50 protein-coding genes and 2 rRNA genes (1 of these 52 running past the window's edge) are annotated in these 57,671 nt (G+C 40.0%); 24 read left to right on the top strand and 28 right to left on the bottom strand.

What is annotated here, in order from left to right:
• Positions 1 to 412 carry the 5' end (the start) of a M56/M15 family metallopeptidase gene (locus ABXG83_RS13470; protein WP_353549385.1) on the bottom strand. The gene continues 1,856 nt to the left of window position 1, outside the view, so the window shows 412 of its 2,268 coding nt (coding positions 1-412); its start codon is at positions 410 to 412; its stop codon lies beyond the left edge, outside the window.
• Between the two features lie 3 nt (positions 413 to 415).
• Positions 416 to 778: a BlaI/MecI/CopY family transcriptional regulator gene (locus ABXG83_RS13465; RefSeq protein WP_353549384.1), complete on the bottom strand. Its 363-nt coding sequence runs from the start codon at positions 776 to 778 to the stop codon at positions 416 to 418.
• A gap of 202 nt (positions 779 to 980) precedes the next feature.
• Between ABXG83_RS13465 and lpxB the strand changes: the two genes are divergently transcribed.
• Positions 981 to 2,114 (top strand): lipid-A-disaccharide synthase, encoded by a 1,134-nt coding sequence (gene lpxB, locus ABXG83_RS13460; RefSeq protein WP_353549383.1) that lies wholly within the window; start codon positions 981 to 983, stop codon positions 2,112 to 2,114.
• Here lpxB and ABXG83_RS13455 read toward each other — a convergent pair.
• Entirely contained in the window at positions 2,107 to 2,661 is a 555-nt protein-coding gene (locus tag ABXG83_RS13455) for a hypothetical protein (RefSeq protein ID WP_353549382.1), read from the bottom strand. The two genes, lpxB and ABXG83_RS13455, sit on opposite strands and share 8 nt — an antisense overlap.
• Positions 2,662 to 2,684: 23 nt before the next feature.
• Complete coding sequence (locus ABXG83_RS13450; RefSeq protein ID WP_353549380.1) at positions 2,685 to 2,864, bottom strand: DUF6728 family protein; 180 nt, start codon at positions 2,862 to 2,864, stop codon at positions 2,685 to 2,687.
• Positions 2,865 to 2,956: 92 nt separating this feature from the next.
• Here ABXG83_RS13450 and ABXG83_RS13445 point away from each other — a divergent pair, with 92 nt between their 5' ends.
• Positions 2,957 to 5,005: a penicillin acylase family protein gene (locus tag ABXG83_RS13445; protein ID WP_353549379.1), complete on the top strand. Its 2,049-nt coding sequence runs from the start codon at positions 2,957 to 2,959 to the stop codon at positions 5,003 to 5,005.
• Between the two features lie 7 nt (positions 5,006 to 5,012).
• Here ABXG83_RS13445 and metX read toward each other — a convergent pair whose 3' ends face one another.
• Positions 5,013 to 6,050: a homoserine O-acetyltransferase gene (gene metX / locus ABXG83_RS13440; protein ID WP_353549378.1), complete on the bottom strand. Its 1,038-nt coding sequence runs from the start codon at positions 6,048 to 6,050 to the stop codon at positions 5,013 to 5,015.
• Between the two features lie 94 nt (positions 6,051 to 6,144).
• On the opposite strand from metX, the gene ABXG83_RS13435 reads away from it, so the two are divergent.
• From ABXG83_RS13435 to ABXG83_RS13420, 4 genes are all read left to right on the top strand, one after another.
• Complete coding sequence (locus tag ABXG83_RS13435; protein WP_353549377.1) at positions 6,145 to 7,308, top strand: aminotransferase class I/II-fold pyridoxal phosphate-dependent enzyme; 1,164 nt, start codon at positions 6,145 to 6,147, stop codon at positions 7,306 to 7,308.
• Between the two features lie 75 nt (positions 7,309 to 7,383).
• On the top strand, positions 7,384 to 8,040 hold the full coding sequence (locus ABXG83_RS13430; RefSeq protein ID WP_353549376.1) for a hypothetical protein: 657 nt from the start codon (positions 7,384 to 7,386) through the stop codon (positions 8,038 to 8,040).
• Between the two features lie 257 nt (positions 8,041 to 8,297).
• Positions 8,298 to 9,479 carry a nucleoside permease gene (locus ABXG83_RS13425; protein ID WP_353549375.1) on the top strand — a complete coding sequence of 394 codons (1,182 nt, stop codon included), beginning with the start codon at positions 8,298 to 8,300 and terminating at the stop codon, positions 9,477 to 9,479.
• A gap of 125 nt (positions 9,480 to 9,604) precedes the next feature.
• A complete protein-coding gene (locus ABXG83_RS13420; protein ID WP_353549374.1) occupies positions 9,605 to 10,795 on the top strand; it encodes a Gfo/Idh/MocA family oxidoreductase in 1,191 nt (396 codons plus the stop codon).
• 62 nt (positions 10,796 to 10,857) lie between these two features.
• On the opposite strand, the gene pepT is transcribed toward ABXG83_RS13420, so the two are convergent.
• Positions 10,858 to 12,096, bottom strand: a complete 1,239-nt coding sequence (gene pepT, locus ABXG83_RS13415) for a peptidase T (protein WP_353549373.1) — start codon at positions 12,094 to 12,096, stop codon at positions 10,858 to 10,860.
• 109 nt (positions 12,097 to 12,205) lie between these two features.
• Between pepT and ABXG83_RS13410 the strand changes: the two genes are divergently transcribed.
• Complete coding sequence (locus tag ABXG83_RS13410; protein WP_353549372.1) at positions 12,206 to 12,751, top strand: hypothetical protein; 546 nt, start codon at positions 12,206 to 12,208, stop codon at positions 12,749 to 12,751.
• Between the two features lie 69 nt (positions 12,752 to 12,820).
• Here the strand turns inward: ABXG83_RS13410 and ABXG83_RS13405 are convergent, their stop codons facing one another.
• Positions 12,821 to 13,276, bottom strand: coding sequence for a peptidylprolyl isomerase (locus ABXG83_RS13405; protein WP_353549371.1), 456 nt, complete (start codon positions 13,274 to 13,276; stop codon positions 12,821 to 12,823).
• 171 nt (positions 13,277 to 13,447) lie between these two features.
• Here ABXG83_RS13405 and ABXG83_RS13400 point away from each other — a divergent pair, with 171 nt between their 5' ends.
• Together ABXG83_RS13400 and fmt are read left to right on the top strand one after the other, a co-directional pair.
• On the top strand, positions 13,448 to 14,737 hold the full coding sequence (locus ABXG83_RS13400; protein WP_353549370.1) for a DUF1343 domain-containing protein: 1,290 nt from the start codon (positions 13,448 to 13,450) through the stop codon (positions 14,735 to 14,737).
• A gap of 70 nt (positions 14,738 to 14,807) precedes the next feature.
• Positions 14,808 to 15,728, top strand: a complete 921-nt coding sequence (gene fmt / locus ABXG83_RS13395; protein ID WP_353549369.1) for a methionyl-tRNA formyltransferase — start codon at positions 14,808 to 14,810, stop codon at positions 15,726 to 15,728.
• 4 nt (positions 15,729 to 15,732) lie between these two features.
• On the opposite strand, the gene ABXG83_RS13390 is transcribed toward fmt, so the two are convergent.
• From ABXG83_RS13390 to ABXG83_RS13335, 12 genes are all read right to left on the bottom strand, one after another.
• On the bottom strand, positions 15,733 to 16,437 hold the full coding sequence (locus ABXG83_RS13390) for a rhodanese-like domain-containing protein (protein WP_353549368.1): 705 nt from the start codon (positions 16,435 to 16,437) through the stop codon (positions 15,733 to 15,735).
• A gap of 11 nt (positions 16,438 to 16,448) precedes the next feature.
• Entirely contained in the window at positions 16,449 to 17,408 is a 960-nt protein-coding gene (locus tag ABXG83_RS13385) for a LysM peptidoglycan-binding domain-containing protein (protein ID WP_353549367.1), read from the bottom strand.
• Between the two features lie 91 nt (positions 17,409 to 17,499).
• Complete coding sequence (locus ABXG83_RS13380) at positions 17,500 to 18,855, bottom strand: RNA methyltransferase (RefSeq protein WP_353549366.1); 1,356 nt, start codon at positions 18,853 to 18,855, stop codon at positions 17,500 to 17,502.
• A 31-nt stretch (positions 18,856 to 18,886) separates the two neighbouring features.
• A complete protein-coding gene (locus ABXG83_RS13375; RefSeq protein WP_353549365.1) occupies positions 18,887 to 20,344 on the bottom strand; it encodes an NAD(P)(+) transhydrogenase (Re/Si-specific) subunit beta in 1,458 nt (485 codons plus the stop codon).
• A 33-nt stretch (positions 20,345 to 20,377) separates the two neighbouring features.
• The gene (locus tag ABXG83_RS13370; RefSeq protein WP_353549364.1) at positions 20,378 to 20,686 is read right to left on the bottom strand and encodes an NAD(P) transhydrogenase subunit alpha; all 309 of its coding nucleotides are present in this window, start codon (positions 20,684 to 20,686) and stop codon (positions 20,378 to 20,380) included.
• 70 nt (positions 20,687 to 20,756) lie between these two features.
• Complete coding sequence (locus ABXG83_RS13365; protein ID WP_353549363.1) at positions 20,757 to 21,875, bottom strand: Re/Si-specific NAD(P)(+) transhydrogenase subunit alpha; 1,119 nt, start codon at positions 21,873 to 21,875, stop codon at positions 20,757 to 20,759.
• Between the two features lie 91 nt (positions 21,876 to 21,966).
• Positions 21,967 to 22,764, bottom strand: coding sequence for a class I SAM-dependent methyltransferase (locus ABXG83_RS13360; protein ID WP_353549362.1), 798 nt, complete (start codon positions 22,762 to 22,764; stop codon positions 21,967 to 21,969).
• A 3-nt stretch (positions 22,765 to 22,767) separates the two neighbouring features.
• On the bottom strand, positions 22,768 to 23,265 hold the full coding sequence (locus ABXG83_RS13355) for a hypothetical protein (RefSeq protein WP_353549361.1): 498 nt from the start codon (positions 23,263 to 23,265) through the stop codon (positions 22,768 to 22,770).
• Between the two features lie 11 nt (positions 23,266 to 23,276).
• The gene (locus ABXG83_RS13350; RefSeq protein ID WP_353549360.1) at positions 23,277 to 23,768 is read right to left on the bottom strand and encodes a dihydrofolate reductase; all 492 of its coding nucleotides are present in this window, start codon (positions 23,766 to 23,768) and stop codon (positions 23,277 to 23,279) included.
• Positions 23,769 to 23,883: 115 nt separating this feature from the next.
• The gene (locus ABXG83_RS13345) at positions 23,884 to 24,678 is read right to left on the bottom strand and encodes a thymidylate synthase (protein WP_353549359.1); all 795 of its coding nucleotides are present in this window, start codon (positions 24,676 to 24,678) and stop codon (positions 23,884 to 23,886) included.
• 70 nt (positions 24,679 to 24,748) lie between these two features.
• Positions 24,749 to 25,936, bottom strand: coding sequence for a proline dehydrogenase family protein (locus tag ABXG83_RS13340; RefSeq protein ID WP_353549358.1), 1,188 nt, complete (start codon positions 25,934 to 25,936; stop codon positions 24,749 to 24,751).
• An 82-nt stretch (positions 25,937 to 26,018) separates the two neighbouring features.
• Entirely contained in the window at positions 26,019 to 26,732 is a 714-nt protein-coding gene (locus ABXG83_RS13335) for an SDR family oxidoreductase (RefSeq protein ID WP_353549357.1), read from the bottom strand.
• A 58-nt stretch (positions 26,733 to 26,790) separates the two neighbouring features.
• Between ABXG83_RS13335 and ABXG83_RS13330 the strand changes: the two genes are divergently transcribed.
• The 5 genes from ABXG83_RS13330 (at position 26,791) to ABXG83_RS13310 (ending at position 31,592) form a co-directional block, all read left to right on the top strand.
• Positions 26,791 to 28,293: a cryptochrome/photolyase family protein gene (locus ABXG83_RS13330; RefSeq protein ID WP_353549356.1), complete on the top strand. Its 1,503-nt coding sequence runs from the start codon at positions 26,791 to 26,793 to the stop codon at positions 28,291 to 28,293.
• 14 nt (positions 28,294 to 28,307) lie between these two features.
• The gene (locus tag ABXG83_RS13325) at positions 28,308 to 28,790 is read left to right on the top strand and encodes a flavin reductase (protein ID WP_353549355.1); all 483 of its coding nucleotides are present in this window, start codon (positions 28,308 to 28,310) and stop codon (positions 28,788 to 28,790) included.
• Positions 28,787 to 29,884: an FAD-binding domain-containing protein gene (locus ABXG83_RS13320; RefSeq protein WP_353549354.1), complete on the top strand. Its 1,098-nt coding sequence runs from the start codon at positions 28,787 to 28,789 to the stop codon at positions 29,882 to 29,884. Before ABXG83_RS13325 ends, ABXG83_RS13320 begins: the two co-directional genes overlap by 4 nt.
• Positions 29,885 to 29,900: 16 nt before the next feature.
• Positions 29,901 to 30,998 carry a dipeptide epimerase gene (locus ABXG83_RS13315; RefSeq protein WP_353549353.1) on the top strand — a complete coding sequence of 366 codons (1,098 nt, stop codon included), beginning with the start codon at positions 29,901 to 29,903 and terminating at the stop codon, positions 30,996 to 30,998.
• A gap of 78 nt (positions 30,999 to 31,076) precedes the next feature.
• The gene (locus tag ABXG83_RS13310) at positions 31,077 to 31,592 is read left to right on the top strand and encodes an acyl-CoA thioesterase (RefSeq protein WP_353549352.1); all 516 of its coding nucleotides are present in this window, start codon (positions 31,077 to 31,079) and stop codon (positions 31,590 to 31,592) included.
• Between the two features lie 5 nt (positions 31,593 to 31,597).
• Here ABXG83_RS13310 and ABXG83_RS13305 read toward each other — a convergent pair whose 3' ends face one another.
• Positions 31,598 to 32,365, bottom strand: coding sequence for a lysophospholipid acyltransferase family protein (locus tag ABXG83_RS13305; protein WP_353549351.1), 768 nt, complete (start codon positions 32,363 to 32,365; stop codon positions 31,598 to 31,600).
• A 130-nt stretch (positions 32,366 to 32,495) separates the two neighbouring features.
• Here ABXG83_RS13305 and hxpB point away from each other — a divergent pair, with 130 nt between their 5' ends.
• Positions 32,496 to 33,158: a hexitol phosphatase HxpB gene (gene hxpB, locus ABXG83_RS13300; RefSeq protein ID WP_353549350.1), complete on the top strand. Its 663-nt coding sequence runs from the start codon at positions 32,496 to 32,498 to the stop codon at positions 33,156 to 33,158.
• A 107-nt stretch (positions 33,159 to 33,265) separates the two neighbouring features.
• On the opposite strand, the gene ABXG83_RS13295 is transcribed toward hxpB, so the two are convergent.
• On the bottom strand, positions 33,266 to 34,801 hold the full coding sequence (locus tag ABXG83_RS13295; protein WP_353549349.1) for an OmpA family protein: 1,536 nt from the start codon (positions 34,799 to 34,801) through the stop codon (positions 33,266 to 33,268).
• Positions 34,802 to 35,016: 215 nt separating this feature from the next.
• Here ABXG83_RS13295 and ABXG83_RS13290 point away from each other — a divergent pair, with 215 nt between their 5' ends.
• Both ABXG83_RS13290 and recJ read left to right on the top strand, forming a co-directional pair.
• Positions 35,017 to 35,979, top strand: a complete 963-nt coding sequence (locus ABXG83_RS13290; protein ID WP_353549348.1) for a polyprenyl synthetase family protein — start codon at positions 35,017 to 35,019, stop codon at positions 35,977 to 35,979.
• Positions 35,979 to 37,676, top strand: coding sequence for a single-stranded-DNA-specific exonuclease RecJ (recJ, locus tag ABXG83_RS13285; protein ID WP_353549347.1), 1,698 nt, complete (start codon positions 35,979 to 35,981; stop codon positions 37,674 to 37,676). Before ABXG83_RS13290 ends, recJ begins: the two co-directional genes overlap by 1 nt.
• Here the strand turns inward: recJ and ABXG83_RS13280 are convergent.
• Both ABXG83_RS13280 and htpG read right to left on the bottom strand, forming a co-directional pair.
• A complete protein-coding gene (locus ABXG83_RS13280) occupies positions 37,665 to 38,702 on the bottom strand; it encodes a ferredoxin--NADP reductase (protein ID WP_353549346.1) in 1,038 nt (345 codons plus the stop codon). The genes recJ and ABXG83_RS13280 overlap by 12 nt on opposite strands.
• Before the next feature lie 101 nt (positions 38,703 to 38,803).
• Complete coding sequence (gene htpG, locus ABXG83_RS13275) at positions 38,804 to 40,651, bottom strand: molecular chaperone HtpG (protein WP_353549345.1); 1,848 nt, start codon at positions 40,649 to 40,651, stop codon at positions 38,804 to 38,806.
• Between the two features lie 169 nt (positions 40,652 to 40,820).
• On the opposite strand from htpG, the gene ABXG83_RS13270 reads away from it, so the two are divergent.
• Complete coding sequence (locus tag ABXG83_RS13270; protein ID WP_353549344.1) at positions 40,821 to 44,990, top strand: Ig-like domain-containing protein; 4,170 nt, start codon at positions 40,821 to 40,823, stop codon at positions 44,988 to 44,990.
• Positions 44,991 to 45,040: 50 nt separating this feature from the next.
• Here the strand turns inward: ABXG83_RS13270 and ABXG83_RS13265 are convergent, their stop codons facing one another.
• Entirely contained in the window at positions 45,041 to 46,354 is a 1,314-nt protein-coding gene (locus tag ABXG83_RS13265; RefSeq protein WP_353549343.1) for a DUF5689 domain-containing protein, read from the bottom strand.
• Positions 46,355 to 46,390: 36 nt separating this feature from the next.
• Positions 46,391 to 48,949, bottom strand: coding sequence for a TonB-dependent receptor (locus ABXG83_RS13260; protein ID WP_353549342.1), 2,559 nt, complete (start codon positions 48,947 to 48,949; stop codon positions 46,391 to 46,393).
• A gap of 117 nt (positions 48,950 to 49,066) precedes the next feature.
• On the opposite strand from ABXG83_RS13260, the gene ABXG83_RS13255 reads away from it, so the two are divergent.
• From ABXG83_RS13255 to ABXG83_RS13230, 6 genes are all read left to right on the top strand, one after another.
• Entirely contained in the window at positions 49,067 to 50,116 is a 1,050-nt protein-coding gene (locus ABXG83_RS13255; RefSeq protein WP_353549341.1) for an endonuclease/exonuclease/phosphatase, read from the top strand.
• A 225-nt stretch (positions 50,117 to 50,341) separates the two neighbouring features.
• The gene (gene rpsF / locus ABXG83_RS13250; protein WP_353549340.1) at positions 50,342 to 50,695 is read left to right on the top strand and encodes a 30S ribosomal protein S6; all 354 of its coding nucleotides are present in this window, start codon (positions 50,342 to 50,344) and stop codon (positions 50,693 to 50,695) included.
• Between the two features lie 2 nt (positions 50,696 to 50,697).
• On the top strand, positions 50,698 to 50,961 hold the full coding sequence (rpsR, locus tag ABXG83_RS13245; RefSeq protein WP_133473151.1) for a 30S ribosomal protein S18: 264 nt from the start codon (positions 50,698 to 50,700) through the stop codon (positions 50,959 to 50,961).
• 129 nt (positions 50,962 to 51,090) lie between these two features.
• Positions 51,091 to 51,537, top strand: a complete 447-nt coding sequence (rplI, locus tag ABXG83_RS13240; RefSeq protein WP_353549339.1) for a 50S ribosomal protein L9 — start codon at positions 51,091 to 51,093, stop codon at positions 51,535 to 51,537.
• 252 nt (positions 51,538 to 51,789) lie between these two features.
• Positions 51,790 to 52,179 (top strand): RNA-binding protein, encoded by a 390-nt coding sequence (locus ABXG83_RS13235; RefSeq protein WP_353549338.1) that lies wholly within the window; start codon positions 51,790 to 51,792, stop codon positions 52,177 to 52,179.
• Positions 52,180 to 52,292: 113 nt separating this feature from the next.
• Complete coding sequence (locus ABXG83_RS13230; protein WP_353549337.1) at positions 52,293 to 53,177, top strand: aldo/keto reductase; 885 nt, start codon at positions 52,293 to 52,295, stop codon at positions 53,175 to 53,177.
• A gap of 12 nt (positions 53,178 to 53,189) precedes the next feature.
• Here ABXG83_RS13230 and ABXG83_RS13225 read toward each other — a convergent pair whose 3' ends face one another.
• The 3 genes from ABXG83_RS13225 to ABXG83_RS13215 form a co-directional block, all read right to left on the bottom strand.
• Positions 53,190 to 54,467, bottom strand: a complete 1,278-nt coding sequence (locus tag ABXG83_RS13225) for a HAMP domain-containing sensor histidine kinase (RefSeq protein ID WP_353549336.1) — start codon at positions 54,465 to 54,467, stop codon at positions 53,190 to 53,192.
• Between the two features lie 121 nt (positions 54,468 to 54,588).
• Positions 54,589 to 54,699, bottom strand: a 5S ribosomal RNA gene (gene rrf / locus ABXG83_RS13220).
• A gap of 70 nt (positions 54,700 to 54,769) precedes the next feature.
• Positions 54,770 to 57,570 (bottom strand): 23S ribosomal RNA (locus ABXG83_RS13215).
• Positions 57,571 to 57,671 lie beyond the last annotated feature (101 nt).

Below are 57,671 nucleotides of genomic sequence, written 5' to 3'. Positions count from 1 at the left end.
TGATCAAGAATACATTTTCAATTTGTCTGTACGGATTCTTTTTTAATAACAGATAGATCCGATACAATGCATGCACCATTGTCAATAATAACAACCCGGCAATCGTAAAATAAAATGAGGATACCAAGCCTTCGGTGCTCCAATGAAATCCCTTTGACCTTACGACTGATTCCAATTCAGAATTATTATCTGCCACTACCGTTAAAAACCGTATCACTTGCTCATTGTCACCAAAACTATTGCTCCACTGGATCTTGATCAAAGGAACGATCCATGAGAGTATCGCTACACTCAATAAGTAGAATCGATTGTATTGATGAAATTTTTTATTCCGCAGTACCATCCAGTAATAACCCAGCATGATGCCACTGCACAATAAAACTTGCAGAAAATAATACGCAGTACTTAGCATACTTTATTTTTTAGCATTTTTAATTTCTTGCAACAACATCTCCAACTCACGGATACTGATATCTTTCTGCTTCACCATAAATGATACCGCTTCACTAAACGAACCTTCGAAATATCCATCTACCAGCGTACGAATGGTACTAGATGAATATTCTTCCTTAGATACCAATGGATAATAACGATGCATACGTCCAACTGGGGTAATGCCAACAAAACCCTTCTCTACGAGTATTTTCAATATCGTAGCCACTGTATTAGAATGTGGCTTGGGCTCAGGCTGTAGTTCCAATATATCTTTAAGAAATGCCTCTTCTAATTTCCAGATGCTATGCATGATCTGCTCTTCCGCTTTTGTCAATGGTTTCATGGGGTAAATTTTAATGACAAAACAAACCTAAAACTAATTTTTTAGTTTTACAACTATTTTTTTAGTTGAATGAAAAAAATTAACAGAATCCATTCTTGTGAATGTATTTTGCGGGTATGAGTGACTAGTGAATGGTCAATGGTCAATAATATTTTATATGATTATCCGATTCACCATTCACAATTGACAATTGACAAATCACATGAAATACTACCTCATAGCCGGTGAAGCCAGTGGTGATCTACATGGCAGTAACCTTATCAAGGAAATAAAAAAAGAGGACCCGGACGCAGACATCCGTTGCTGGGGTGGTGATCTGATGTCTGAAGCCGGCGCAACACTTGTAAAGCATTATAGAGACCTTGCTTTCATGGGTTTTGTTGAAGTGATCAAAAATCTTCCTACCATTCTTCGCAATATTCGTTTCTGTAAACAAGATATTGAAGCATGGCAACCTGATGTATTGGTTTTGATCGATTACCCGGGATTTAACTTAAGAATTGCGGAATGGGCACACGCAAAAAGATTCAAAGTGGTGTATTATATCTCACCGCAAGTATGGGCATGGAAAGAGAATCGAGTAAAAAAAATGAAACAATGCATCGACAAAATGCTTTGTATTCTTCCCTTTGAGAAAGATTATTATAAAAATAAATGGAATTGGGACGTTGAGTATGTTGGCCATCCTTTAGTGGAAGTTGTGGGCAAGAAGTTGACAGATGGCAGTAAACAGTTAACAGAAGATAAAACTGCTTCTCAGACAAGTAAAATCATCGCTCTCCTCCCTGGTAGTCGAAAACAAGAAATTGCCAAAAAACTCCCGATCATGTTGAGTGTTGCTGCTCATTTTCCTGCGTATACATTTGTGGTGGCAAAAGCTCCGGGATTAGAAGACGATTTTTATACTCCGTTTTTAAACACCAGCAATAATATCACGAGTGTTCGTAATCAGACTTATGATCTGCTACTGAAATCCACAGCTGCACTGGTAACCAGTGGTACTGCTACACTTGAAACGGCCTTATTTGGTGTACCCGAAGTGGTTTGTTATAAAGGAAATAATCTCAGCTATCAAATAGCCAAACGATTGATCAACATCAAATACATTTCACTCGTTAACCTGATCATGGATAAAGAGGTGGTGAAAGAATTGATTCAGGATGAACTAACAAAAGACAACCTGGTAAAAGAACTTAGATTGATCTTAGATAACGATGATCACCGTAAAAAAATAATCGATGATTATCGCTCTTTGAAAAATATTTTATCCGAAGGAGGCAATGCTTCTGTACAAAGTGCCAGACATATCATCAAAGTCGCTTCACAGATCAATTGATCAATTTGATCAAAATACTGTTTCGATCATATGCTTTCAATCGATCTAATTCACGGTTGATCTTTGTTCCCCATTTGTCCAATCGATTACGATCAGTAAAATGTAAAACATCCTGATCAAAACTATCATCCATTATACTTCTTGCTTTATTGATCGAGTCACCCAACAATTTAACTTCCTTTTCAAAAGTAGCAGCGCGAAACTCGCGTGTATACAGGAGATTGATCAGTAATCGTTTATGCAACTCAGCAATGTCGAAATGGATCTGCTCATGTTTCAATAAGATCAGATTGGTATTATTTTTTGTCCAGGAAGCTTTTTTGAGAAAAAGATTTGCAAAGTCAAATCGAGCCAACCCTTTAATCATCGTTACCTGATATCTGATTTCCGCATGTGTAAGTGCAGCATAGTGAGATTGTTTATCCGGAATACCTTTGAAGTCGGACCATTTCAATTCAGATCTCGGATCCCATAACAAAGTATCCTGTTGCGCAACTGAAACAGTTTTCATGAGCAGAAACAGCTGTAATAGTAACAGTATACGCATTGCATTTTTACTAAAACTAAGATTTACCCGCGGAACATAGGCAAGATCACCAACTTGAAAATGATGATCAAAACAGCCATTATGAACATGATCAACGATATCCGGTTCATACCATGCATATACTTCATCCATTGAGTTCGTGGTTGATCCGGATCTTTTTTTCTCAGATAAAGGTATTCTGCAAGTTGTTTTAAAATCCCCATATGACTAATTTAAACAAAAATAACAAGTCTGAATGGATTTGGTTCTGCAAACCTTATTCAGGTAGATTTGTAATCAGTCAGATACTACTGCCATGAAAAAATCAATTCTTCTTCTCAGCTTCTCCCTTTTGGTGCTCTCTCTTTCTGCACAGTTCAACATCAACAAAATTGAGATCGTTAGAGACAGCTTCGGTGTTCCACACATTTTTGCGCCTACCGATGCCGAAGTGGCTTATGGATTGGCATGGGCGCATGCGGAAGATGACTTCTACACCATTCAACAATCTTATATGGCCGGAAAAGCATTATTAGGTGCCTATAAAGGAAAAGAGGGTGCAACCATAGATTATATTGTACATCTCATGCGCATTAAGGAACTGGTCGCAGCGAAATATGAGTCAGATATTTCACCGGCATATAAGCGATTATTAGAAGGCTATGCAGCAGGGTTCAATGCATATGCTAAAGCTCACCCCAAAGAAGTTCTACTGAAGAAACTTTTCCCGATCACGCCAAAAGATATGTTGCAGTATTCAGTGTTACAATTATGTGTATTATCAGGTGCTGATGGCGCATTAAAATCAATATTCGGAAATACTGTTCCCGTTCTGGATGACATGAAACCGGGCGGCAGTAATGCATTTGCTTTTAATTCCAGGAAGACCACTGATGGACAAACCTATCTGGCGATCAATTCTCATCAACCTTTGGAAGGACCGGTAAGCTGGTATGAAGCACATTTGCAAAGCGAAGAAGGATGGAATATCATAGGTGCCAATTTTCCCGGAGCACCTACGATCTTAAGTGGCGTGAATGAATATTTGGGTTGGGCACATACCGTGAATGAGCCTGACAAATTAGATGTCTATCAGTTATCCATCAATCCCAATAATAAGCTACAATACTTATTTGATGGGCAATGGGAAACGCTGGAAGAAAAAACAGCAAATCTTAAAGTAAAAGTATCCGCCATCCGAATCGGTGTTAAAAGAAAAGTTTATTGGAGTAAATATGGTCCAACCGTAATCACAGAACGGGGTACTTTTTCTATTCGCATGCCGGCTCAAATGGATATTCGCGGATTAGAGGAATGGTATTGGTTGAATAAGGCAAAGAACTTCACAGAATTTAAAAAAGCCTTGAACATGATGGCCATTCCGGGATACAACATTGTTTACGCAGACCGATATGACACCATTTATTATTTGAGCAATGGCCGTATTCCGGTTCGTGACAAAATGTACAACTGGCGCGGAACCTTACCCGGCAATACTTCCAAGACTTTATGGACAGAGATTCATCCGCTGGAAAATTTACCACAGGTTTTACAACCTTCATCCGGATTTGTATACAATACCAACCACTCTCCATTTCATGCTACTGAAGGACCAGACAATTTCAAGCTCTCAGATCTTACCATGGGATACGAGACATTAGAGAATAACAGAAGCATGCGTTTTGCTGAATTGATCAAACAATATGATAAAGTCTCGTATGAAGATTTCAAACGAATAAAATATGATGGAAGATATCCTGAAAAATTCTCCTTTGCGATTGATATCGATAGTCTTTTTATGCTGAATGCTTCCCAATATCCTGCACTTGCTGATTTGATCCATCAATTAAAACAATGGGATCGCAACAGTGATATTCAAAATACAGGTGCTACGATTTTTGCGCATATCAATTATCAGATCTATGCATTAGCCCGACAAGGCAAGCGACCCGCGATACTCACCACCCCTATTTGTATCAGTTTACTAGAAAATACCAGAAAAGATCTTATGCAGTATTTTGGTAAAACCAATGTACCGCTGGGCGACTATCAGAAGCATGTTCGAGGTGATAAATCCATCCCCTTACCCGGATTACCCGATGTATTAACAGCCATGTATTCTGTAACATGGAAGAATGGTATGGTGAAAGGCAATCAGGGCGAGAGTTACATTGAATTGGTACGTTTTACAAAAGACGGACCGATCATCGAAAGTATCAATACGTATGGAGCATCCGCCAAAAAAGGAAGTCCGCATTATACCGATCAAATGGAAATGTTTGCAGCGCAGAAAACAAAAAAGATGAGTTTAAAAAAAGAGGATGCATATAAAAACGCGATCCGAGTTTATCATCCTAGTAAATAACTGTTTGCTATTTTCTATTTGCAATCAACCATTCATTCAAGTGATGGCTGATCTGAGCGGTTTCAATAATAAAACCATCATGTCCATATGTGGAATCAATTTCCACTAAAGAAGCATTGGGCATATGTTCTTTCATGAATCGCTGCTCATCAACCGGACAAAGGATATCACTCTTGATTCCCATAATCAATACAGGCTGAGGTATACTTTTCAATGTAAGGATCAGGTCTCCGCCTCTTCCCCGCGCCAGATGATGACTATCCATTGACTTGGTAAGTAACCAATAAGAATAAGCATTGAAGCGCTTCACCAATTTTTCTCCTTGATAATGGATATAAGATGAAGCTTTGAAATCATCGATCTTCTCAGGATCCGGATCTGTTTGCGCTTGCTGAAAAATACCATAGTTACGATAAGTAAGCATTCCAATGGCACGAGCGGCTTTCAATCCGGCAGTACCTGCATTCATTTCTTTATTTTTCCAGGTATGATCTGCTTCTATGGCAAGTCTTTGTGCAGTATGAACAGCCACTCCCCATGCACTCTCTGAAGGTGAGGTAGCAATCAGAAATATTTTCTGAATGCATGATCGCTCCATAACTGCCCATTCCAACACCTGATAACCACCCATACTTCCCCCCATCAGTAAAAATATTTGCTCAATACCTAAATGTTTACGCAAGAGGATATGTGCATTCACCATATCACGAATGGTTACCGATGGAAAATCACTGAAATAGGTCTGTTGATTTTCCGGATTCATACTGGTGGGTCCGGTGGTACCATAACAAGAACCAAGAATATTGGCACAAACGATAAAGTATTTTTCAGGATCGATCAAATAACCTTCCCCCACCAATCCTTTCCACCAATCTGCACAATCTGCATTCGCCGTTAACGCGTGACAAACCCATACCACTTTGGTATCGGCACCTTTCCAAACACCATATGTGCGATACGCAATGGTTATTTCAGGTAATACCGCCCCATTTTCTAAAACAAACGGCTGTTTGCTTTCAAAATACTTTAGTTGATTATTCCGCATTTCAACAGCAAAATAAGGGCATGCGTGAATTACATTTGTAAAAATCTTTAGACATCGGGCTCTTATTCGATACAATTTCTTAAATACAGTTCTCATGCGCCATAAAATCACAGATGCTATCCGCATACAAACGAATAAAACGAATGAAATGGAACATTCTACACCCCTGTTCCTGACGAGTAGTTTTTGTTTTGATGATGCAGAATCCATGCGCGCAGCATTTGCAGATGAAACGGATGATAATATTTATAGTCGGTTCAGTAATCCGAATGTGCAGGAGTTCACGGATAAGATCTGTGCGCTGGAAGGTGCTGAAGTAGGTTATGCAACTGCTTCAGGTATGAGCGCTGTTTTTGGATCTTTTATGGCATTAATGAAAAAGGGGGATCATTTATTATCCTGTAATTCCATTTTTGGAAGTACGCATACCGTCATTTCTAAATACCTCCCGAAATACGGAATCGATCACTCATATATAGCCGCCAATGCTACAGAAGAAGAATGGGAAGCAGCGATACAGCCCAATACAAAAATGATCTATCTCGAAACACCTACCAATCCCGGATTGGATATACTGGATCTGGACATGATCGGTAAGGTGGCTCGTAAACATCAGATCATTTTAAATGTAGATAATTGCTTCGCCACACCCGTCAACCAACGTCCAATAGAATATGGGGCTGATCTTGTTGTTCATTCTGCAACAAAATGGCTGGATGGACAAGGGCGCGTATTGGGAGGTGTTATTGTAGGAAAAAAAGAATTGATCCATGATATTTATCTGTTTTGCAGAAGCACAGGTCCAGCCTTATCTCCATTCAATGCATGGATATTGAGTAAGAGCCTGGAAACATTGGATGTAAGAATGGAAAGACATGCTGCCAATGCTTTGCACATCGCCACTGCGTTAGAAAATCATCCGAAACTCAGCTGGTTGAAATATCCATTTTTAAAGAGTCATCCACAATATGCCATTGCCACCAAGCAAATGCAAAATGGAGGCGGAATTGTTTGTTTTGAACTAAAAGGTGGACTGGAAGCAGGGCGTCATTTTTTGAATCGTTTAAAGATGCTCTCGTTGACTGCAAATCTGGGAGATACGCGAAGTATTGCTTCACATCCTGCCAGTACCACGCATGCTAAACTCACGGAAGAAGAAAGACTAGCAGTGAATATAACACCCGGATTGATCCGTATCTCGGTGGGGCTTGAGCATCGGGAAGATATATTGGCAGATATTCTTCAGGCACTATCTTAATACGATTCTAATATCTTTAAAGGGCGGATCCCAAAAATCTAAATATCTTTAAAGGCATCAATTTTGTTGGATAGTATGCGTTTGTATACGCCCCTCTTTCTTTTTTGTTTCTTTTTTTCTCTGCATGTTCATGCTCAGGAAAACTCTTCGGCGGCTACACTCATCAGAGATATTTATAGTAACTGGTTCAATGACCGCCCATTTACCTATCAGGAATGTGATACTTTTTTCTATTCAGATAAGGTAGATACTGCTATCATCAATAAAGTGAAAGCTAATTTTTTAGCTGATAAAGAATTTAAGGAATGGGATCCTGATCAGGCGGCATATGTAAAACGCAAAACAAGATTCACATTGGAAGAACGAAAATATATCGTTGCGCAATTGGATCTGATCAAGGGTATGAAATGGCCGGCAAAAATGTTTCCGTTTGCATTTATGATCCCCTTAGAAAAGGTAGACCCACTTCTGATCAAAACAGATCAAAGTAAACTAAAGCCACAGCAAAAGATCTGCATGGAAGTTCATCATTTTTCAACTCCGATCTTTTTACGAAACAATACACTTTGCTTTTTCTACCTCGGCAAGAGTAATATCTTCTCAAAAGAAGGCGCTTTCTGGATCTATGAAAAAATTGATGGCGAATGGAAAAGACTAGCCAGTATCTACGAGTGGGCGGTTGCTAACAAAGGGAAATACGAAAAAGAAATAGAGTTTTTCAATCTCCCATAAGCCTTTTTTATACTATCATGATACCACCTTTTTCGATGGCTTCAAAATTCCTAACTGCGCAATTCAGGTATCCGTATTTACGTCAATCTATCTGATAAAATGATCATCATTGCCCCTATAACTGTTCTTCGAGGCTCAATGGAACGCGAAGAGATTTAAAAATTTTATTGATTGGACAATGGAAACTGAATAATCAGTAAATTCATCACTTCCTATTCAAGCTTTAATCTAACGAAACTAACCAAAACCAAAGCAATATGAATACCAAAACCGGATCGCTGCTTGCCTCCATGATGTTCTTTGAATACTTCATTTGGGGTGCCTGGTATGTTACCATGGGAACGTATATGGGTGAACATTTACAGGCAACAGGAGTTGAAATTGGTGCTGCTTACAGTGCTCTTGCCATTGCAACCATGATCTCTCCCTTTTTTGTCGGAATGATCGCTGATCGTTTTTTTGCTGCACAAAAAATCATGGGTGTACTACACCTGATCGGTGGCGCACTTCTTTTTCTGGCCACTCAAATAACTGATAGTAGTACTTTTTACTGGGTGATCCTGGGTTACTCCCTTTTATATATGCCAACCATTGCATTAAGTAATAGTGTTGCCTTCTCACAAATGACGGATCCCGGAAAACAGTTTCCATGGATTCGCGTTTTCGGTACACTCGGATGGATCGTTGCGGGAGTATTGATCGGACAATTAGGAATCGAAAAAACTGCTTCAACTTTCCATATGGCTGCCGCTGTATCTGTTGGACTAGGATTATTGAGCTTTGTATTACCCAATACACCTCCGAACGGTGCAGATGGTTCAGCTTCAAAAGCATTGGGAACCGAGGCATTTGTATTATTTAAAGAAAGACCTTATTTGATTTTCTTTATTGCCGCTATCCTTGTTTGTATTCCTCTTTCATTTTACTATGGGTTTGCCAATCCATTCCTGAATGAACTGAATTTTGAAAATGCTGCGAGTAAGATGACCTTAGGACAGGTATCTGAAGCAGTATTTATTCTTGCCATTCCATTCCTTTTCAACAGAATTGGTGTGAAGAATATGATCTTATTGGGTATGGCAGCATGGATCCTGCGATATGTTTTCTTTGCGTATGGTGATACCGGAAATAATACATGGATGTTATATGCGGGTATTATTTTGCATGGTATCTGTTATGATTTCTTCTTCGTAACCGGATACATGTATACTGAGAAAAAAGCAGGAGCAAAGATCAAAAATGCCGCACAGGGTCTGTTCACATTCGCTACCTATGGTGTAGGTATGTTCATAGGAACCTGGTTCAGTGGTTATATCGTTGACACTTATAAAACAGGTGAAACCCACAACTGGCTAAATATCTGGTACGTACCTGCTTACATTGCCATGGGTGTACTGGTTTATTTTATTTTGTTCTTTAAAGAAAAGAAAACAGCTTAGCCGTGAATGGCGAGTAGTGAGTAAAAAAATCACTAATTACTCACTACTCACCATAGTCCATGGACTATGGACTATAAGCCATGAACCATAAGCTATCACTCATTCATATCTCATAACAGCTCATTATGAAAAAAATTGCCATGCTTGGCTCCGGTTTTATTGGCCGATTTTATGCCGATTCATTACAAGGTTATAGAAGTCGTGATAGAATTGTAAGCATCTATTCACGCAGAGAAGAAAGTGCCAAAAAGTTCGCCGTTGATTATCAGTGCGACCATTGGACCACAAATATGGAAGAAGCCATTGCACATCCTGATGTTGATGTTGTTTGCATCTCACTTCCCAATAATTTACATGAGGCTGCAGTTTTGTTATGTTGTAAACATAAGAAAGCTGTAATGACTACAAAGCCTTTGGGAAGAAATGCAGAAGAAGCCAAAAGAATGCTATTGGCAGTAGAAGAAGCCGGCATCTTCAATGGTTATCTGGAAGATCTTGTTTATACACCCAAGTTCATCAAAGCCATGGAAAGTGTGAAGAATGGTGCTTTGGGAAGAATTCTCTGGGCGAAGTCAAGAGAAACACATCCTGGCCCACACAGCGAATGGTTTTGGGATATTGAACAAGCAGGCGGAGGATGTATTCTGGATCTTGGTTGTCATTGCGTTGAGATCACCAGAAGTTATATCGGAAAAGACATCAAGCCTGTAGAAGTGATGTGCTGGGCAGATACTCAAGTAAAACCCATTGATGCCGAAGATCATGCCATTGGTTTAGTGAAGTATGAAAACGGAGCCATCGGACAATTTGAAGTAAGCTGGACCTTTCGAGGAGGACTGGATCTTCGTGATGAAGTGATGGGTAGTGAAGGAACTATTTGGATCAATAGTTTTTTAAGAACAGGTTTTGACATGTTCACTACCGGAAAGGGGGCAGATTATGTTGCAGAAAAAGCGGAGAGCAATACAGGTTGGCTTTTCCCTGTTGGCGATGAGCTGAATGAACTTGGCTACAACCATATGTTCATGGATATGTTCAATGCCATGGAAAAAGGAGTTCCTCCCAAAGAAACATTTTATGATGGATATGTTGTGAACTCGATCCTGGACGCAGCGTATAAATCAGCAAAAAGCAAACAATGGGAGCCTGTAAAACTCGATATCTGGCGAGGACAAACAGGTCTGACCAAAGAAAGTCATCTCATCTCTTATGATAATGACCATTATCTTATCAAGGAAGAAATGACTCACTTTGGTACGAAAAAACTGATCTTAAAAAATAAAAAGACAGGAAAGATCACAGAGCAAATCATTTAATGCTACTCACCTATACAAAAAGGGATCACCATGATTGTGATCCCTTTTTTATTTAGTAAGACTTATTTTGCCCAAGCCTGAACCAGGTTCACCAATACTTCAACACTCTTCTCCATATCATAGACACTCACCCATTCTTGTCTGCTATGAATACCCTGCATACCTGTAAAAATATTTGCACATGGTAATCCCATAAAACTAAGTCTACTCCCATCAGTTCCACCACGTATAGGTTCTTTTATAAAAGGGATACCCGCCATTGCATATGCTTCTCTTGCATTGATCTCCATTTCAGGATGCTGATCAATGATTTCCTTCATATTACGGTATTGTTCGCGTACTACAGCTTCCACTTTTGCTCCTGGATATTGCGTAACAATTGCTTCTGCCATTTGAAGCAATCTATTTTCATATATAGCTAACTGACTGGTATCAAAATCCCGGATGATAAATTCAATACTGGCTTTTTCGGCGGTTCCTTCCATATGAACCGGATGCACAAAACCTTCCTTTCCCTGCGTTGCTTCCGGACACCATTCTGTTGCAGGTAACTGTTGCAAAAGAATGCCGGCAAGTTTCAGTGCATTCACCATTTTACCTTTCGCATATCCCGGATGAGCGCTTACACCATAAAAGTGAAGCGTATATCCATCAGCGCTAAAGGTTTCGTCTTCATAAGTACCCAACTCACCCCCATCTAATGTATATGCGAAATCAGCACCCAAATGATTCAAATCAACATGATCGGTTCCCCTTCCCACTTCTTCATCAGGAGTAAAAAGTATTTTAATTGTACCATGAGGTATTTCCGGATGTTGCATTAAATAGTGAGCCATATCCATGATTATCGCTACTCCGCTCTTATCATCCGCACCTAATAATGTAAGTCCACTTGCAGTAATGATATCTTTTCCGATCTGCTGTTTGAGATACGGATGATTTTCCATGTGAATGATCTGCGTAGTATCATCAGGTAATACGATCTCCTGACCTTGATAATTTTTATGCAGTATGGGTTTAACATTGGTGCCACTACAATCCGAAGCAGTATCAACATGACTACAAAAACAAATTACAGGAACAGATCGGTCAATATTTGCAGGTATGGTAGCGTATACATAACCATACTCATCTGTATACACATCAGTGAGCCCTATTTGTTTTAACTCATCAAATAACAAACGCGAAAGATGTTTTTGTTTCTCAGTACTGGGACTCAAGGTACTATGTGGATCACTTTGAGTATCGATCTGTACATATCTTAAAAATCTTTCGGTAACAGTAAATGCGTTCGACGTCATGCCACAAAATAATTGAATTTCTCTTGAACACATGTAAGAATAAGGCGATTGCCCATACTTGCAAATTCCAAACCTCTTGTCTATTTTGTGTTTAACCAAAAACAATCACATGAAAAAAACACTAATTGGCTCAGTTGTTGGAGCCGTTATTTTGTTTCTCTGGCAATTCGTTTCTTGGACCGCAGCAGAATTACATAGGCCTGCACAAGCTTACACACCAAAGCAGGATAGTATCTTACAGTATCTGAGTAGTCAGTTCACGGAAGATGGCACTTATTTCCTGCCAACTTATCCGGATGGTGCAAGTATGGAAGAACAAGAGAAATTAGCAGAAACCGCCGTTGGAAAACCCTGGGCACAAATAGCCTATCATAAGTCTATGGATATGAATATGGGGGTGAATATGGGAAGAGGTCTGGCGATCAATATTGTGATTCTGTTACTCGTATGTTGGATATTCAAACAAATGGGCAATCCGTCATTCTCAACCATACTCACTGCAACTCTTTGTATTGGATTGATAGGCTTCTTTAATTTATCATATACCAATCATATTTGGTTTCAGTCTCGCGACCTGATGGCAAATCTGATAGATGCTGTTGTAGGCTGGGGACTTACAGGTTTATGGCTGGGCTGGTGGTTACGAAGAAAATAAATAAAAGCATACGCATAAAAAAACTCCGGATTGTATCCGGAGTTTTTTATTGAAAGGTTGATTAGTTGATTACGGAGTAATGATCAAAGAACTACCACCATTGATCGAAACCAGTTCCAGATCAAAGATCAGATCTTCTCCAGCCAGAGGATGATTCGCATCCAATACTACAACTGCTTCACGAACTTCTGTGATCACTACAGGAAAGTTTTGTCCTGATCCGTTGCTCATATTCAATTGCATACCTACTTCAGGAACCATATCAGCAGGAAAACGATCACGAGGGAACTCCATGATCATGTGCTCTTCTTTTTGTCCATATGCCTGATCAGCAGGAATATGAATTGTTTTTTTATCTCCGATGGTCATACCGGTAACACCCTCATCAAATCCGGGAATCACCATGCCACTACCTACTTCAAACTCCAAAGGTTCTCTGCCTGCAGATGAATCGAAAGTTGTTCCGTTGGTAAGTTTACCGTGATAATGCACTTTTACAGTATCACCTTTTTTTACTTGTTGCATATTCTTTTGTTGTGTTGAAAGTTGAAGGAACTTATCAAAGACATCTGAATCAGAGAGACCAGAATAAAAAGTTAAGTTCAGATTAAATCATATCGAAATACAAAAGTACAATCTATGAATCAAGAATCGCCAAGTATTTTTCGTTAACTTTCGGGGCTCAAAAATGGCTATATGAAGCATCTTTTATATGTTTTATTCCTTATTGCTTTTTCCTCAACAATAATCGCTCAGCCCAAGTCTGGTGTTGGGAAAAAACAAGATAAACCTGAGGTAGCACCTGTTAAACCAGCAGCGTATCGTACTGAAGTTTATTTACCGCTTCTCGAGGGAAAAAGAGTAGGCATTTTTGCCAATCACACCGCTACCATTGGGAAGAAACACCTTGTAGACAGCTTATTTACATTGGGTGTTAAAATAAGCAAGGTATTTGGTCCTGAACATGGATTCAGAGGTGATGCAGATGCAGGTGAAAAAGTTGATACTTATATAGATCCGCAATTGGGTATCCCTGTTATTTCCCTGTATGGTAAAAAAAGAAAACCAAGTGCAGAAGATCTTGCTGATGTAGACGTATTACTATTTGATATTCAAGATGTAGGAACACGATTTTATACCTACATCTCTTCATTACAAGAGTTCATGGATGCAGCATTTGAACATGGAAAACCATTGCTGATACTAGACCGCCCTAACCCCAATGGATTTTATGTTGATGGCCCTATATTGGATACTGCTTACAAGAGTTTTGTAGGCATGCAACCCATTCCGATTGTATATGGCATGACCATGGGTGAATACGCGATGATGTTGGCGGGAGAAAAATGGCTATCCCCTAAAGCCAATGAACGAAACGATTATTACCGTAGAGCTAACACCTCACGTGATACCCTTTTTCATTTTATGGTCATTAAGAATGAAGCCTATGATCATAAAAGCAAATACACATTGCCGGTAAAGCCTTCACCGAACTTACCAGATATGGCTTCTATCTATTGGTATGCCAGCACTTGTTTTTTTGAAGGAACCGTATTGAGTGAAGGGAGAGGAACAGAACACCCCTTTGTTATTTTTGGTCATCCTTATTTACCAAAAAATATGTACGCTTTTACTCCGATCAGCCGTGATGGAGCAAAAGAGCCAAAACTTAAAGACAAACAATGTTATGGCTGGAATCTCTTTGGCAGCAATGAACAGGTATTGAAAAGTGTAGATAATAAAATTCAGTTGAAATATATACTAGAAGCTTACAAGCTCTTCCCTGATAAAGAGAACTTCTTCATTAAACCCAAAAGTGATCGTCCGACTGATTTTTTTTTCAATAAACTCGCTGGATCAGATGCATTGATGAATCAAATCAAAGCAGGCAAAACAGAAAAAGAGATTCGAGACAGTTGGGCACCCGGACTAGAAGCTTTTAAGAAGATCAGAAAGAAATATCTATTGTACACAGATTTTGAATAAAAATTTAAAGATCAAGCGTGAAAAGTCAAAAAGCTTTTCACGCTTGATCTTTCACTATTGACTTTATTACATGCGTATCATTTTCATGGGAACTCCTGAGTTTGCAGTAGCATCACTAGATGCACTGATGAAAGCAGGATTGAATATTATAGCTGTTGTTACTGCTCCCGACAAACCTGCCGGAAGAGGACTGAAAATGCATGAAAGTGCTGTGAAACAATATGCAACTGCAAATGGCTTACCTGTACTTCAGCCAATAAGATTAAAAGATCCGGATTTTATTCTCAGTCTGCAGCAGTTAAAGGCAGATCTGCAAATTGTTGTTGCTTTTCGTATGCTACCTGAAGTAGTATGGAATATGCCTCCTCTTGGAACCATTAATCTTCACGGATCCCTATTGCCCCAGTATCGTGGCGCTGCCCCTATCAATTGGGCTGTGATCAATGGAGAAAAAGAAACAGGTGTTACCACTTTCAAACTCAAGCACGAAATTGATACTGGTGATATCCTTTTGCAACGCGCATTTGGTATTGCGGAAGATGAAACAGCCGGTGATGTACACGACCGAATGAAAGTCATTGGTGCAGACCTTTTGGTTGAAACAGTCAAAGGTCTCGCAGCAGGTACGCTCAAAGAAAAACCTCAGGATGCATTAGCAACAAATACAGTTTTGAAACATGCTCCTAAAATTTTCACAGAAACCTGCGTGATTGATTGGTCACATTCAACTTTAGACATTCATAATCTGATACGGGGGTTATCGCCATTCCCCGGTGCACTAACCAAACTAGATGGTAAGGTTTTAAAGATTTATAAAAGTGCTACCGAATACCAGGATCACCAACAACCTATTGGCACTATGTTTACAGACGGGAAGAATTTTTTAAAATTTGCTACTTCGAATGGATTCATCCATGTGTTGGATCTGCAGTTAGAGGGAAAGAAAAGAATGTCTGTAACAGATTTTCTGCGAGGATATCGTCCCCAATAGAATCTTACTGTAAGATTTTGGATCGTATCACTTCTTTTGCAATAATTCCAAAATCTCTCCACACTTCTTTTCCATTCTTATACAAAACAAAAGTTGGAAGAGCATCTGCTTTGATAAGTTTCATCACATCAATATCAATTCCTCCATCCACTTTAACGAGTTGAAATGTTCCGGGTAATTCCGCTTGCAGTTGACGAATTACAGGATCCATTTTTTTACACGGTGGGCACCACTCTGCTCCTACATCTACCAATACGATTCCGGTTTGAATTTTTTTCTCAAACTCACTGACACTAAGCTGTGCTTTGACTTCTGAAGCTTCCAGTTTTTTTCCCGACAGTTGCCATGCGGAAGTACCTCCCTTCAGGTTATAGACTTCTTTAAACCCCTTCTTTAATAACCATTTAGCAGCCTGTTCGCTTCTGACTCCTGAAGCACAGTACACCAACAAAGGATTTTCAGGATTCAGGTGTTTAGTGCGTTCTTCGAATTCCTTTTTATTCAACCAATCTGCCTGAAGAGCCCCTTTCAAATAACCTGCTTTGAATTCACCGGCTGTTCTTACATCCAGGATTTGAAATTTCTCTGAATTGAGTTTCGACTCAAATTCTGCAACCGAAATACTCAGGTTACTTTGCCCCTTGCCAGAACAGGCAGAGAAAACCATTAAAATAAAGAGACAAGAATATTTGAGCAAGCATTTTTTCATGCCAGATAGATTTATTCAAAAAAAGTAAGTGTTACCGTAAACTTTTCATCTTTCATGCCCAGTGCAGATGCTGCTGCATTATTCATGCGCAATAACAATCCTTCATCACCTTTTGTAAGGGGTAAAGGAGAAAGAACCCTCGCGCAAATACTTTTATTATTCGGCGTTGTGATACGAACGATCGTACCCGGCTTGATATCATTGATCAGAACATAATACTTTCTGTCTGTCCAACCACTGATCGTTTTAAAAGTTGCTGCATCACCAGAACGATATTGCTGTACAAGGGTGAGATCATCTCTTACATAAAGTGATGCAAAAAATCCTTCATCTGACAATGAGCTATTGACAGGAGCAGTAGCATTGTTCTTTTCCTCATTGTCTTTATGAAACTCCTGTGCTGCTTCCTTTTCTTTCACAGGAACTGCTTTTGCAGGTTCAGATACCGTTGATTTAGCTGCTACTTCTGTTGCAACAGCTGTCTCAGCAACTTTGTCTGCCACAGTTTCCTTTTGTGAAGATGATGCCAACGATTGATCAGTATTGATCTTAATATAACCAATGATCAGTTCCTGTCCGTTCTTCACCCCGGAAGCGCCCAATTTATTCCAAGTTCTAAGTTGTGATACCGGTACTTTATTATAGCGTTGGCTGATCTTGAATAAGTTATCCCCTTTACTAACGGCATGATAAACAGGTGTTCCTGTTTTCTGAGAAATATCTGATATACTTAAGGGTACTTTTAAAGTACTTCCCTTTGACAAAACTGCTGATGGACTTCTTCCGTTAAAACGAGATAGCTGAGAAGCGGTTAATCCATACATGCGACCAATAGATGATAAGGATTCTTTTTCTCCTACTCTATGTTCGACATACATGGAATTAGGCTTTCCCTTTAGCAACAATTTCTGTTGTGCTGCCACACGGAAGCCCAACAATAATATCACAATAAAAAACAGTCCTTTTTTCATATCCATTTGCAAGTACAGAGAATGGCAAATGTACGCATTTCAGGCCTTACGGGTAAGTAAAAGTGAGCTTAATAAGCCCTTTTCCCGCTTCTTATTGTTTTAATATGCGCCACTCCTGTGGATAGTAATTATTGATACGATTAGGGAGCGCTTTGATCCATCCTAATGGTAAGTGCTCGTACATGACCAAGTTCCAGCCTTTGGATGTATCCAGCTGTAGATCTTGTCTTCGTAAATATTTAAGGGCTTCATCTGTATTGACAGCAACCTGATTAAAATGCGCTAATGGAAGCAGGCTCATCGCCAATTCATGAGCAGGAATAATGTCTTTTCCTTTTATCTCTCCGATTCCAACGCCGGCTTTGCGTATGTATAAATTACTTGCCAATTGTTGAAGTTCTTCTTGCCATTGCTTATCAAATAAGCGAAACTGATCACCCTGTTTAAACAGGTAAAAATTTTCTGCAGCAGACAAAAATTCATGAACCTGTGCAAACTCATGCTTTTGTGGTGATTTCAAGGCCGACAATTTCCCTTTTCCCAGCGCAAAAGCAGGCGTTTTTTTTCGAAAAGCAGCTATAAAAAAGCCCTCCCCTTTTAGTCGATCAGGATAAAAACGATAGCCCGGAGCTTTCATTTTTTCAGAGAAGGTCTGAACAATATTCCATTGCTCAGAAATAGCAATAGAGAGTGCTTCAAATTCTCCGGAAGACATCAACCAATCTGCGATCATTTCATCTTCTTCTAAAGAATAGGAACAAGTTGCATAGATCAATATTCCATTTTCGTTTAATGATGGAATGATATCATCGAGTATGCGTTGTTGACGAAGACTGCAATGTTGTACGTGATCTAAACTCCATTCGGAAATAGCATCGGGATCTTTTCGAAATAAGCCACTACCACTGCAAGGAGCATCCACTACAATTACATCAAATGTGATTCCTCCTTGACGAAAATGAACAGGATCATTATTGGTGATCACCACATTGCTATTACCCCATTTGGTGAGGTTTTCAACCAAGATACTCGCCCGTGATTTAATCACTTCATTACTGACCAATAATCCATCTGTAAAATAGGAAGCCAGCAAAGTAGATTTTCCACCCGGTGCCGCACATAGATCCAATACTTTTTTATTACGAGGATCCGGTACTAATTGAGAAATAGCTTCCCATAAAAACATACTACTGGCATCTTGTACATAGTATGCACCGGCATGAAAAGATGGATCGAATGTGAAAGAGGGTCTTTCATTCAAATAAATGCCTAAGGGACACCAGGGAATGGCTTGTCCTGTGAACTTATCCTGTATGACTGATTGTTTAGCAGGATTCAACCGGATTGCCGTAACCTGTTCACCAGATTCATGAACAGCTCTGAAAGAAGATTCCTGAAATCCTTTGACAGATTGTAGTGACTGAATCAGTTCATGAGGTAAGGTCATAGAACAAAAGTAAGCAAGCCATCATAAATCATCACAATGACTTTATCTCAGCTACCAGTTTTTGTAATGCAGCTTTGGCATCACCAAATAACATAGAGGTTTTGGGTTGAAAGAATAATTCATTTTCAATACCTGCATAGCCCGGTTTCATGCTCCGCTTATTAACGATGACCGTTTTTGCTTGTTCTACTTCTAATATAGGCATACCATAGATCGGTGAGGCCGGATCTGTTTTCGCAGCCGGATTTACTACATCATTGGCGCCTAATATCAATACCACATCTGTTGTTTTAAACTCATCATTAGCCTGCTCCATTTCTTGTAGTTTATCATAACTCACATCAGCTTCTGCCAATAATACGTTCATATGACCCGGCATACGTCCTGCTACCGGATGAATCGCATAGCTGACATTCACGCCTTTTTCTTCCAATAATTTTTCCAACTCATGACAAACGTGCTGTGCTTGTGCTACTGCTAATCCATAACCCGGAACGATGATCACTTTATTGGCATAACTCATACAAACAGCAGCATCCGATAAAGATATTTCTTTGTAACTGCCTTGTGTACCTTTTGCAATACCAGCGCCAGTAGTTGATCCGCCAAATGATCCGATCAATACATTCGTCAAACTTCTGTTCATCGCCTTACACATCAAAATCGTCAATAATGTACCTGCAGCCCCAACAAGGATACCACCGGTTAACATTACCTGGTTATCATAAAGGAATCCACCACAAGCAGCAGCAACACCCGTGAAAGAATTTAACAGTGAAATCACAACGGGCATATCAGCACCACCGATCGGCAAAACAAATAAAACACCATAGACCAGTGCAGCAGCAGTGATCGCATAAAAGAGATAGGCATTGTCTGCATTCAAGTTGAAAACCAAATAGCAGGCTGTGATCAGTGTGGCTACTAATAATACCAGGTTAAATATTTGCTGCCCGGGAAAAGCAAAGTCTTTTATTTTTCCATTCAACTTACCCCATGCGATGATACTTCCTGCAAAAGAAACTGCACCAATGATCAAGCCTAAAAAAATAGTAATTAATGTACCGGCAAACTCAGCGCTAAATACCTGTGTGTGCCAACCCGGAATATTCGCCATTGTTTCGGCTGCGTGGGTCATCATCTCATTGATATGCCCGAACTCATTTACAGAGATCAAAGCTGCACAGGCTCCTCCCATACCATTGAATAAACTGACCATTTCCGGCATGGCTGTCATCTTTACTTTTTTGGCTGCGAGAACACCAATGATTGTTCCTACCAGTAATCCTCCAAAAATCCAGCCGTAGTTGCCAAGCTTAACACCCTCTTTCTCATATAAAAAGATGGTCCCAAAAATTGCAATGGCCATACCCACCGCTGCCACTAGATTACCTTTTCGCGCAGAATCGGGATGTGACAACATTTTAAGACCAATGATAAAGGTCAATGATCCGATGAGGTAACAAACTGTAAGCAGACTTAATTCCATGGCATCTATTTTCGTACTGTTTTATTAACAGTATTATTTTTTCTTTTTAAACATTTCCAGCATTCTATCTGTCACCACAAATCCGCCGACAACATTCAAGGTTCCCAATACAACAGCAAGAAATCCAATGATCAATGCGGCATAATTTCCGGACTGCACTTGTCCCATTACGATGATCGCTCCGATGATAACAACTCCATGTATGGCATTTGCACCACTCATCAATGGAGTATGAAGTACACTGGGAACTCTGCCGATCACTTCAATTCCTAAAAACACAGAGAGTATCACGATGTAAATGATATCAATGTGAGATTGTACCCAGTTTAATATTGTTTCCATGATTGTAAGTTGAATTTATTTATTAATTTAAGTGGATAGTGAGTAGTAATTTTTATTCTCGATGTACTCACTACTGACTATTCACGACTCTGTCATTCACTACATTTCCTACGTGTGTGATACAACATCCTTTAACAATATCATCTTCAAAATTCAATGTTATATTCCCTTCTTTACTGATCACCAGTTGCAGGAAGTTTAGAATGTTTTTTCCATATAATTTACTGGCATCCCAGGGCATATCAGCTGCCAGATTGCTGTTACCCATGATTGTGATCCCGTTGTGCATAATGGTTGCATTGTTTTGCGTTGCAAATACATTACCACCTGTAGCTGCTGCCAGATCGATGACCACACTTCCCGGCTTCATACTATTCAACATTTCTTCATTGATCAACAAAGGAGCTTTTTTACCCGGTATTTGTGCTGTAGTTATGATGATATCAGACTTAGCAACCGAAGCAGCTAATCTTTCTTGTTGGCGTTTTTTAAATTCTTCGGATTGTTCCACTGCATAACCTCCCGCTTTGGAAGCATCTGCCGCACCTTCCACTTCAATGAATTTAGCTCCCAAACTCATCACCTCTTCTTTTACTGCAGGTCTTGTATCAGAGACTTCAACCACGGCTCCGAGTCTTCGTGCTGTTGCGATGGCCTGTAAACCAGCTACGCCTGCTCCAATGATCAATACTTTTGCAGGTGGAATACTTCCTGCTGCTGTCATGAACATCGGAAAATAACGTGGGAAAAGCGTAGCCGCAAGCAATACTGCTCTATAGCCCGCGATATTGGCCTGACTACTCAAAACATCCATGCTTTGAGCACGTGTAGTACGAGGAATCATGTCGAGACTGAAGACTGTCACCATTTTAGCAGCAAGTTGCTTCATCAACTCAACATGAAATAATGGTTGGAAAACGCCTACCAAAATAGCTCCTGACTTAAGTAATGCAACTTCATCATTTGAGGGTGGATGAATCATCAAAATCAAATCAGCTTGTTGTAGAATCTCTGATCGGTCTTTCAGCACAACATTCTTTGCTGAATAAATTTGATCATCCGCAAAAGCATTCTGGCCGGCACCCGGCTCCATCCATACTGAGACTTGTTGCTTGGTCAGCGTTTCAGCCTGCTCAGGCAGGAGTGAGACCCTTCTATCGTTTGTTTCATTGAGTATTCCAAGAATCATGTTTCCAATTTAAGCTATTTTTCAATTAAAGGCAAACGATGATGCTCATGCCTCAATATGCCAGACCATTTCGTGTAAAAGATAGCTGCTTTTAAAAACGGATCGCCAGTTCCTGTTTGACTTTGAACTCTTTCCGAAAGAATATGAGCCCCATTTGGAAAAGATCGATACTAAGCGTTACGGCAGGATGATGTTTCATCTCATTCCAGGACCTTTCCATTCCATCACTACAATGAATATGATTGATAACCACGATACTGTATTCATGTGTATGAGAAAGTACCTGATTAAAGTAATGCATGATCGAAATATATTGATAACGTCCCGAGATGAATACAAAATCGATTTGGGATTGATCATTGAGCCAAGTAGATAAATGCTGGCCAAGATCTCCCTCGATCACACGTATATTCTTAATACCCAGTTTTTGAAAATTCGCTTTTGCAAGAGAAGCGATATTGGCAGAGTTTTCAAAAGTCGTTAATACCACTGATGGATTAGCCATTGCTAAATAAGCTCCGGTAATTCCTAGAGATGTTCCTAGCTCCAATAAATATACAGGTGCGTAATGGTCAATGATCCTGAATAGTAATTGTCGATATTTAAGGGGCGTTTCTGATGATCGTGCAATATCGGCAATACGGACTTGAGGCATTTTATCACCGCTGTCTGTTGAATCAAAGTTTTCCAGACTAGAGATGCTATTATCATACAGCATCCTTTTTTGTAAATTCTCTATTGATTGATAGGCATAAAAAAAACGATCATCATTTAAAACGTTTTGAATAAAATCAAAAACGAATGGAGAATGTACACCATGTCCTTTAGCATTATGAGCTGTCAGATAATAATAAAATCGCTTAACTGCAATGCGTATTGATGAATACATAAGTTAGGATCTTTTGCTGTATTCTTTTCTCTTTCTTTTTTGAAATGGCAATTCTCTAAGTAACCAAAGTAAAGCATAAACGGCACAGAGTAAGCTGATATATTGGAGTACTTTGAAAACCAGATCATACTGGTTCCATGATCCGGTGCCTCCGAAATAGATCACAAACAACAAAACGATGGCCAGCCAAGGTGTATTTCTGCATTTACGAATCAAAAACAGCCAGGGCAGAATAATCATAGCCATTAATCGATAAAAAAAAGGATCCGGTTCAAATGGCGGCAGATCATCTATTTTCATTCCTGATTGCTTGATCAATTCTTGTGCTAATTGCGCCATATGAATTAACTGCTGTATCAGAAAAACTGAATAGGCGATAGTTACCATACAAGTGGCGGAAAGTATTGCTTTTGCATATGTATGATAACGAAACTGTTTCCACCACGATAATAGTATAAGAAGAGGTGCGGTGACAGCAAATGCCATTTCTATAAACGCCATGCTGTAATGATTTAAGATCGCTCCCAGCGTTGAAATGTAAAAGCAAAAGCATGTTTTGCATCTGCCGAATGAGGCTCATCAAATATCAATTGCCAATCAGCGGATAGGTCCGGGAAAAAAGTATCCGCTTCCGGTTCGGCTTGAACCCTTGTCAGGTATACTTTATGAGCCAAGGGTAAAGCTTCTTTATAAATTTCTCCACCACCTGCCACAAACACTTCTTTATAGTCAGCTGATTTTGCAACAAACAAAGCATCAGCGAGCGAATGGACTACCACTATGCCATCAGGCTTCCAGTCTTTATTTCTGGTGATCACAATATTCAAACGACCCTGCAATGGCTTACCAGACAATGATTCGAAAGTCTTTCTACCCATAATAACAGGCATGGCCCATGTGGTCTTCTTAAAAAATTGAAGATCCTTTGGTAAATGCCACAATAGTTGATTGTCTTTACCGATTCCATTATTGGTAGCTGCAGCTACAATCAGAGAAATGACCATAGTCAAAGATAGTATCTTTTGATCGCGGATGTCAGATGGCAGATATCAAATTGACACAACCCTTTATTAACTGCCTTCCTTATTTTTTATTCATGATCCAATATTCCTAAATCTCTTACACTGCTACCGGAGCCTTGATATGTGGATGACATTGGTAGTTTTCGAGTGTAAAGTCTTCAAACTTGAAACTAAAAATATCTTTCACACCCGGATTGATCTTCATGGTTGGCAAATCGTAAGGAGTTCTGCTGAGTTGCAATTTTGCCTGCTCAATATGATTATTATACAAATGAGCATCTCCAAAACTGTGTACAAAATCTCCGTACTCCAAATCACAAACCTGGGCAATCATCATAGTGAGCAATGCATATGAAGCGATATTGAAAGGCACACCCAGAAACACATCTGCACTACGTTGATACAACTGACAACTCAGTTTCCCATCTGCTACATAAAACTGAAACAGTGTATGACAAGGCATCAATGCCATTTTGGGAAGATCTGCTACATTCCAAGCACTCACGATCAATCTTCTGCTATCAGGATTTTTTTTGATCTGCTGGATCAAATCTGTGATCTGATCAGTAACGGTTCCATCCGGTCCTGCCCAGCTACGCCACTGTTTTCCATATACAGGTCCAAGTTCCCCATTTGCATCTGCCCATTCATTCCAAATACTCACTCCATGCTCGTTCAGGTATTTGATATTGGTATCTCCATTCAGGAACCAAAGTAATTCATAGATAATACTTTTGAGGTGTAATTTTTTTGTAGTGACCAGGGGAAACCCTTTTTGAAGGTCGAAACGCATTTGATAACCAAAACAACTGATCGTACCAGTTCCCGTACGATCGGTCTTTTGTGTACCATGGTCAAGAATATGCTGAAGTAACTGATGATATTGCTGCATGAGCGCAAAATACGTCACCTATGCGATGATGGTCGGCAAAAAAATTGGGGATGTTGAGAAGCTGTGAATTCTATGCGGATCTCCTACGGACCAGCTCTCTTTTGATCAATGACAACTCTCGCCCGGTTTGTCCACTCACACTGCTGTTTTCCTGTGCTCTTCTCATCAGGTAAGGGATCACATCCCGGATAGGTCCAAAAGGAAGGTATTTGCTGACGCTAAAGCCTTCTTTTGCAAGGTTGAATGTGATATTATCACTCATTCCATATAACTGAGAAAAATGGATATGAGGGTGGTTATGAGGAATGTTCTTTTGATCCAATAATTCAGCGGCTAACAAATTGCTGGCTTCATTATGTGAGGCAACGATAACAGCGATTTGATCCAGATGATCGATACAATAACGTACTGCGAGATCATAATCTTTATCTGAGGTCTCTTTATCCGGCTGTATCGGAGAAGGATAACCCATTTCTTTGGCTCTTGCCCTCTCCTTTTCCATATAAGCCCCACGAACCAGTTTCACACCCAAAAGAAACTCTTTTTGCTGAGCGATCTGATGTGATAATTTCAAAAAATGTAACCGATCATGTCGATATAACTGAATCGTATTATAAACTACCACTTTTTGCTTATTGAAGATCTCCATCATTTCCATGGTCAGTCTATCAATAGGATCTTGTATCCAACTTTCTTCCGCATCAATAAGTACACCTACATTCTTCTCAGAAGCGATCTCACAAATTGCATACATACGTTCACGAACCCTGTCCCACTCATCGATTTCAACCTCATGATCATGAATACCACTGCGTAAACGCGGAGCGTCATTTAATGTTTGTAATAATGCAAAACGAGCTAATCCGGTAACCTTAATACTGATAAAGGGAATATTGGTTTGTGTAGCAGCATAATTGATCACACGAATAAACTCTTCAGTTGCATGATCGAAACTATCTTCTCCTTCTTTCCCTTCTACACCATAATCCAGGATCACCTGAACGCCATATTTACCCAATGTAGCACCTACAGCAGCAGTTTCTTCCAGTGTTTCTCCTCCAACAAATTGTTTGAAGATGGTTTTTCGAATGATTCCATGAACAGGTAATCCTGTTTTCATGATAAAGGGAGTCAATCTGGTACCTAGTTGCACAAACCAAGGATAACCCATAGTACTAAATAAAAACTTAGCACTTTTCAGTTCTTTATCTGATTTGTATGCGAAAGCATTTTGGGTATTGTCAAAGGAGATATTCATTGCTAACATTCGTTCGTACTGCGAATATCGGTGCTGTAACGTTTAAAAAAAAGATTTTATACAGCAACGGAACAATCCTTCATTAAATCGCCTGATGATTGAATGGCTGTAGTACCATTTCGCTGACCACACCACTGGCCGGTTGTTGGCACAGGAACCAAATCGCTTTTGCGGCTTCTTCAGCAACCACCATTTTATCTCGTTGCACCCTAAGGTCAATGGTATCCCAGAATGGACTATCTACGCCCCCTAAAAAGAGATTTGTAATACGTATTTCTGTCCTCTTCAATTCTTCCCGAATACTTTGCATCATACCCACAAGCCCATATTTACTGGCACTATAAGCTGCCGCACCCGCCATTGGCACTTTTCCTAATACCCCCGGAATATGAATGATCAGCCCTTTTTTAGCCTCTTTCATGGCTGGCAGAATAGCCTTGGTAACCCAGAAGCTGCCGATCAAATTGATTTGTAGCGTTTGAATGAAATCCTCTGTCGTAAGCGTATCCATTGTTTTAATGATGCCAATTCCTGCGGCATTGATTAAAATATCAACCGGACCATCTTGCTGAACAGCAGCAACGGTATTGAATACAGATGATTCATTTGTTAGATCCAATTGAAACTGTCGACTCGATGGAATACCCGCCTGGTCACCAGCTGCAGCTAGTTTTTCGGCGTTACGTCCTGTTATGAATACCAATGCACCTGAACCTGTCAATAATTTAGCCAGTCGCATTCCTATACCGCCTGAAGCACCGATCAATAATACTTTTTTACCTTTGAGAGATTCCATAACAAGATTTTATGGGCTTATAAACAATAAGCAGCCCATTTTGTTTTGTTAAGTGATCATGAATCAAGAAATATCCCTCCTTTTTCCGCATCAGTTATTCCGGAATAATCCAGCAGTGATTAAAGAAAGAACCATCTATTTAGTGGAGGAATTTCTTTTTTTTAATCAATATGCTTTTCACAAACAAAAACTCATTCTTCATCGTGCTTCCATGAAAGCATTTGCGGATGAATTGATAGAAGAGGGATTTACCATCAATTATATCAATGCTGATGAAATATTGAGTGATATACGGAAATTACTACCGGCTCTTCATCAAAAAGGGATCCAAAAAATTCATACCACAGACCCAACAGATGAATGGTTGTTGAAGCGTATTCAAAAGGGATGTATTGAAAATAAATTAGCATTGATCTTGTATGATAATCCAAATTTTATCAATACACCAAAAGAGATCGATGCATATTTCGACAATAAGAAGACTTATTTTCAAACCGATTTTTATATCCATCAAAGGAAACAAAGAAATTTTTTGCTGACAGAAAAGGGTCAGCCTTTAGGTGGTAAATGGACTTTTGATACTGACAACCGCGAAAAATATCCAAAAAATACTCCTGAGCCTTCTCAACCTTTTCCGGAAAGCAACAGATATGTAAAAGAAGCGATTGAAGCGATCAATAAAATATATCCGAACAATCCTGGCAAAGCAGGGAATCCATTTGGAGATCATTCACATTTTTACCCCGTCACACATGCAGAAGCTCAAGTGTGGTTAGAAGCATTTTTGAAAGATCGATTTGCTTTGTTTGGTCCATATGAAGATGCAATGGTCAAAGGTGCTTCAATCCTTCAACACAGTGTACTTACACCAATGTTGAATATTGGATTGTTGAACCCGCATCAAGTTATTCAGGCTGCTTTAGAGACTGCCAGCCAGAAAGACATTCCATTGAATTCTCTGGAAGGATTTATCAGACAAGTACTAGGATGGCGAGAGTTTATCAGAGCCGTGTATCAAAGGGAGAACATTGCGCAAAGAACGCGAAACTATTGGGGCTTTAGCAGAAAGATACCTGCCTCATTCTGGACCGGAACCACCGGTATTGCTCCGGTAGATGATGTGATAAAAAAAGTTTTAAAAAGTGGTTATGCCCATCATATTGAACGACTGATGATACTCGGCAACTTTATGCTCTTATGTGAGTTTGATCCTGATGAAGTCTATCGCTGGTTCATGGAACTTTTTGTTGATGCCTATGATTGGGTAATGGTCCCCAATGTATATGGCATGACGCAATTCGCAGATGGTGGACTTATGACCACCAAGCCATACATCAGTGGCAGTAATTATATTATGAAGATGAGCAACTATGAAAAGGGCAGCTGGCAACAAGTATGGGATGGTTTATTCTGGCGATTCATGGACATCCACCGAGATTTCTTTTTACAAAACCCCAGACTCGGAATGCTGGTAAGAACTTTTGATAAAATGAATGAAGCAAAGAGAAAAGAACATCTGCTTAATGCAGAAAAATTTCTTGCTTCACTTTCTAAATCCTAATCACAAACCTGTATATGCCAAAAAGACCCTGGAATCGAGTGAACTTACCTGTCTACTCTATCTGTAGTAAAGACGATAAAGGTTCATTCAATATGCACATTATTACCTATGCCAATCAAATCAGCATGCAGCCGAAGCGATTTGTTTGTGGTATTTATGAGGGCACAAAAACATTGGAGAATATCATTGGTAATCATGAGTTCGTTTTGCAGCTATTATCAGAAAAACAATATCGACTTGTTGAGTTGCTGGGAAAAAAATCAGGGCATCAGATCAATAAAATGGAGCGATTGGAAAAAAGAAAATTATTATCCACCTGGAATCATTATCCGATTCTCAAAGATGCATTAGCAGTAATGTTATTGAGCTCCATCAGCAGTTTCCCGGGAGGTGATCATACAGGGTTTTTATGTGACGTTTTACAATATAAAAATTTGAACGAAGGCAATCCGCTTACTTTAGACACCCTTCGAGCGTATAAACTGATCAGAATATGAGTACACATGATTTTCCATTAGAAATAGTTGCAATCAAAGCTCGTATTGCATCCATTAATCCAATAGCCTATGGGAAGACAAGAAATTTTTTAGATGGTGCAGTCACAAGACTTTCACCGTATTTATCGAGGGGAGTTATTTCTTTATCACAGATCCGATCATCTGTATTGAAAAAATATACTGTATACCAGTCAGAGAAATTGTTACAGGAATTGGCCTGGAGAGAATATTATCAAAGAGTATGGCAAGCCAAGGACGATGCGATCTTTACTGATCTGAAACAATCACAGCCATCAACAGATCATTATCAAATGTGTACTGCGGTAACGAATGCTACAACCGGAATTGAAGCAATTGATAAAGGCATAGATACATTATACAGAACCGGATATATGCACAACCATTTGCGAATGTATACTTCGATGTTATGTTGCAATATAGGAAGAGCACATTGGTCATCGCCATCGCAATGGATGTATTATCATTTACTAGATGGGGATCTTGCGAGTAATGCTTTGAGTTGGCAATGGGTAGCAGGAAGTTTTAGCAGTAAAAAATATGTAGCAAATCAGGACAACATCAATAAGTATACAGGTAGTCATCAATTGAATACATTCTTATCGGTAGACTATGACGCGTTCAATGACTTTAAGGTGCCGGACATCATGAGAGAAAGATCATCACTGTCATTATCTACCAACCTACCTGAATCAGAAAAACTAGATCTACAAGAAAAGAAAGTTTTTGTGTACAACAGTTATCAACTTGATCCTGATTGGCACAGGGAAGAGTCAGGCGCACGTATTCTTTTATTAGAGCCAAATCATTTTCAAAATTATCCTGTTAGTGAACTGGTACTTTCTTTTATCATTCAGCTGGCAAAGAAAAATATCCCTGCAATTAAAATATATACAGGTTCATTTCTGGAATTGAAAAAACTATTTCCAGCATCGGAGATGTATTTTAAAGAACATCCACTGACGAAGCACTATGAAGGGATACAAGAATCCAGAAGTTGGATGTTTCCGGAAGTAACGGGATACTATCCTTCTTTCTTTGCATATTGGAAGAAATGTGAGAAGTATTTGCGATAATTCCTGAAATTCGCGAATGACCATTACACAAACTGAGATCTATAAGTATTCCATCCCAATGGTACCTTTTACCATCGCAACTGGTACCATGCATTATGCTCAGAATATATTCATCAGAATACATACCAGCGAGGGTATTATCGGTGTAGGAGAATGTTCTGCATTTCCCATGATAGCTGCGGAAACGCAGGCTACCTGTTTTGAAATGGCCAAGGATTTTGCAATACTTTGGAAGGGTAAAGATCCGTTAGCACTCGATGATCGTTTGAATGAATTGGACCTTTTTACGGCAGGCAACTATACTGCAAAAAGCGCTTTTGATCTGGCCTTGTATGATATTGCTGCCAAGTATGCACAGCAGCCTCTTTATCAGTTTCTTGGCGGACAATTAAAAAAAATAGAGAGTGACCTGACCATTGGTATTGGCGACCCTGAAACGATGGCCCAAACAGCCATTGCTTTCAAGGATAAAGGTGTGAATATGATAAAAGTGAAGTTGGGAAAAGATGTGGCGACAGATATTGAGCGTATCAAAAAAATCAGGGCTGCTATTGGAGACACCATCATTCTCCGCATTGATGCCAATCAAGGATGGTCTTACGAAGATGCTGTCACTGCATTGACATCCTTAAGTGAATATCAGATTCAGTTCTGTGAGCAACCGATGCGTAAATGGAATGATCATTTGTTACCCGAACTATGCAAGCGCTCTCCGATACCTGTGATGGCAGATGAAAGTGTATTTACGCATCATGATGCAGCTCGCATTATATGTAATAATGCTTGCCATTACATCAATATCAAATTCGCAAAGAGCGGGGGTATCAGAGAAGCTATTCGCATCAATGAAATTGCAGAGCAGCATGGCATTGCCTGTATGTTAGGGGGCATGTTGGAAAGCAGGGTTGCACTAACTGCTAAAGTTCATTTTGCAATGGCAAAGGATAATATCAAATTTTATGATTTGGATACATGCCTACTAGGACACAAAGAGGACCCGGTTAAAGGTGGCGTCACTTACTCGGGCATGGAGCTACAACTTACGAATGCACATGGCATAGGTGCAGATGTTGAGGATGATTATTTGTCGAAACTGGAGCATGTGATCATTTAACATCGGTATCAGCCGCTATTCATTTCATATTCCACAGTACTCAGACATCTCCCTTATCTTTGCCAAAATTTTAAATGTATGGAAGGGAAAAAAGTGAGTGAGAGTTTTACTATCATGAATGAGCTGGTATTACCCAATGATACCAATACATTCGGCAATCTGATGGGTGGACGTTTAATGTACTGGATGGATATTGCTGCTGGTATAGCAGCAGGCAGACATTGTAATACACCGAGTATGACTGCTTCTGTAGACAATTTAAGCTTCAAGAACCCGATCAAATTGGGTAATGTGGTACATATTGAAGCTAAAGTGTGCAGAGCTTTTAATACCTCAATGGAAATTCATATCAAAGTTTGGGGAGAAGATCTCTTACATCAATATAAATATGAAAGCAATGAAGCGTTTTTCACGTTCGTTGCATTAGATCCCAATGGCAAACCTAGAAAAGTACCTGAACTGATCCCGGAAACAGAGGAAGAAAAGAAACTGTATGATGGTGCTTTGAGAAGAAGACAAATACGTCTAATCCTGGCTGGGAAAATGAAACCGGATGATGCCAACGAGTTGAGGGCTTTGTTTATCAAAGACTAGTTGCATCACTTATCAAGAACACTCAACAGATGATGCCTGCCCTTCAGCATGTAATCTTTGCTCTGCTCGATGGCATCCATCACCTGATCAAGAATGACTTCTATGGGTTGTGTATAATCAATAATCATAGGCTCCTTGAATCGTATGGACAATATCGATCCTTTTTTCTTGAACGCTAATCCTTTTTTATTAAAAGCGCGCCAGAAGCCATTAATGACTACCGGTACAACAACGGGTTGATTATTCTTGATGATATGCGCTGTTCCCTTTCTACCGGGAGCAAAAGGTTTGGTTGTGCCTTGCGGAAAAGTGATGACCCAACTTTTATCTAATGCTTCGTCGATTTTCTGCGTATCCGATTCATCGCGGTTACGTTGTACATCTTTCCCTTCTGCGCGCCATGTTCTTTTAACAGTCAATGCACCACCTAATTTAAACAACCGGCTTAGCCAGTTCCCATTCATGGTTTCTTCTGCCGCTACAAAATAGACATTGGTAAAAGGATTCAATAAATAAAATGGAAGTCCGAGTTTATTCTGTCGCCTCCATTTTACAGCACAAAAAATATGGATGAAAGCGATAACATCTGCAAAATAGGTTTGATGGTTGCTGACAAACAGTACGTTTTCTCTGGGTAAGCGTTCCAGATGCTCTGTTCCTTCGATCTTTATCTTATTGACGATGGCGAGACCCGGGTAAGAAAAGATTCCTACAACAGCGTATACAATTGAACGGATAACTTTAATATGCTTGAGGCGTTCAGTTAATCGCATAAGGTTGATAGTTGGCAAGACGTGCAAAATAAGCAATGTAATCAAATTGTTAAGTGATTGTTCAAAAAATGAGGACCTGAGGTTCATTTAATAGAAGCGGAAAGATACTTTTGCGCTGTAAAAACTGATTATGCAATTGAATACCGTGATTTTTGATATTGATGGATTATTAATAGACAGCGAACCCCTTTGGAATGAAGCTGCCACTGAATTATTCCAACAGTATGGCGTTAATATGACCGAAGAGCAATACAAGAGCACTACCGGACTCAGAACCAAAGAGTTTGTGCAGTGGTGGTTTCAGTATTTTAATATTGGGGAGTCAGAGATGAAACGAGCAGAGCAAAAAATTGTGGAATTAGTATTGGATAAGATTGAAAAGAAGGGAAAGATCATGCCTGGGGTAGATTATATTTTTGATTTCTTCCAGCGCAAGTCTTTCAAAATAGGATTGGCCACATCATCACCTCCTTCCTTAATAGATCTGGTAGTTCAAATTGTCGGGATCAAGCAATACTTACATGCTACCGCTTCTGCAGAAGACCTTGCTTATGGCAAGCCGCATCCCCAAGTATACCTGAATTGCGCAACCTCACTGAATAGCAAACCAACCGAATGTATTTGTTTTGAAGATTCTTTTAATGGCATGATCGCAGCAAAAGCAGCAAGAATGAAATGTGTGATTGTACCACATGTATCTCAATTAAAGGATGAGAGATGGGGTGCTGCCGACCTTAAATTATCATCGCTGCAAAATTTTGGTGAGTTACATTTTGATTTGGTGAATAGTTAATAGACCATGGTCTATGGTCCATGGTCCATGGACTATTAACTATGGACATAAAAAGACCCGATTAATTACTTAATCGGGTCTTTTTTTATAAGTAACTAATCCGAGAATTAGTTTCTGCTTTTCAGATTTGGATGTGGAGCAGGTACTGTATTTGGACCCGCATCCAATGTTCCTTGAAGATCTACAGTGTTAGCATCTCCATCCTGACCATAAGTAAAGATGAAACGGCTTTCAGAGATACCTTGCTTTTCAACCAGGTATTTGATCACAGCATTCACGCGATCCCAGCTTAACTGCTGAGCAGATTTGCTAGATGCACCATATCCAATCACTTTAATGTTACAAGTAGGATTTGCATTGATTCTTGCAGCTACACCATTTAAGATGTTTTGAGCATCTTTAGACAGTGTTGCTTTTCCTTTGAACTGGATGCTTGGTAAGCTACCAATGTTACACTGAGGAGCTGCTTCAGCAGGCTTCATGTTAGCGATCATGTCTTTGATCTCTTTGCAACATGCTGGCTCAGGGCAAGTACCGATACCATCATTGTTCACAGGGAAACATTTCTGAGCGGTCAACAGTTCTTTATCCTTGTAATCAGGAACGCCATCACCGTCAGTATCTTTAGCACGACCGTGAGTATCAACAGGAGCACCAGCTGGTGTGTTAGGCTCAAGGTCAAACTGATCTGTAACACCATCTTTATCAGCATCAGGAAGAACAACTTTAGGCATCTTCATGTGAGCAGGAGAGTTCAACTCGCTGTACACAAAGTTGTTTGGATTGAGCCACCACAAAGGCTGAACTTTCTTAGAAGTATTACCGATGTTAACGTTTACACGTGCACTGGTAAAGCCAATGTAGTCGTTATTGTTACCAGCTCTAACACCATCCAAGAAATCATATCCTGGTACAGTGAAAGTATACTTATGCTCCAATCCGATGTTTACTTTATTGCTCAACTTGAAAGCAATACCACCACCCAGGTTCAAGCCATGGTACAATGTGTATGCTTGTCTACCGTTGATGGTTGCACCACCAAAAGTTGTGATGGTACCAGCTTGGCTATTGGTAAAGTTTTCATTCTGGTTAAATCCATAGAAAGTACTGTAACCAGACTGTGCGCCACCTGGTCTTCTATACAACACATTAGATGCATTCAAAGCATATCCCATTAAAACATACACGTTTGTTTTAGGGTTACCACGGTAGTGACTTGCTGCATTCAATGAAGCAATAACATCAAAACCTAATTGGTAAGTTCTGTTTTTGTAGTCAGGACGACCTACTGCTGCCTGAAAAGCATTAGCAGTACCTGAATTCCACAGACCTGTCAATCCTGTTCTGATAGAAAAAGTGTGGTTCAATGCCTTACGCAAAGAAACGGTAGCACCGAAACCAGTTTTAGATTTGATATCACCTGTGATAGATGATGCACCAACGCCAAAACCAAGCTCCCACTGATTGCGTGGAGCTGCAGGATAAGGGTACTGGTTATTTAGGAACTCATTATGCTGGGGCAATTTCTTTACAGAAATTTTGGAAGTATCTTTCCAATCCCATCCCCAATCTGTTTGAGCCATACCGATCGACTGTATCAGAACGATCAGTGCCAGTGTTAAAATGTTCTTTTTGCTTGCCATAATTATTGATTGATATTTAATGAGAACTTCTTTTACTGATGTAAATAAACATTGCAAATTTACATATTATGAAACAAATTGACAATATTTATACAAATATATTGTTTAATCTCCATTAGCAACAATATTCATACCAGACTCAATTTCAATGCAGAACGCTGCATTTAACGACCGATTGTTGTTAGCGATGGTTATCTTGCAACTAATTAAGAACGATGGAATTAGCTAAAAAAGTAATATCAGAGGAATTAGTTCATTTCGAAGTGCATTTCAGGGAAGCTGTCAAAAGTAGAGTGGCTTTACTGGACCGTATCATGCAATACATCGTAAAGCGGAAAGGTAAACAGCTAAGACCTATGTTCGTTTTATTGAGTGCCCGACTAGGGGGTGAAGTCAATGATAGCACTTATCGGGCAGCCTCCTTGGTAGAATTACTGCATACCGCTACCCTAGTACATGATGATGTGGTCGATGATGCAATGGAAAGACGTGGCTTCTTCTCGATCAATGCACTTTGGAAAAATAAGATCGCCGTTCTTGTGGGTGATTACCTGCTTTCAAAAGGACTTTTATTATCCCTCAACAATAAAGACCATGAAGTACTGCGGATTTTATCTGAAGCAGTACGATTGATGAGTGAAGGAGAATTGCTTCAAATCGAAAAAGCAAGAAATCTAAACCTCAAAGAATCCATTTATTATGAAATAATCAATGGAAAAACCGCCTCTCTTTTAGCCTCCGCGTGCGCCGCAGGAGCATCCACTACTTTTACCGATCAACAAGATGTAGAAAAGATGAGACTCTTCGGTGAAAAAGTAGGCATGGCATTCCAAATCAAAGACGATCTCTTTGACTATGGAACAGAAGATATTGGAAAACCAACCGGCAATGATATCAAAGAAAAAAAGTTAACCCTGCCTTTGATCTACACATTGAATAACTGCAGTCCGGATATCAGAAGAAAGATCATCTATATCATCAAAAATGAGAACACTCAAAAAGATAAGGTGAAGTTTGTTATAGATCATGTTGTTACTACCGGCGGAATCGCATACGCCACACAAAAAATGTTCGCCTTCCGTGATGAAGCTTTAACGATACTGCATCAATTTCCTCACTCCCAATTCAGAGATGCGCTTGAAGAATTGGTTCGTTATACCACTGACAGGAATTATTGATGAATAAACGATGGAATATATTAAGCAGAGATGCAGAGAAGACCGCATCGCTTCACGAAGCATTGAAGATCAATAAAACGCTTTGCGCCATTCTTGTTCAAAGAGGTATTGACACCTACGATAAAGCAAAAGATTTTTTCAGACCCCAGCTTTCGCAGTTACACAGTCCATGGAGTATGAAAGACATGGATAAAGCTGTAAACAGAATACTTCATGCATTTCAGCAACATGAAAAGATCCTGGTATTTGGAGATTATGATGTTGATGGTACTACTGCTGTAGCATCTATGTATCAGTATCTTTCTGAGATTTATGATCAGGTGGATTTTTATATTCCCCACCGTTACCGCGAAGGATATGGTGTTTCAAAAATGGGGATTGACTATGCCAAAGAAACAGGAATTACATTGATCATTTCGCTTGACTGCGGTATCAAATCAGTTGACCTGATCCAATATGCAAAATCATTGGATATTGATTTTATCGTTTGTGATCACCATTTACCGGATCAGGAATTACCACCCGCAGCAGCCATTTTGAATCCCAAGCAAATTGATTGTGCATACCCTTATAAAGAATTATGTGGATGCGGAGTGGGTTTTAAATTGATGACTGCTATCAGTGAAAAATTATCACTTCCGGAAAGTACACATTTAGCATATCTGGATCTGGTTGCTACGGCGATCGCTGCAGATATTGTTCCTATCAGCGGAGAAAACAGAATACTTGCTTATTATGGTCTGGAGAAAGTAAATCAAAACCCTTGTGCCGGCATCAAAGCGTTGATGGAGCTGGCGGCTGTTCAAAAAACCATGTACATCAATAACCTGGTTTTCATCATAGCTCCTAGGGTGAATGCTGCAGGCAGAATGGATGATGCCAAAAAAGCGGTTCAGCTATTCATTGAAAAAGATCCTGCTAAAGCCATGTCTTTTGCCGAAATGCTACACAGTGATAATGCTGATCGCAGAGAAGCTGATAGTTCTATTACTGAAGAAGCATTGGCATTGATCGAAGCTGATCCGGCTTTCCCCCGTAAAAAAACTACGGTTGTGTATCAGGAGCACTGGCATAAAGGGGTTGTAGGGATCGTTGCCAGTAGATTGATTGAAAAACATTATCGCCCAACCATTGTATTAACCAAAAGCGGCGAATATGTTGCCGGCAGTGCCAGAAGTGTTGCAGGATTTAACTTGTATGAAGCCATACACGCTTGCCGTGAACATCTTCTAGGATATGGCGGACATTTCGCAGCAGCAGGCATGACGCTTCTACCAGAAAAAGTGAATGATTTTGCTATTGCATTTGAAAAAGCAGTAGAGGAACAAATACAACCCGAACAACTCATACCCGAGATCGTTATAGATGCGCCAATTCAATTTGAAGCTATTACGCCTACGCTGTATAACATTCTTAAACAGATGGAACCTTTTGGTCCGGATAATATGCGGCCTGTTTTTATAGCAGAGAAAGTCAATGATACAGGGTTTTCTAAAATTGTAAAAGACCAGCATATCCGATTTGTAGTGAAACAAAAAAATATAACACTCACAGGTATCGGCTTCAATATGGCGAATAAATTTGAATTACTACAACAGCAAAAACCAGTTGACCTTGTTTTTACATTGGATGAAAATGAGTGGAATGGAGAAAAATCGATACAACTGAAAATGATCGATATCAGATCAAGTATCTGAACCAATCATCAGCCAAATATCCCCGTCAATCGGATAACCTGTACAAGTCAATATTCTACCGTTACGGATCTCCTCTTCCATCAACACCTCATTTTTATACATCCAGACTTTTCCTTTGACACAGGTTACGGAACAAGTTCCACACTGACCTGCTTCACAACTAAAAGGCAATTGTACTCCATTCCGTTTGGCAGACTGTAAGATGGTATCAGGATATTTGCTGGTCCAAGACCATTCTTTTCCATTTGCAATAATGTTGATCGTATGAGCATCGGTATCAGGAGGTGCTATCGTCACTGTTGGTTTTTCAATTACAAACTGTTCTTTCCTGATCTGTTCATTTGAAAAGCCCATGCTTTTAGCAACAATACCAATCATCAACATATACTGAAAAGGTCCACACAAATACAGCCATGCATTGGATCTTTCAGTACCTATTTCATTGGCAAGTATTTCACTCACGATCGAACTACTCAACCTTGCTTTGCGATAATCATTTGCATCACTAAAAAAGAAATAAATAGAGAACAAGGATCTGTATTGAGATGAAAGCTTCATCAGTTCCTCATAAAAAATTACATCTTGTTTCGACTGATTACTATATACCAAAACGATCTTTGCTGCCGTTTGTTTCTTTAGCAATGCTTTGATCTGTGCATATATCGGCGTGATCCCACTTCCTGCAGCAAAAAAAACAAAACGACCCATTCCATGCTTATCACTTTGATGGGGCAATGTGAAAAAACCTGTCGGCTTTAATCCTGTAAGATGATCTCCCACTTTTGTTCTTTCAACCAATATTCTTGAATAAGACCCATTTGGAATTCTTTTAACAGTGATGCTCAGTGGTTCGTCTGAAATAGAAGTGATTGAATAACTCCTTCTCTCCTCCTTACCATTTCGATCAGAAAATATGAGTGTAATGAATTGTCCGGGTTCATAATCTATACTACTGTTCTGTGCATCCAATACCAGGCTTACTGCATCATCCGTTTCTTTGATCACATCCTTGACTAAATATTGCATACACTTATGTTGAGTGACATGAAAATAACGATTACACGTCAGTATCATATACAAAAAAAGGTCTGCATGGGCAGACCTTTTTAACTCTTATTATCGATTCATCAAGCTTTGACCTGTTCGGTTTGCAACAGTTCAACACTTCGATTAATGAAATTGGTGAGATCATTCCCTTTCAGCAGTCCTTGCGAAAGCAAGGCCAGATCTGCGAGGTTACGAACTTGTTTTTGCTGCATTTCAGTATCACTTTGCTTGAGTAGTTGTTGGTAGATGGGATGATTACCATTTACCGTGAGTGTTACTTCATCAGGCATCTGAGCATAGAATGCAGTCATGCCTCCACCAACACCAGCCATATCTTTCATGCGACGCATAAATTCAGGGCGGGTTGCAATAACGGGCGCGGATTCAGGGCTCAATCCCTTGATCTCGGTAGTGACATGAAGATCAGGGATGGTCAGTGTAAACAATTCTTTTAATTTATCTGACTCTTCGTTACTTAAAACAGTTTGATTAGACTCTTGCTTATCGATCAGGTTATCGACAATATCAGCATCTACACGCACAAAGCTTACATTTTCCCATTTCATTTCCATGGTATTAATGAAAGCAGCGTCTACCAATGTTTCCATTTTCACAACTGAATATCCCTTTGTTTTACATGCCTGGATATATGCATCCTGCTGAACGGGATTGGTGGTATAAAGAATGATATGTTTACCTTCTTTATTTTTTTGTATGCCCTCAGTTGCTGTTTTATATTCTTCCAATGTGTGGAATTTACCCTCCACATCTTCCATGATGATGAACTTATTCGCTTTTTCCAGGAATTTATCATCTGTCATCATTCCATATTTCACAAACAATCCAAGGCTTTCCCATTTTTCTTCGAATGAAGTTCTTTCATTACGGAAGATCTCTTCCAGCTTATCTGCTACTTTTTTAGTGATGTGCGCATTGATCTTTTTCACATTTGGATCGCCTTGCAAATAGCTTCTACTAACATTCAGAGGAATATCCGGGCTATCGATAACACCATGTAACAGCATCAAAAATTCAGGAACAATATCTTTCACTTCATCTGTTACAAATACCTGGTTACAATACAGTTGTATTTTATCTTTTTGGATCTCATAGCTCTGCTTGATCTTCGGGAAGTACAATACACCTGTAAGGTTAAATGGATAGTCTACATTCAGATGTATCCAGAAAAGCGGTGTTTCTCCAAATGGATATAATTCACGATAAAATTTTTCGTAGTCTTCTTTAGATAACTCTGAAGGTTTTTTGATCCAGATCGGATTGGTATTGTTGATTGGTTTTTCCTCTTCTTCTTTTTTCTGTCCTTCTTCAGAAAAATAGATAGGGATAGGTAAAAATTTACAGAAGCGTTCCAGTATACTTTTGATACGCGAAGCTTCTAAAAACTCCTTACTTTCTTCATTAACGTGTAATACGATTTTAGTACCACGATCGTTATAATCCGTTTCATACAGTTCGTATTCCGGACTTCCATCGCAGCTCCAGAAGACACCGCTACCATCTTTGAAACTTTTGGAGTGGATATCAACCTTATCACTTACCATGAAAGCGCTGTAAAATCCTAATCCAAAATGACCAATGATGTTTGCATCCTTATACTTGTTGACAAACTCCTCCGCCCCGCTAAACGCTACTTGATTGATGTATTTGTCTACCTCTTCAGCAGTCATACCTACACCACGATCAATGATGCTTAGTGTTTTTTCTTTTGCATCCAGTACCACATCAATCCGTAACTCTCCAATATCGCCTTTTGCTTCTCCTATAGAAGAGAGCGTTTTTAATTTTTGTGAAGCGTCTACGGCATTACTTACCAGCTCACGAAGGAAAATTTCATGATCACTATACAGGAACTTTTTGATGATAGGGAAAATATTCTCCGTTTGTACACGAATCTGACCTTTTTGCATGGCTCACTTGTTTTTGCGCAAATGAACAAAGAAAATACCAAAGCGGGTCTAACTGACAGGTTGACAACTTATCCACAAAGCGAAAAATTAATAATAGGTTGTTGATGCGAAAAATTGTCATTCCCGCCTGAATTGTACTTTTACGGTACCAAACTTAAATTCAAAACCCATGAGAAAATTGTACCTGCAACTCTTTGCAGTTCTGTATTTCTTTTGCAATGGGGTATTGCTTTCACAAACTGCACCTACCCCGCAAACACTTCCTTACACACAAGATTTTAGTTCCCTGTCTAGTGCTTCGACAACCTATCCTACCGGTTTGAACGGATGGCGTTTGAGCAGTTCTAATCCTGCGAACTATAACACCGGCGGAGGAACAGGTGATGCAACCCTAACAGTTGGATCTGCCTCATCAACTGCCGGAGCTATGTATAACTACAATCAGAAAATTGGTTTTCTGAGCAGTGGTTCCGGCGACTTTGGTCTTGTGTTGGCAATCACTACATCTGGAGTTACGAATATTACCGTTGCATATGATGCCATGACCATTCGTAATGCGTATAATGGTACTACGAATACTCGTATCAATGAAATGTCATTACAATACAGAATTGGTACTACAGGAAGTTTTACAACATTGAGTAGTTCTGCATACCTAAGCAATACAACTGCTCAAACAGGCAGTGGTGTTACCACTCCTCAAAATCTTGCAGCACGTTCTATTACATTACCTGCTGCTTGTGATAACCAACCCGTAGTACAACTTCGTTGGGCAAATCGCGATCTATCGGGTGGTGGATCAAGACCCAGTTTCGCTATTGATAATATTTCTGTAACAGGTACAGGTGGTGGTGATGTCACGGCTCCTACCATCACAACCTACAATCCCGCAATTGGCGCTACCGGACTTTCGCCTTATTCCAATATCAGCATTGTATTTAGTGAAAATATAGTTGCGGGTAACGGTAATATTACCTTACACAATGTAACCAACGGAACGCAACAGTCGTTTGCAATTGGTTCATCAGCTGTTACAGTTTCAGGTAATAGCATCGCACTTTCAACCAGCCTTGGTGGGAATAAATCTTATTACATCACTTTAGATACCGGTATAGTAACAGATCAGGCAGGCAACGCTTTTGCCGGTCTTTCGAATAATAGTTGGAGTTTTTCAACCGGTGCACAACCAACCAGTTTTGATTTCAATGATTGCATCAGTAATCTGCCTGGCGGATTCAAACAATACAGCGTTAGTGGTGCCCAGGTATGGGGATGTACTACGTTTGGACAAACAGGCAATGGTGTTCAGATCAACGGATTTTCAGGCGGTGCTCAAAATAATGAAGACTGGCTGATCTCTCCTTCTTTCGATCTTTCTGATTTCAATTATCCGATCTTACGTTTTGCTTCAAGAGTGCGTTTTGCAGGTCCTTCGTTAAAGCTACTGGTATCTACTAATTACAGCGGCACAGGAAACCCGAACGCTGCTCAATGGACAGAGATCAATGGTCGTTTTGCAGAAGCAGAATCAGATGTTTGGACCACCAGTGATCAAATAGATCTTTCTGCATTTAAGGGAACCAATGTATCAATTGCTTTTGTTTATACTTCCTCCCCTGCATTGAATGCAGCTAGATGGACATTGGATGATATCAATATTCTCAACTCTTCCACCCCTGCCGCCGCAGGTCTTGATATTCGCGGAACCAATATCGACTTTGATTATGTTGCTAATGGGCAAACATCTACCAATCGTAGTTTTTCATTAGAAGGTTACAATGTCACAAGTCCGATAGTACTCACCGTACCTGCCGGCTTTGAAATAAGTTTGGATCAATCAGCGTTTACTACATCTGTGACGATAGATGCAGCTGATGCAAATACAAAGAGAACAATTTATGTTCGATTCAAACCTACAGCTGCTGATCAACAGTATAATGGGTTCGTGACCGCATCGATTAATGAAACAGGTTTAACGAATCAATCCATTGCGTTAAGCGGCACTTCATTAAGAACACTGAAAGTAGTAAACTGGAATCTCGAATGGTTCGGAAGTACTGCATCAGGTTTGGGACCAACCAATAAAAATCTTCAACAACAAAATGTACAACAAGTACTAACTACTTTGAATGCGGATCTGTATGCATTGGTAGAGATCGTTGATACATTGAGATTTAAGAATGTTGCCGAAGCTTTACCGGGTAATTATGGATATGTTGTAAATGATTATGGGTCCTATGCAGATGATGTAAATGACCCTGATTATGCCGGCGCACAAAAACTCGGATTTATTTATAACAAGGACGTCATCAAAAAAATCAGCACAAGAGGTTTACTGAGAACCAGTAGCGGCAATGCATTCAACAGTTGGGCTAGTGGACGTTATCCATTCCTGATGCAAGCAGAAGTTACATTGAATGGAGCTACCAGTCTGGTTGATTTCATCGTGATCCACGCTAAAGCTAATACGGGAAATACTGCAGATAAAATTGAATCGTACGATAGAAGAAAAGCCGGAGCTGATGAATTAAAAGATTCTTTAGATGCCATGTTCCCTAATAGCAAGATCATTATACTAGGTGATATGAATGATGATTTTGATAGAACCATCACAACTGAAGTTGCTCCAAATACAGTGAGTTCATACAGTTCTTTCTTGAATGATGCTGCCAACTATCATCCTGTCACCTTACCATTGAGCTTAAGTGGTAATAGTTCAACGGTTTCTTTCCCTGATATGATCGATCATGTGATCACTTCCAGTGAGTTGAATATTGCATATGTGCCTAATTCAGCCAAAGTATTCAGAGATGTATTAACACTGATCAGTAGCTATGCAAGTACCACTTCAGATCACTTGCCTATTATCACCAAATATGATTGGCGCTATTTTAGCAAACCCGTGATCACACTTTCAGATATGGGATTATTTGCTGACCAAGGATCTTGTTCTGCTACGATCACACTTCCAACACCTAATGTGACCGGATTTAATGCGATCAGTTCTATCACCAATGATGCACCCGCCAGTTTCCCTGTAGGTGTAACAAAAGTGACATGGACAGCCGTTGATCAATACGGCAATACCGCTACAAAAGAACAACTGATCACCGTTAGTGATAATCAAAAACCAGTCATTAAAGCTCCGGCTGCTGTTGGAGTAGTAAACACGAATGGAACTTGTAGTGCTGAGATTGAATCCTTGGGTACTCCTGAGGTTTCGGATAACTGTGGCATCGCAAGTATTAGCAATAATGCCCCAAGTGTATTCCCAGTAGGAACTACTATCGTTGTATGGACTGCAACTGATATTCATGGAAATGTTTCAGATACTTCTCATCAAACTGTAACTGTCATTGACAACCAACCTCCTGTTTTATTGACAAAATCAGCTACAGTAGCATTGGTAAATGGCAGTGCCTCTATTACAGTCAACGACTTGAATAACGGCAGTTATGATAATTGCGGTATCGCAAGCATGAATATCTCAAAGAACATTTTCAATTGTAACAATATTGGAAACAATACGATCCAATTTACCGTAACAGATATCCATGGAAATATTAGTAGCGCTAACGTGATCGTTAAAGTTTTAGGAAGTACTCCTACTGCCAATATTCAAATCGTACCTTCTGAAACAACCTTTACGGGAGGTAGTGTCAATAATATCTATTTAGGTTATGGATCACAGTCTGCTACATTGAATGTTTCCGCTAATGGTGGAGCTCCTTATACTTACAACTGGACGGGCAGCACTGGTTTGAATAACTATGTTAGTGCTAATCCGGTATTTACTCCAACTGCTGCAGGTAACTACAGCTTTACAGTAACAGTTACCAATGCGTCAGGATGTACAACTACCACCTCTGTAAGCTTCTGTGTAAGAGACATACGAGTACCTGGCACAAATGGAAAGAAAGTTTATCTCTGTCATAACAACCAGACACTCGAACTGAATGTCAATGCTGTTGATGCACATTTACGTAATCATTCAGGAGATAAACTGGGAAGTTGCTCGCAACAAGGATGTACTGTTACCTCTAGCAATAGCATTGGAAACTTTACACAAAAAATCAGTGAGGAAAAAGCGAATACAATTCAGGTGACAGTATTACCGAATCCTAGCAGTGATTATTTCACACTGAAGATCTCAGGTAAGAACCAAACCCCTGTTCAACTTCGTATCACTGACGCAAGTGGTAGAGCAATGGAAAGCAGGAATCAACTAAACGCGAATAGTACTGTGCAAGTAGGTCACAGACTGAATCCGGGTACTTACTTTGCTGAAGTGATTCAAGGATCAGAAAGAAAAGTCGTTCAACTGATCAAAATCAAATAAATATAGTCACGACTAAAATGCAAAGAGCGTCCAAATTTGGACGCTCTTTTTTAATTGCCAGCCACAACAATATTATCGATTCGAAATGTTGTTGTAAGCTTAGCTGTCTGCATGGGGGGATCATTTCCTTCATATCTAAATGCGATGTATACTTTTCCTTTCAAATGATGCAAACTAACATCGCCAGAACTCACCCATTCTTTTGGATAACCTGTTACAGAGCCTTTTGCGATAACAGCGGGTAATACTGTCCATCTAGCCTTCCATGGTGTATTCCCACCATCATAATTGGTTGAAACCAAAACCTGCAATACAGCTCCATTATTAAATCCATCCTTAGTAGAGAATTTTAGGATCTCATTACTTGTGTGATCAAGATCGATAGCAGGGAGTATCAGCCAGCTTATCACTATCTGTTCTTTGGTTGCAAATGCACTGATCTCCGCACAGGGATTTCCGGATACGATTTTAGAAAGAAAAAACTTACCTCCTGCTTCACTTAGATTTTTAAGTTGAGGAGCAGAGATCAAACTATCAGCGATCTGTCCTGAAAAGTCTTCTGCATACATTTGTTTAGGTCCGGTCACTGTGCACCGTAATCCATTCATCTGAACATCATTGGTATCTCTGATCAATAATTGTTTTTGTGTTCTGAACATACTGAATATACCTGTTATATCGCCGTGCCCTCTGGCAGTGGTCGCCGTTGCGAATTTTGCAAATCCACTTGTACGAACGTATACAGTACCAATGCCACAAGTTCTCAATGTATGTGCGATGGTTTGTTTATTAACAGCATCCGCATAGGTCTTTCCTGTATCAGTATGATCAAACTCTACTTGCGTAAGTGTAATCAGCATGCTTTGAAGAGAATCATTCAGCTCATCCATTTTCACTTTGCGAGGTACTACGTATTGATCAAGATCTCCTTTTATGATCACCCTATCAAAAAGAGGTTGAGGTATTGGTATTAGTTCGGGGAATTGCGGATCAGACCTATTCACCCCGGCACCTAATTGTATCATTCCACCATAATCACCGAGCCAAAGTCCTTTTAAGCGAATAAAGATCTTTCTTCCAATTGGATAGATATTAAATAATGAAAAACCATCCAAACGAACCGTAATACCTGCTGTACTATCTTGTATAACGATCGATTTATAAAAATTATCTGTCTTATCATTTGCGATCACCACTCCTTCGATGATCAGATCTTCAGTGATCTTTTCAAAATTATTCGGGATATGCAAACGTTTTATTTCAGTAATCGAAATATTGGCCTTCACTCTTGGGCCGGTGTATTCAGGTGGTTCATCAAAGTGTTTGACACAAGTTGTCGTTCCTGAAATGAATACGACTGCCATTAAGAATAAATAAAACGGTCTCATGATGTATACGCATTATAGATTCATCGTTATGGAAGCTGCATAATTCAATCCGGGTGAAAAGAAAAGTTTCGGCGGGAACCGGTCTGTATTTTTTGTTTCCTGATCAAAACGAAGTTGTTCATAACCGCCAGATATCACTCCTTGCTTATTTAACAGATTTTGTATACTGAATGAAAGGAAATAGCGAAGCGATCTTGCAGAAGATCTTGCTTTGATAGAAAACCCTTTTCCTAAAAATGCGTTAACTGTAAAAGCAGACGGCAGCTTTGTTTGCTGAATGATTTTATTCCAAAGATCAGATCCATATACAACCCCTTGAACGGCATCGTACGTTCTTCTAACTGGATTGAACTCCAACCAACGTTGATCAAAATAATTCCAGTTGATCCTGATAAATAATGCCTGATCATTTCGGTATTGAATACCCGAACCTAGAACTAACTGCGGAGAGCCAGCAACCCAAAAGTTCCTGGAATAAACATCCATTTTATCTAGCAGGAATTCATTGTTATCTAAAGACACTGTTACTTTCTGCCGACTGGTATATCGATGATCCCCCGCTGCTGCAGCAATATCAATTTGCCAATGCGTATTATACATGTATGCCATCCCCGCTTCAATACCCATATGTCTCTTATTGATATTTCGAATCGCATAATTCACGAAATTCCTGTACCCATCATGATAGAATGTCAATACATTCATTGCATTTCGCATCGTCGTATAATACATGCTGAATCTGAAATGGATTTTTTTTGAAGAGCGCCGATACATCAATTCTGTAGCAAAAATGTTTTCAGACTGAATGGTATCTTGTTTTGTATTACGCATCCTTGGCGACAAATACACATTGTCAGCAAGCGGTGCTTTTGAGCCAGTGACAACTGAAAAAAACAATGCTTGATCAGCAGAAATTTTATGGGTCAATACCATCTTAAACATGGCATTAAAAAAATGATCTGTTTGAGACTTCCCTTTTGAATGATCCGGGAATAATCCGTTTCTGATCATACCCTTTCGATAAAATGTTTGTTTTGAAAAGTGCAGACCTGCTATCAAGTCGTTTTTCTTTCCTTTCTTTTCCGATTGTATCCATCCATCAGCTGCTGAATAGTGCATTTGATAATCATATCCATAGCGATCGCCTTTATAGATGATACGATCAGGGGTATCTAAATCATATTGAATGATTGAAGGATCAGCAGGCAGATCACTTTCTGCAAACTGATTATAATTGACATGAAAATCAGCCCCTAATAAATCATCTGCCATTTTATAGTGGTGGTTTCTTTGCATCCTGATATGAAATCCTCCTGCTATTTGCCAGTGTTCACTAACCCTGTTTTGATAATGCATACTCAACAAAAAAACATCAGAAGCTTTTATTCTTTTTTCCAATAGATAACGTGCCCGTTTTCCACTGATAATATTTCCAGGCATTCCGTTTGCATTGGTGACCTGATCGAAACTATTACGATTGATGACATATAATTTCATCCAATTGATTTGTTGCAATGAGGGATCCTCAAGTAAACTTGTTTTGACTGTTTCGATCAATACACTGTCTGTTTGATACTCCGGCAAGTATCGATAATAATCGGGTCTAGGATCTGCTGCCTGAAACCAATCCAACCCTGTATCAGATCGCTTACCTGTGATCAAGCCTACACTGTTTTGCCAAGAACTATGATTATCTGGCTGCCATTCGTGCATGAAAACAATCACTGGTTTGTGTTGTGAAGTAATGGCTGCGTTTCTCTTCAACCCATTCTGATAACCCCAATTAGGATTATACCTGTTGCCAAAAAGATGTATCACCGGCAGGGTAACAGCTGCCTGTTTCCCATATTGATTTTGATTTCCAAAAAGGATAAAAGAAACGATATGATTTCGCGAAAGTTCTTTATCTATTCCTATGTAATAATTGATGGAAGAATAACTTGCTGCTGTTCCCATCGCTTCTTTTGCCAATCGAATTACTAATGTTCCTGAAAAAGTCCAGCCATGGTGATTCGGAACGCTGGTGTATCCCAACTGATATCGATGGGTATGGGTTCTATTGGATAGTCCGTATACCCATTGCAGCTGTTGCCGTTGCGATGAAGCGCGCATATCCGTGGATATGATAGTTCCGACATCACCCATCCAATGCTCTTGAAAGCGAATGGGTAGATATTCAATGCTGTTTTTCATGACCGATTGTAATCCACTCCATAATGACCAGGCGGGATTTCCGTCATCGAGTTGATTCATGTTCAATCCATTGATAAGCACCTGACTAACACTTGCCTCATACCCTCTAGGTCTGAATCGAAAAGTATTGAATTGAAAGGATGCCATTTGATGAAACACATCTTTCTCCGCATACAGAGGTGAAGAATGTCCGACAGATGTGAGCACAGTTCGTTCCCGCTCGTTCATCAATATCGCATCAGATTCCACGGATTGCTGTTGCTCTGCGATCAGGAGTAATAAACTATCTGTATGAATCGGAATCGTATCTGACACATGATGCTGCTCAATATGAATAAGTGTTCCTGCAGAAAAGAAAAGGAAAAATAAAAAAGGCATGTTATGAATTTGCATCAAAGTAATCCGATGATATATACCCAAAAACACCAGCGATCATTTTTGCGGGAAATACGGTACACAAAAGATGTATTTAGCGAAGCATATCAACTCTTTTCTATGAAAAATCTATTGCTTGCTATATCACTGTTGGGTTGCACCATAACATCACAAGCACAATTAAAGCGCTATCAAGTTGCTGTGATCGGTTTTTACAATCTCGAGAACCTATATGATACGATCGATCATCCGATCAATAATGATGATGAGTTTACGCCAAGAGGTGCCAAAAAGTATAACACTGTTATTTTCCGTGATAAGCTGAACAAGCTGGCTTCCGTGATCAAGGATATCGGAACTGAATATCATGAATCCGGTGTAGCAATTTTAGGAGTAGTGGAAATAGAGAATGATACAGTACTTCAATTCCTCATACAACATCCTGCATTGAAAAAAAGAAATTATCATATCGTGCATGCTTCATCCAAAGATCTAAGAGGTGTGGATGTTGGATTGTTATATCAACCTTCATTATTTCATCCGATAGTTGCACAAAAATTATTTGTACCACTGCCAGGAAAAAGTAAGGACGCTTCTTTTACGCGAGATATTCTTTACATAAAAGGCATGATGATGACGGATACGGTGCATTTATATGTTAATCACTGGCCTAGTAGAAGAGGCGGGGAAGAAAGAAGTGCATCAGCAAGAATGGCTGCAGCAACGATTTGCAGAAAGCACATTGATTCCATACAAGTCGTAACACCCACAGCTAAAATCATAGTGATGGGAGATTTGAATGATGACCCGGAAGATAACAGTATTGTTCAGGGATTACATACAAGATCAGATCCGGGCGGACTGAAAGAGGGTGAACTGTATAATCCATGGGTACAACAGCTAAAGCGGGGAAACGGTACGCTGGCTCATAAAGACAGTTGGGGGCTTTTTGATCAGATCCTTATTTCAGGATCCTGGCTCAAGAGAGAACCTGATCAATTCTTCTTTTTCAAAGAGTACGTGTACAATAAGTCCTATTTAACAGAGTACACGGGGAGATATAAAGGATATCCGATGCGTACCTGGGAAGGAAACCGCTACCGGGGAGGGTATAGCGATCACTTTCCTGTGTATACCATATTTCTTAGATATTTATCTGAAAATCAATGAAATAAGGTCTATTTTGCCTGCCGATTTCAGGTAAGGATATGGTTTTTGTGCTTACTGCCGCATATTCCTTGGTTTTGGGCGTTCATTTTCAAGTTTCTTCTTCCTTTTTATGGTGTTTTTCCATACCTTTGCAGCCCCAAATCTGTTTTGGCAGATTTCCTCCCAACAGTAATGTCGGGGGGATCCACTGGGAAAAACCAATTTAAAAACCTAAAAATTCAGGTAATGAGTAATTACGAATTGATGGTGATTTTCACTCCGGTGCTGTCTGAAGAAGATTTCAAAGCTTCTCAGAAAAAGTACGAAGACTTCATCAAAGAAAATGGTGGATCTATTGTACATAGCAATCCATGGGGATTAAAATCACTGGCTTACCCGATCCAGAAGAAAACCACAGGTATTTACTGGGTGCTGGAATACAGTGGGCCAACCGACCTCAATGAAAAGCTGAAAATTCAGCTGTTACGTGACGAACAAGTAATGCGTCACATGGTAACCAAACTCGATAAATACGCCGTCGAGTACAACTACAAGAAAAGAAATGGCGGATTTGCTGTAACTGAAAAAACGGAGGGTTAATCATGGCAAAGAATGAGATCAAATACCTGACCGCGATCAAACAGGAGAAGCCAAAGAAAAAATTCTGCCGCTTCAAGAAGTATGGCATTAAATACGTTGACTATAAGGATATCGAGTTCCTGAAGAAATTCATCAACGAACAAGGTAAATTATTGCCTCGTCGTTTGTCTGGTAACTCTTTGAAATATCAGCGTAAAGTATCTGATGCAGTTAAGAAAGCACGCCAGATGGCGCTGTTGCCTTATGTAACGGATCTTTTAAAGTAAAAATTAAAAAATCAAAAGCGAATTTGGTTTTGATTTTCTCTTAATTAGTCACCTTCCCTAACCCCGATAAAATCGGGAGACAGTCTGGCCGCAGGTAAGACTGGGCTCTTGGGAACTAAAAAAACAACCATGCAAGTAATTTTAATTCAGGATGTAGACAATCTGGGTGGACGTAATGAACTGGTTAACGTTAAGAACGGATATGCCAGAAACTTTTTGATCCCACAGAAGTTTGCAGTAGAAGCAAACCCTTCTAATTTGAAACAATTGGAAGAGCGTTTGAAAGTTCAGGCGAAGAAAGAAGCTGCAATGTTAGCTGAGATCAATAAAGTGATCGATGTATTGAAAGCTGCTCCTGTTAAGTTAACCGCTAAGACCGGTACCAGCGGTAAGATCTTCGGAACCATCACTTCTTTACAGATCGCTAGAGCGATTCGTGACCAAAAAGGTTATGAGATCGATCGTAAGCGTATCTCTATCGTAGATGATGTGAAAGAACTGGGATCTTACAAAGCTTCTATTGATTTCGGTAATGGTAACGTTACAGAAATTGATTTTGAAGTAGTTGGAGAATAATTCCTTTCTAAAAGTCTCAAGCCCTTGTTCTATTGAACAGGGGCTTTTTATTACCCAGAAGCTGGTATTTTTCCTGATTTCCCGCTTTTCCGGTTCAAAATCCGAAAAAAACTTGCCAATCAGCCAAAATCACTATCTTCGGTAGTCCAATGATAGGTCTTCCATATCTCAGAACGTTTTTACGTAAATGTTTCAGGATTTTTGGTTACTGGTTTCTCATTGGTTTTTGATCACTTAATTTTTTAAAAGAACATGAACATTTACGTTGGAAATCTGAACTGGAACATGACCAGTGATGATCTGCAGAACCTGTTTACTCCCTATGGTGAAGTAACGAGCGCCAAAATTGTTACCGACAAATTCAATAACGACCGCAGCAAAGGTTTCGGTTTCGTTGAAATGTCTGATGATGAAGCAGCTCGTACTGCTATCAGCGCTCTACATGACACTGAAGTGTTAGGTCGCAAGATCGTAGTAAACGAATCTACCCCACGCCCTGAAGGTGAAAGAGGCGGCTTCAAGAAGAAGAGCTTTGGCGGCGGCGGTGGCCGTGGCGGATTTGGTGGTGGCAACCGTGGTGGCGGTGGCGGATACAACCGCGATCGTGGAAACGGTGGTGGTGGAGGTTATAACAGATATTAATCCTATTACACTACAAACAATTTCAAGTCCTGTTTCATCTGATGAAACAGGACTTTTTTATTTTATTCATCTTCGGTTTCAGTCATTTACTTTGATTTAAGTAATTTAAATGCATGAATCAATCATCTGTTATTAAAGCACCCATTGCAGGTTGTATGCGTTGGGGTAAGTGGGGAGCAGGATTTTCTACGAAAGAATATCGCCAATTGATTGACGCCTGTTTGGAAAATGGGATACGATCTTTTGATCATGCTGATATCTATGGCGACTACACAACTGAGGCTGAATTTGGTGATGCCTTAAAAGAAGTGCCCTCATTGAGATCATCGTTACGCATTATTACCAAATGCGGTATACAGATGGTTACACCTAATCGTGCTTCACATCAAATCAAATCTTACAATACATCAGCTGCACATATCATTGCTTCAGTAGATCAATCACTGAAAAATTTTGGAACTGACCATTTGGATCTTCTGTTGATTCATCGACCAGATCCTTTATTGAATCCCATAGAAGTAGCCGGTGCCGTTGATCATTTGAAACAACAAGGAAAGATCTTGCAGTTTGGTGTTTCAAATTTCTTACCACATCAGGTAGATATGTTGATGAACTACACATCAGTTGAATATAATCAAACAGAAATTTCCATTCTTCAACTAGCAGCTTTTTTGAACGGCACATTAGAGAATTGTGTCAAACATAAAATTATACCAATGGCCTGGGCTCCATTGGGTGGAGGCGCTTTCGATGATGATACACATCCTCGTTTCAGAAGTATCATGGGTACCGCCACTTTACTGGCATCAAAGTATGAATGTGGTGTGAATGAAATATTAATCGCTTGGCTGCATACACATCCGTCAGGTATTTTACCAGTTATAGGAACCACAAAAATTGAAAGACTGATTCAAGCCAAGAACGCAGCAAGTATTCAGATGGAAAGAGAAGACTGGTTTAAACTTTGGATAGCATCTACCGGAGAAGATGTTGCATAATATAAGTGTGGATTATTGTAAAGGTAGTTCTACGATGAAGGATGATCCTTTATACTCCTCGCTTTGTACAAAGATATGACCGTGATGTTGCTCTACAATTTGCTTACAAATAGAAAGACCCATTCCAAAGCTTTTTTCACCTAAAGTTCCCACACGCTGTGCGTTTGAGAACATATCGAAAATATGTTCTTGTTTTTCTTGCGGGATGCCGATACCCTGGTCAGTAACAGTGATACGGGCATATTTATCATCTGCTGTTATTTGTATGAATATCTTGCTTCCTTCGGAACTGAACTTCACGGCATTATTCACCAAATTTGTGATAACACGCTCGATCCGATCAACATCCATTGAGATATCGATAGGTGAAGAAAAAAAATGGGTAAGTATCTGTATATTTTTTTCATTTGCTCTCAACTGTAAAGAAGGTATCCAGGAGTTCAGCAATTGATTTAATTCTACTATTTTAAAGAGTGATTGACGAACCTGTATATCACTGTTTTGTAATAAATCGTTGATCAGGTTGAGAGCTGAGCGTGAAGATTGATCAATGAGGCGTAGGAAATTTGTTTTTTCTGCTTGAGATAAATTATCTGACTGAATCAATTCAGTAATATTAGCAATATTGGAAATAGGGCTTCGCAGATCGTGAGCTACAGTACCAAGTATCTGATCTTTTTGTCGGGTAGTAATCGCGAGTGCTCTGTTCGTATCTTCTAGTTGTTGCAGGTTACGGAAATAAATGATTTTGAAATACAATAATGATAGTACATAGAGCAGTATCGGTAAAAAAATCTTCAGTCCGGTAAAGATCAGATCTTCCATAGCCAGCTCAGCGATATCAGGAATTTGATACATCCGTATATATACAAAGGCTGCACATGCAATAGCTGCATAGATAATATACTGCCAGGAACGATCAAACAATACAACTGCAGCAACGATCATAATCAGTAATCGATACTCTCCGGAATTTTGATAGGAGTAAGCGGCTATCATTGCCACAATAGAAAGAATGATCAGAATGATGACACGATATTGCTTCCATTTACCCGAGATGGTTATCCATAAAGCCAGAGAAAAACAACTGATTTGAATAATGTTAATGAAGGCAGGAAAGTACGCTTGTTCGGAAAGATTCACAATGAGTGATAATACAGCAAATGGGGCGCCAATCAGAATAAATAGATTGAACATATAGCCCTTTTGTCTTTCGATAAAAGAAGCGTCATCAGGAATACCGAGATAAAGAAATGTAAGAATAGGGTTGTTTTTTACTCTCGGGTTCATAACAAGTATCGATTGGATATATTGGGCTTTGAAAGTAACAAGAAAATTTCATAAGTCACTGAATATGCACAGGGTACGTACAATAAAAAAGCCTCACTGAATAAACAGTGAGGCTCAATAAATATGGCAGCTACCTACTCTCCCAGCGTAATGCAAGTACCATCGGCCATGGGGGACTTAACTTCTCTGTTCGGAATGGGAAGAGGTGAACACCCCCGGCAAAACCACCATAAGATTTTAAATCATGGTAATAAACCAGTGACAATAAGTTACATATTGGGAAGGAAATGATAACAAGAAAAAAAATAAAGCTTACGGGCAATTAGTACTACTTGGCTTTGCTGTTACCAGCTTTACACCTATAGCCTATCAACGTCATAGTCTTTGACGACCCTTAAAAGTAAACTCATCTTGTGGAAGGTTTCACGCTTAGATGCTTTCAGCGTTTATCCTGTCCGTGCATAGCTACTCTGCATTGCACCTGGCGGCACAACAGATACACCAGCGGCACGTACGACCCGGTCCTCTCGTACTAAGGTCATGTCCACTCAATTTACTAGCGCCCACCACAGATAGGGACCGAACTGTCTTGCGACGTTCTGAACCCAGTTCACGTGCCACTTTAATCGGCGAACAGCCGAACCCTTGGGACCTTCTCCAGCCCCAGGATGTGACGAACCGACATCGAGGTGCCAAACCTTACCGTCGATATGAGCTCTTGGGTAAGATCAGCCTGTTATCCCCGGAGTACCTTTTATCCTTTGAGCGATGGCCCTTCCATGCAGAACCACCGGATCACTTTAGCCAGCTTTCGCTCCTGCTCGGCGTGTTTGCCTCACAGTCAAGCACCCTTATACTAATGCGCTCTACGTACGATTACCAACCGTACTGAGGGTACCTTTGCGAGCCTCCGTTACTTTTTAGGAGGCGACCACCCCAGTCAAACTACCCACCATGCAATGTCCCCTTGTTCAGGGTTAGGTTCTAAGCAACAAAAGGTTGGTATTTCAACGATGACTCCACAATGCCTGGCGACACTGCTTCAAAGTCTCCCAACTATCCTACACATTTGTTGCTCAAAATCAATGCAAAGTTGTAGTGAAGGTTCACGGGGTCTTTCCGTCCCGTGGCGGGTAACCGGCATCTTCACCGATACTACAATTTCACCGGGCTCGTGGAGGAGACAGTGTTCAACTCATTAGACCATTCGTGCAGGTCGGAACTTACCCGACAAGGAATTTCGCTACCTTAGGACCGTTATAGTTACGGCCGCCGTTTACTGGGGCTTCAGTCAGGAGCTTTGGCTTGCGCCGAACACCCTTCCTTAACCTTCCAGCACCGGGCAGGTTTCAGGCTCTATACGTCAACTTACGTTTTTGCAGGGCCCTGTGTTTTTGTTAAACAGTTGGTTGAACCATTTTACTGTGACCGCATCGCTGCGGTACGCTTTATCCCGAAGTTACAGCGTCAATTTGCCTAGTTCCTTCTCCACGGCTCACCCGAGCGCGTTAGAATACTCATCCCGTCTACCTGTGTCGGATTCCGGTACTGGCTGCTATACTCGCTTTTCTTGGCAGGGATTTTATGATTTCGCTTTGTCCGAAGACTCCACTCAGGCGTACACTTCCGTCCGTACGCAACCACCACGTCCCTGCGTCACTTTTAATGCATAGCAGGTGCTGGAATATTAACCAGCTTTCCATCAGATGCCCCTTTCGGGTTTTCCTAAGGACCAGACTAACCCTGATCCGATTAACGTTGATCAGGAAACCTTAGACTTTTCGCGTTAAAGTTTTTCACTTTAATTATCGTTACTTATGCCTACATTTTCTTTTGAAATCGCTCCAGCATATGTCGCCATACACCTTCAGTGCAGATTTCAATGCTCCCCTACCACTCAGCTAGGCTGAATTTAGAACTTCGGTTCGTAGTTTGATGCCCGATTATTTTCCGTGCAGGATCTCTCGACCAGTGAGCTGTTACGCACTCTTTAAATGAATGGCTGCTTCCAAGCCAACATCCTGGCTGTTATAGAAATCCCACCTCGTTTGATCAACTTAACTACGTATTAGGGACCTTAGTTGCTAATCTGGGTTATTTCCCTCTCGGCCCTGGACCTTAGCGCCCAAAGCCTCACTGCTGCAGATATTTATTAGCATTCGGAGTTTGTCAGGGTTTGGTAGGCGGTGAAGCCCCCTAGCCCAATCAGTAGCTCTACCTCTAATAAACTTCTATATGCAACGCTGTTCCTAAAAACATTTCGGGGAGAACGAGCTATCTCTCAGTTTGATTGGCCTTTCACCCCTATCCACAGGTCATCCCAAGACTTTTCAACGTCAACGGGTTCGGTCCTCCAGTTAGTTTTACCTAACCTTCAACCTGCCCATGGATAGATCACAAAGTTTCGCGTCTACCCCAACTGACTAATCGCCCTATTTGGACTCGCTTTCGCTTCGGCTCCGTTAAATATGAACTTAACCTCGCCAGTTAGGAGTAACTCGTAGGCTCATTATGCAAAAGGCACGCCGTCACTCATATTGCAGAGCTCCGACCGCTTGTAGGCGCACGGTTTCAGGTACTATTTCACTCCCCTGTTCGGGGTGCTTTTCACCTTTCCCTTACGGTACTGGTTCACTATCGGTGTCTGAGGAGTATTTAGCCTTACCAGATGGTGCTGGCAAATTCATGCAAGATTCCTCCGGTCCCGCATTACTCAGGATACTGCTCGTCCATGTTAATTTGTACCTACAGGGCTATCACCTGCTATGGCTCATCTTTCCAGATGATTCAGTTTGATAACACTTTCTAAATGCAGTCCTATAACCCCGAATCGGCACGCCGACTCGGTTTGGGCTGTTCCCTTTTCGCTCGCCACTACTTGGGGAATCACTGTTGTTTTCTTTTCCTCCCGGTACTTAGATGTTTCAGTTCTCGGGGTTGGCTCTCTTTCGAGTAATATACCTTCAGTATATTAGGTTGTCCCATTCGGAAATCTACGGATATAACGCTCGTGTGCAGCTCCCCGTAGCTTATCGCAGCTTACCACGTCCTTCATCGCCTCTCAGACCCTAGGCATCCACCATGCGCCCTTATTCGCTTTAAAAAATTTATCAGTTATGACCTTGCATAAGAGTCATAACCTTCTTGTTATTGATTTCGCTTTCCCAATATGTCAAAGAGCTAAAGTAAAAGTGTACAAGTATC

This window comes from Sediminibacterium sp. KACHI17 (genome assembly GCF_040362915.1).
GTDB lineage: Bacteria > Bacteroidota > Bacteroidia > Chitinophagales > Chitinophagaceae > Sediminibacterium.
The sequence above is the reverse complement of the archived record's forward strand: the minus strand, read 5'-3'. Positions and strand labels throughout refer to the sequence as shown.

Excerpts from the sequence above, each read along its gene's own strand:
- ABXG83_RS13390 (WP_353549368.1), bottom strand. The coding sequence starts at position 16,437 with ATGAAAAAATGCTTGCTCAAATATTCTTGTCTCTTTATTTTAATGGTT.
- ABXG83_RS13445 (WP_353549379.1), top strand. The coding sequence starts at position 2,957 with ATGAAAAAATCAATTCTTCTTCTCAGCTTCTCCCTTTTGGTGCTCTCT.
- fmt (WP_353549369.1), top strand. The coding sequence starts at position 14,808 with ATGCGTATCATTTTCATGGGAACTCCTGAGTTTGCAGTAGCATCACTA.
- ABXG83_RS13420 (WP_353549374.1), top strand. The coding sequence starts at position 9,605 with ATGAAAAAAATTGCCATGCTTGGCTCCGGTTTTATTGGCCGATTTTAT.
- ABXG83_RS13330 (WP_353549356.1), top strand. The coding sequence starts at position 26,791 with ATGAATCAAGAAATATCCCTCCTTTTTCCGCATCAGTTATTCCGGAAT.
- ABXG83_RS13225 (WP_353549336.1), bottom strand. The coding sequence starts at position 54,467 with ATGAACCCGAGAGTAAAAAACAACCCTATTCTTACATTTCTTTATCTC.
- ABXG83_RS13465 (WP_353549384.1), bottom strand. The coding sequence starts at position 778 with ATGAAACCATTGACAAAAGCGGAAGAGCAGATCATGCATAGCATCTGG.
- ABXG83_RS13280 (WP_353549346.1), bottom strand. The coding sequence starts at position 38,702 with ATGCAATATTTAGTCAAGGATGTGATCAAAGAAACGGATGATGCAGTA.
- hxpB (WP_353549350.1), top strand. The coding sequence starts at position 32,496 with ATGCAATTGAATACCGTGATTTTTGATATTGATGGATTATTAATAGAC.
- ABXG83_RS13345 (WP_353549359.1), bottom strand. The coding sequence starts at position 24,678 with ATGCAGCAATATCATCAGTTACTTCAGCATATTCTTGACCATGGTACA.
- ABXG83_RS13385 (WP_353549367.1), bottom strand. The coding sequence starts at position 17,408 with ATGAAAAAAGGACTGTTTTTTATTGTGATATTATTGTTGGGCTTCCGT.
- rpsF (WP_353549340.1), top strand. The coding sequence starts at position 50,342 with ATGAGTAATTACGAATTGATGGTGATTTTCACTCCGGTGCTGTCTGAA.
- ABXG83_RS13325 (WP_353549355.1), top strand. The coding sequence starts at position 28,308 with ATGCCAAAAAGACCCTGGAATCGAGTGAACTTACCTGTCTACTCTATC.
- ABXG83_RS13375 (WP_353549365.1), bottom strand. The coding sequence starts at position 20,344 with ATGGAATTAAGTCTGCTTACAGTTTGTTACCTCATCGGATCATTGACC.
- ABXG83_RS13260 (WP_353549342.1), bottom strand. The coding sequence starts at position 48,949 with ATGCCTTTTTTATTTTTCCTTTTCTTTTCTGCAGGAACACTTATTCAT.
- ABXG83_RS13360 (WP_353549362.1), bottom strand. The coding sequence starts at position 22,764 with ATGTATTCATCAATACGCATTGCAGTTAAGCGATTTTATTATTATCTG.
- ABXG83_RS13235 (WP_353549338.1), top strand. The coding sequence starts at position 51,790 with ATGAACATTTACGTTGGAAATCTGAACTGGAACATGACCAGTGATGAT.
- ABXG83_RS13400 (WP_353549370.1), top strand. The coding sequence starts at position 13,448 with ATGAAGCATCTTTTATATGTTTTATTCCTTATTGCTTTTTCCTCAACA.
- ABXG83_RS13355 (WP_353549361.1), bottom strand. The coding sequence starts at position 23,265 with ATGGCGTTTATAGAAATGGCATTTGCTGTCACCGCACCTCTTCTTATA.
- recJ (WP_353549347.1), top strand. The coding sequence starts at position 35,979 with ATGAATAAACGATGGAATATATTAAGCAGAGATGCAGAGAAGACCGCA.
- pepT (WP_353549373.1), bottom strand. The coding sequence starts at position 12,096 with ATGACGTCGAACGCATTTACTGTTACCGAAAGATTTTTAAGATATGTA.
- ABXG83_RS13410 (WP_353549372.1), top strand. The coding sequence starts at position 12,206 with ATGAAAAAAACACTAATTGGCTCAGTTGTTGGAGCCGTTATTTTGTTT.
- ABXG83_RS13320 (WP_353549354.1), top strand. The coding sequence starts at position 28,787 with ATGAGTACACATGATTTTCCATTAGAAATAGTTGCAATCAAAGCTCGT.
- ABXG83_RS13435 (WP_353549377.1), top strand. The coding sequence starts at position 6,145 with ATGCGCCATAAAATCACAGATGCTATCCGCATACAAACGAATAAAACG.
- metX (WP_353549378.1), bottom strand. The coding sequence starts at position 6,050 with ATGCGGAATAATCAACTAAAGTATTTTGAAAGCAAACAGCCGTTTGTT.
- ABXG83_RS13270 (WP_353549344.1), top strand. The coding sequence starts at position 40,821 with ATGAGAAAATTGTACCTGCAACTCTTTGCAGTTCTGTATTTCTTTTGC.
- rpsR (WP_133473151.1), top strand. The coding sequence starts at position 50,698 with ATGGCAAAGAATGAGATCAAATACCTGACCGCGATCAAACAGGAGAAG.
- ABXG83_RS13230 (WP_353549337.1), top strand. The coding sequence starts at position 52,293 with ATGAATCAATCATCTGTTATTAAAGCACCCATTGCAGGTTGTATGCGT.
- ABXG83_RS13455 (WP_353549382.1), bottom strand. The coding sequence starts at position 2,661 with ATGCGTATACTGTTACTATTACAGCTGTTTCTGCTCATGAAAACTGTT.
- ABXG83_RS13315 (WP_353549353.1), top strand. The coding sequence starts at position 29,901 with ATGACCATTACACAAACTGAGATCTATAAGTATTCCATCCCAATGGTA.
- ABXG83_RS13370 (WP_353549364.1), bottom strand. The coding sequence starts at position 20,686 with ATGGAAACAATATTAAACTGGGTACAATCTCACATTGATATCATTTAC.
- ABXG83_RS13405 (WP_353549371.1), bottom strand. The coding sequence starts at position 13,276 with ATGCAACAAGTAAAAAAAGGTGATACTGTAAAAGTGCATTATCACGGT.
- ABXG83_RS13290 (WP_353549348.1), top strand. The coding sequence starts at position 35,017 with ATGGAATTAGCTAAAAAAGTAATATCAGAGGAATTAGTTCATTTCGAA.
- ABXG83_RS13310 (WP_353549352.1), top strand. The coding sequence starts at position 31,077 with ATGGAAGGGAAAAAAGTGAGTGAGAGTTTTACTATCATGAATGAGCTG.
- ABXG83_RS13265 (WP_353549343.1), bottom strand. The coding sequence starts at position 46,354 with ATGGCAGTCGTATTCATTTCAGGAACGACAACTTGTGTCAAACACTTT.
- ABXG83_RS13305 (WP_353549351.1), bottom strand. The coding sequence starts at position 32,365 with ATGCGATTAACTGAACGCCTCAAGCATATTAAAGTTATCCGTTCAATT.
- ABXG83_RS13335 (WP_353549357.1), bottom strand. The coding sequence starts at position 26,732 with ATGGAATCTCTCAAAGGTAAAAAAGTATTATTGATCGGTGCTTCAGGC.
- ABXG83_RS13430 (WP_353549376.1), top strand. The coding sequence starts at position 7,384 with ATGCGTTTGTATACGCCCCTCTTTCTTTTTTGTTTCTTTTTTTCTCTG.
- lpxB (WP_353549383.1), top strand. The coding sequence starts at position 981 with ATGAAATACTACCTCATAGCCGGTGAAGCCAGTGGTGATCTACATGGC.
- ABXG83_RS13350 (WP_353549360.1), bottom strand. The coding sequence starts at position 23,768 with ATGGTCATTTCTCTGATTGTAGCTGCAGCTACCAATAATGGAATCGGT.
- ABXG83_RS13255 (WP_353549341.1), top strand. The coding sequence starts at position 49,067 with ATGAAAAATCTATTGCTTGCTATATCACTGTTGGGTTGCACCATAACA.
- ABXG83_RS13380 (WP_353549366.1), bottom strand. The coding sequence starts at position 18,855 with ATGACCTTACCTCATGAACTGATTCAGTCACTACAATCTGTCAAAGGA.
- ABXG83_RS13295 (WP_353549349.1), bottom strand. The coding sequence starts at position 34,801 with ATGGCAAGCAAAAAGAACATTTTAACACTGGCACTGATCGTTCTGATA.
- htpG (WP_353549345.1), bottom strand. The coding sequence starts at position 40,651 with ATGCAAAAAGGTCAGATTCGTGTACAAACGGAGAATATTTTCCCTATC.
- rplI (WP_353549339.1), top strand. The coding sequence starts at position 51,091 with ATGCAAGTAATTTTAATTCAGGATGTAGACAATCTGGGTGGACGTAAT.
- ABXG83_RS13425 (WP_353549375.1), top strand. The coding sequence starts at position 8,298 with ATGAATACCAAAACCGGATCGCTGCTTGCCTCCATGATGTTCTTTGAA.
- ABXG83_RS13450 (WP_353549380.1), bottom strand. The coding sequence starts at position 2,864 with ATGGGGATTTTAAAACAACTTGCAGAATACCTTTATCTGAGAAAAAAA.
- ABXG83_RS13340 (WP_353549358.1), bottom strand. The coding sequence starts at position 25,936 with ATGAATATCTCCTTTGACAATACCCAAAATGCTTTCGCATACAAATCA.
- ABXG83_RS13365 (WP_353549363.1), bottom strand. The coding sequence starts at position 21,875 with ATGATTCTTGGAATACTCAATGAAACAAACGATAGAAGGGTCTCACTC.